The following is a 57,671-nucleotide window of genomic DNA, read 5'->3' on the forward strand; positions in this document are numbered from 1 at the left end:
CACTTGGGATATCGAAGGTATAACCAAGTCGCGTATCTTGCTTTTCTGTAAGGATATCACTTACATCTTCGTAAGCATCTGTAACCGCTTTATTGTCACTGACAAATAACTTGGCGGTACGAATCATCTCTTTCGCTTGCTCGATCTCAGACAAACTATTATCGACAGGCGGCTTAACTGGCACATCAGGCGTATTAGTACCATTACCGGAAGAGCTATTATTATTGTCATCACCACAGCCTGCTAACGCTAACGTGCTGGCTAACGCTAATGCGCTCAATTTAAAAAATTTCATAACACAGTCCTTTATAAAGTAATTTTAAAAACTAGAAGCACCAAAATCTTTATCTAATTAAGCAAATAATGCCTTAATTCACAAAAGCGCCTCTTAATTTAGAAAACTTAAGTTTGCTTTAAAATAATAATACTCTTATTTAAGTAACTTATCTATAAAGTAAACGGATATAACAGCAATGTTACACAAAAAAATAAATGCCGTTGTTGCGACTAATCTTGACTGCCTGCTAAAGATACTTTATCAATAATTTTCAATCACTTGCATCAGCTCGTACCTGAGCATATCTGCGCTTGGCATGCGCTCAGCGTGAAAGCGCACAATAGCAATACCGGCACTAGCAAGGGCTTTGTCTTTTTTGTCATCCGCCTTTTGACGCGCTTTACTCGTGTGTGTCCAATCATCAAGCTCGATAGCAACCAGCGTGGTCTGCGCATCAATATCCACAATCACATAATCGACGCTTTGACGACAGATACGATTGAACCAAAAGCTACGCTCGGACGCCTCACTGCTATTGCCTTCGATAATGCGTGACAGTTGAACTTGAACGAAAATATGATACTCCGGCAACGCACTTTTTAGCTTATTAAAGAAAATGACTTCCGTATCCGTCATAATCGGCATCGGCGCAAACGGCCAAATAGCCAACTCATCACCGCGTACTGGCTTTGGATCAGGCTCAACAACTGGAGGGCTTTTCAACAGCTTTGGTACGGTAATCAGCCCTAAAAACCCAACGGCCAATATTAAAAATATAACACCAAATGACATGGTTTTACCTTATACATGATTAAGGCAGCCAAATATGTATGACGACTTCCATAAAGTGACATACATACTCAACTGCGACAGGGCAGCCCTTATAGGCTGACCCGTTATACAGAAAAAATCAGGGGCAATCGGCGCACATCGTAGCTAAGCTTACGCCAATCAGCAAACACTAAAACAAAAAACACGACAATAAATGTCGTGTTTGAATAAAACTCAGATAAAACAATAAAATCTAACAAAGACTCTGCTGTTTATTTAGCAATAACAGTCATCCGATTATCGTGATTTTAATGCTATTTTAGCGCCAGTATAAAACCCAAGCACTGGTCGTATTGACCTTGGGATCGCTATTAATTTTATCTTTTAACGCTAACGCTGCCACTTTGCCTCGCTCAGGACCGACGATGACGCGAACCCCGCGGCTGGTAGGGCTGGTCTTAACTTGGTAGCCTGCAGATTTAAATTTCTTTGCCAGCTCATCTGCTTTGGCTTGATCGTTTGCCAATGCTACTTGCACCCCAAAGCTGCCTTTGGCGTCGGTTTCTTTGACTTCTTTACGGGCTTCACTGAGTTTCTGCTGTGCTTCACGCTTAGCATCCGCTGATTTTTTGGCTAAAGCCTCTTCTTTCTGACGCTTGTCTTCACGTGCCTGCTCAGCCGCTGCCGCTTCACGTGCTAATCGCTCCACTTGCTTACGTGATGGAATGGTGATGTTTTGACCCAGTTGCAGCGATGTCGACGGTGACAGATCGTTCGCTTGTGCCAATACTTCTACTGGCATATTGTACTGCCGTGCCAGTTTAATCAGCCCATCTCCTCTTTTGACTTGATAATCAGAAGGCGATTTTGGTGGCTCATTTTTAGCCGCTGCTGCTGCCGCTTGTTTTTTCTCAGCCGCAGCTTGCGCTTGTTTCTTAGCATCCGCTTGTCTTTTTGCTTCCGCTTCTTTTTTACTGTCTGCTAGTTTCTTTGCGGCAGCCTGCTCTTTAATCGCCGCTTGCCTTTGAGCTTCTTGTTGCGCTTGGGCAGCTTTTTGCTGGTTGCCAGTGTTTGTCTCACTTTCAGCTGACGCAGCAGCGCTAGTCTTTTTTATTGGCATTGTAGTGGCATCTTTTTCCGCATCGGATTTGGATTTATCACTCTCTTCAGCAGCTGCTGCACTACTGGCCATGTACTGCTGACTTTCTGCACGGGCTTTTGCCAATGCTTCCGCCTCAGCGGCTTCTTGTTCAGTTAAGAACTGCTGGGCACGTTTTTCTTGTTCAGCAACACGAGCAGCGCGCTCTTTTTGTTTTTCTGCCAAGATACGTTTTTCAGTCTCGATATCCGTCGTCAGCGGCTGAGGAGACTCTTGCTCAGGGCTTGGCTTATCTACTATTGCTGACGCTGGTTGTGGTTCATTACTATCACCAATCTGTTGCACCATGGCGTATAGCATTACGCTACCGCCGATAATCATCCCAATGCCCAATAAGGCTTGTCTCGAAAAGTTCATCCGTTTACGTCTCTTAGTTGGTAATAAGGTTGATTGAGCGGCGCAACTGCCGTCTCAAAACTGTGTTTAGATAGTTTTAATAGCCTTGAGAGGTGTCATTGCCACCAGTTGCGTCCATCCGTTTTTAAATGTTATGCCAAGCGTTTAATGCCATTATAGAGCAACTTGCCAAATCACTTTGATTATAAAGCATATTTTTCATACTGTCTGCCATCATGCTACTGCTAAGATTAACATTAAATAAGCACCATTTTAATGTTAATTATCAACCGCCAGTGCGGCCAGTGCCTCGCCGATCGTATGAAAGGAGCCACATACTACGATAAGGTCTTGCGGCTGACTGGCATTGATAGCTGCATCGGTCGCTTCTGATAAACGTTTAAATTCGTGTATTTGAGCATTGTCGACATAGCTTGATAGGATACCTTGCAAGTGCTCAGTGCTCGCAGCACGTGGATAATCAATCTCAGCGACAAACCAATCGCTAATCGGTAAGCCCGCTATCGTCAAATGCTGCACGACTTTATTGATATCTTTATCACCCAACATAGAAAACAGCATTTTAATGCTGGCAGGTTTTCCTGTAGTTTGATTTTTTCGGCTACTATTTGGATTACTGCTGTGATTGAGAGCCTCAGAGCTATTTTGATTGGCTAAATGCTGTTGCCAAAGCGGTAATAGTTGCGCCAATAAAAACTCAACGCCTTGCTCGTTATGCGCGACATCAAACAGCCAATGGCGATTGTGGGTCTCACGATAATCAAAGCGACCAGCGAGCCTAACCGTTTGCAGCGCCTGCTCGATAGCAGTGCTATCGACATTTAACGAACTTGCGAGCACTGCTGATAACGCAGTGGCAGTATTGGTCAATGATAGAGCTGGGCGCGGTAATTGCATGGTGACAGCAGCATTGCTATATTGCCAAGCGCTTGCATCCACTTCACGATAATCAAAGTCTTGCCCAACTTGATAACAAGTTGCTTGATGCTTATCAATCGCTTGCTGCACACTGACTGGCATCGCGGTAGCACCATAAACCACGCTAATACCATCACGTAAGATACCTGCTTTCTCACGGCCAATATCTTCGACATTGTCACCCAGCCAATCGACATGATCGATAGCGATATTGGTAATCACTGCCATATCAGGATCAATGATATTGACCACATCTAAGCGCCCACCCAGCCCTACTTCTAACACCCAAACATCGCAGTCCGCTTCGGCAAATATTAATAATGCGGCAAGTGTGGTCATCTCAAAAAATGACAAGGTCAGCTCACACGCTAATCGCGCTGCTTCTACCTTGCTAAAGGCATCAATTAATGTCTCGTCACTGACCATCTCGCCATTAATACGCACGCGCTCATTAAATACACTTAGATGCGGTGATTGATACAGAGCCGTTTTATAACCTGCTGCTTGGCACATCTGCGCGATGACAGCCGTCGTTGAGCCTTTACCATTGGTGCCTGCCACCGTGAATACATAAGCATCATCTTTGGCTGACTGTACCACGCCTAACGCCTCGGCAACTGGCAGAACTCGCGACAACCCCATATCTATTGCCGATACATGAATCTGCTGCATATAATCGAGCCATTCGGTCAAGCTAGAATGCTTGTTGGGAGTGTTAGGGTTAAAAAGTAGAGAGTCGGACATGGACACAGCCTATATTGAAATATTTGAATAAAAAATGGTCAATGAGAAAGCATTCATTAAGAAAGTAGAGACAGTATATAACTACCTGCCCAAAAAGCAAAAATAGCATTTACCGCTGTTGACGATAAATGCTATTGATTGATCTTACTTAGTCAGCAAAATTTAGCATGCTACTAAGCATAAGTCATGCGGAATATTAAACTCAGTTATCCATTAGTCAAGCCGATGAGCAAGTTAGGCATCAACATTAGGCATGCGGCTTAACTTTGCCAGCAGACGATAAATGGTATCAATCATTTGATGACGATGCACCACTTCATCGACCACACCGTGCTCTAACAAGAACTCGGCACGCTGGAACGGCTCTTCTAGCGTCTCACGAACCGTTTGCTCAATCACGCGCTTGCCTGCAAAGCCGATCATGGCTTTTGGTTCTGCTAAATGAATATCACCTAACATAGCGAGCGACGCAGTCACACCGCCATAAACAGGATTGGTCAAGATCACGATATACGGCACGCCAGCAATTCTTAAGCGCTCAATCGCTGCGGCAGTACGAGCCATTTGCATCAAAGACAGCAAGCCTTCTTGCATACGTGCACCGCCAGAGGCAGCAAAGCAAACTAAAGGCACTTTGTCTGCCAGTGCTTTCTCAGCTGCTTGGACAAAACGATCGCCAACCACTGACCCCATAGAACCGCCCATAAAGCGGAAATCAAAGGCACAAGTCACCACATCAAGATTGCGCAATTTACCGTACATCACAATCAGCGCCTCAGACTCGCCGGTTTTGTCCTGTGCTTCCGTCATGCGCTGCGGATACGGCTTACTATCCACAAAGCTCAATGGATCTTTGGCAGTGAACTGCTGTCCTAGCTCACCTTCTACTTGATCGAGCAACCAGTTTAAGCGCTCGCGGGCACTCATCGGCAAATGATGATCGCAATGCGGGCAAACATAGCAATTAAAAATCAGCGCCGTGTTGGTAATCATCGAATGACAATTATTGCACTTGGTTGACGGTTCCGTCTCTACTGCTGTCAAAGCTGCCGTCAGTTGCTGCTTAATACCCGGTATCGGGCGATTAAACCACGATTGCCCAGCAGTATTACCGTTCGGCTCAGCGTTGCTTTTTTCAGTATGGTTCAGAGTCATCATATCAGGTTTTGTTATCGTATCATTCATATTATTCGCCATTATCAAAGGCTTATCGACAAGCTGGCTCATGCGCTTGTCCCTAAGAATCGATTTATAAGGATCAGTTTAATCGTCACATATTCTCATAACTTTCGCAGTTATAAAGCGCAGTTATAAGGCACGCTTACGTGAAACTGTAACAATTTATATGTGATGTTAGTTTACACACGTAAACTAACTTTAGCAAAGTCATTTAACCCTGTCTTTATAAACATTGTTATTCATATTGCCATGACGATTTAAGTGACGATAATTTAACTTTATTTAACTCAGGCTCTCAAACTATCAAGTGCACCACGTAGCTCATCCATTTTTGCCATGATTTTTTGCTGAGCGGCGGCAACCGCAGTGCTATCATTGGCATCTATATCAGCAAAATTCTGCACCAAGGCACTACCGACAATAATACCATCCGCATGCGCTCCAATCGCTTTAGCAGACGTTGCATCACGAATACCAAAACCCACACATACTGGCAAATCAGTCGCTGCTTTAATCGCTTGCACTTGAGTCGCAACATCATCAGTATCAAGCGTTGCCGAACCCGTCACGCCTTTTAATGACACATAATAAATATAACCACCGCAATGGGTCAATACTTGCTCACGGCGCTCAGGTAAAGTGGTTGGTGACAATAAGAAAATTTCATTCATCGCATGGTCAGTCAAATGCTGGGTAAAACTGCCCGCCTCGCTTGGTGGTAAATCAACCATCAAAATACCATCGACACCTGACTGCTCACATAGCGCGACAAAGTTATCATAGCCGATGATTTCAACAGGATTGAGGTAACCCATGAGGATAATCGGCGTCTGCGTGTCTTGCTGACGGAACTCTGCCACCATTTTTAGCGCATCACGTGTACTCGTACCTGCGGCTAATGCACGCTCACCTGCTAAAGCGACGACTGGGCCATCTGCCATCGGGTCGGAGAACGGCAAGCCTACTTCAATCATATCAGCACCGTGCTTAACCAAGTCATGTAGCAAGCCAACGAAGTTACTTGGATTAGGATCACCTGCCATGACATAAGGAATCAAGGCTTTTTTGTTTTGTGCTTTTAAGGTTTCAAAGGTGCTTTCAATTCGGGTCATATTGGTCTCTTATAATTTTAAAATTAATTTATTGTCATTGAATCGTATAAGGCACATATTCCCTCTACTAATGACCTTGCCAGTCGATATCTAGCTGTTCGGTACGGTTATAGAGTATATGAGTTAATAATAAAGCTACTTGCATTCTATGAATCTGATAATGATTGTCTGAATTATCGTTTAAAACATAACTTCCAAGCGTTGACTTTAATAGTACAAATTCTGATAACCCATTTCCATCAAGTGAGTCAGGAATAATATTTTCCTCGAATCTTTCACTGCCATTAGGCTTGTAGAGTATTGAAATACCACTATCATCTTTTTCAATGTTATAAACAATTTCATCTATATTATCAAAACATATCACTCTCTCTTTACAACGACTATTTGAGAGGATTCTTAGTTCATCAGAAGTAATAGACAGGATAGGTTCTAAATGCCAATCAATATTTTTTGCCATATGTTTACTAGGTAGGTTTTGGCCTTTTTCTTTACAAAATGCTAAGTAATGAGAAAATATGTACCATAACATGAACATACTACATATAACAAAAATGGATTTAACCTTTAATAGATCATTACTACCTAAAAACCTTTCTGCTAGATATAAAAGAAAGCCGATCACTACCGAGAGCAAAGCTAGTTGCATACTATCAACAAACTTTTCACTTTGAAAAAACTTTAGTTCTTTTTTAGGCAGTAGCGAATTAATGTTCAAGGGCAGGCTAAGTGTTAGCTTATCTGGAAAACTATTTAGCTCAAATAAATTATGACTCACCGTACCCTCAATATTAGATAACTCTCAAGTTAATAATAGATCTAAAGTAGATTCGAATGATAGGAACTCTAAAATTGTAGTAATTTAAAGCTCAATCCCTTCCGCCTTCATCACTGAATGCAAATCTTTATCGCCACGACCTGACATATTTACAATGATGGTTTGATCAGGGGTCATAGTTTTAGCTAGCTTTAGGGCATAAGCAACGGCATGAGCAGATTCAAGCGCAGGGATGATACCTTCTTTACGCGTCACTTCATGGAAACCTTCTAGTGATTCTTTATCGGTACAGCCGACATACTCAACACGTTTCATGTCTTTTAAGAAGCTGTGCTCAGGACCAACGCCAGGATAATCAAGACCTGCTGAAATAGAATGCGTTTCTTGAATTTGACCTTCATCATCGGCCATCAAATAGGTACGGTTACCATGCAGTACACCGATACGACCAGCAGCTAGTGGCGCTGAATGACGACCCGTTTCAATACCATCTCCTGTCGCTTCAACGCCATACATTTTAACTTCCGTGTCGTTTAAAAAGTCAAAGAATAGACCGATGGCGTTCGAACCACCACCCACACAAGCCACGAGCGCATCTGGTAATTTACCCGTCATTTGTAAATGCTGAACACGCGCTTCTTTACCAATAATCGCTTGGAAATCGCGTACCAATAACGGATAAGGATGCGGACCGGCAACTGTACCGATAATATAATAAGTCGTGTCTACGTTAGTCACCCAGTCACGCATCGCTTCGTTCATCGCGTCTTTCAGCGTACGTGAGCCAGACGTCACTGGCACAACTGTCGTACCAAGTAAGCGCATACGATAAACGTTCATCTTTTGGCGCTCGACATCGTCAGCACCCATATAAACGATACACTCTAAGCCCAAACGCGCAGCTATCGTCGCCGTCGCAACGCCATGTTGCCCTGCTCCAGTCTCTGCGATGATGCGTTTTTTACCACTCATTTTGGCCAGTAGTGCTTGCCCAATGGTGTTATTCACTTTATGCGCGCCAGTATGGTTTAAATCTTCGCGTTTAAAGTAAATTTGCGCGCCGCCAATCTCATCACTCAAACGCTTGGCGTGATACAAAGGCGTTGGGCGACCGACATAATTGACTAAATCATTATGATACTCTTCCCAAAACGCTGGATCGGCTTTAACTTTGGTATACAGCGCTTCTAGATCCTCAAGGGCTGCCATCAAGGTTTCGGAGACAAAGCGTCCACCGTGGACACCAAAATGTCCACGGGAATCTGGATACTGGTTAAAATCTTGCACACTTTCTGGATTGGTAAAAGTATTGATAGCTTGTGCGGTGGTAGATAACTCTTTATTAGCGACATGACTCATGGTAATTCCTACTGTAATAAGTGGTATTTTTAGGATTGGTGTTTTTTTAAAGTAACTATAGGGGAAATTTTTTACGTCATTAGCTTTGGCAGTTTAAAACTGTAAATTTTGAAATTATGAAGTTTGAAACTATAAAGCTAGCCATTTACATCCGAAGGTTCGCTAAGCGTCGCGTTTTGCCATCGGTCGCGTTTGACCGCTTTCATAAAGGCACGCATTTTAGCAGGGTCTTTTTTACCTTTATCAATCTCAATACCACCGCTGACATCGACCGCATAGATAGGCAAATCTAAAGTGGCAGCGACATTATCGGCATCCAGTCCGCCCGCTAAAATAATAGGTAGCGAGCTGTCTTTCGGTAGCAGACTCCAATCAAAACGTGCCCCTGTGCCGCCATATTTATGGGGATGGTAAGCATCCAATAAGATGCTGTTCGCGCCAGCGGCGGCAAACTCATTAATCTCGGCGCTCACGCTAGCAGCGGTGTGTTGGTCAGCATTGATACGCAGCGCTTTTATCCAGCGTTTATTGACCGCACTGGCCAGCTGCGCACATTGCTCCGGTGTTTCATCACCATGGAATTGAATAATATCAAAAGAGACCTGATTCGCTAATTCTATCAGCTCTGCGCGCGGCATATTCACCACTAAAGCCACTATACTTATAAAAGCTGGCAAAGAAGCACTTAACGATTGCGCTTGTTCAATTGTTACCGCACGCGGGCTTGGTGGATAAAACACCAAGCCAACCGCATCAACACCCAACTGGGCGGCAATTTTAATATCATTAGGCTGGGTAAAACCGCAAAACTTAACGTGCATGATGCAACCTTAAATATTACCTTAACAATAGACAAGGATTGATTATAAATTATAATTAGCTGTTAATCATAGTAAATGGTGATAATTTGTTACTTAAGCGGCAAATCAATTGCAACCAAAAACTTATCCTAGCATACTTTTATTCATAGTTTTGTTTATGATTGCGATTGATTAATATAGGGATACTTGAATGTCTAAAACGGCGGCGGAAACGTCTCATAACACCGATAGCACAGATAGCACCGAAACAAGCAACGTCAACAATAGCGACGATGCCATTAGCGTAAACCCAGCGCATTATTTAATGTGGTTTCGCCGTGACCTGCGAGTACATGATAACACCGCTCTAGCTGCACTTTGTGAGCGCGCAAATGCAGAAAACGCTCAGGTCAGTGCTATCTTTTTTATGACTCCTGAGCAGTGGCACACGCATGATATGTCATTGGTTCAACTTGACCATATCGCTCGCACCTTGCCTATCTTAGCCAAATCCCTGCAAATGCAATTAAATATCCACTTAACAGTACAAGTCAGCTCAAGCTTTTCTGACTGTATTGAGGCGATGCTAGATATCTGTAGCGCGAACCAGATCAGTACTGTTATGGGCAATCACGAGTACGAAGGCAATGAGATTAAGCGTGATGAGCAATTAACCAAACAGCTTGCAAACAACGATATAGAATTTATCCGCTGGCATGACCAATGTATCTTGCCACCGCAAAGTATCACCACCAATGACGAAAGCATGTATCAAGTGTTTACCCCGTTTTATAAAAAATGGCGACAAACCTTGGATATCAGTACCATACAAATGCATGAGGCATCCGCCATAAATGGCAACACTAAAGCCAAACTAGAAGTCTCGAAAGCCAGTGCTACTATCGAAGATATAGAAAGAGTAAGTAAAGAAGTAGTCGAAAATTATCAAAAGGCACTGCAAAATGCTGGTTTATTAGAGCCCATGGATATAGACGTACAGCTTGAGCACGCTCGGGCAGCCTACCCTGCTGGCGAAGCGGCGGCTTGCCAGCGTTTAGAGGACTTCATCGCTGAGGATATTGATAACTACGATGTGAGCCGTGATGTACCCAGTTTAAATGCCACCAGTCAGCTATCTGCCTACCTGACTATTGGCGCAATCAGCCCCAGACTTTGCTACTTACAAGCTACCCTACAATTAAGCAAAGCACTGGGAGAATTACATGGGAATGACGGAGACACCTTAGATAGCGGGGATAGCTTTGACAACACTGATAATAATGACATTAACCGCTGGATAAGTGAGCTAGCTTGGCGTGACTTTTATCGCCATGTTTTAGACTATAAGCCCGAGCTGATTCGCCATCAAGCGTATAAACATGAGACTGATGTCAAAATTAACTGGTCATATAATCAAGATGATTTTGCGGCGTGGTGCAAAGGTAAAACTGGCGTACCGTTAGTCGATGCGGCAATGCGCTGCCTGAATGCAACGGGCTTTATGCACAATCGCTTGCGGATGGTCACGGCGATGTTTTTGACTAAGGATTTATTGATTGATTGGCGCTTAGGCGAGCGCTACTTTATGCAGCAGCTGATAGATGGGGATTTTGCCTCTAATAATGGCGGCTGGCAATGGAGTGCCTCAACTGGGACGGACTCAGCGCCCTACTTCCGTATTATGAACCCATTTAGCCAAGCTAAAACTCATGATACTGATGGGATATTCATTAAAACTTGGCTGCCTGAGTTGAAAGAAATCCCTGCTACTATCTTGCATAGCGAAGATAAAATGCGCAAGCTACTTAGTAGAAGTGGGCAGCTAGTCAAAATCAACTATCCAAAACCTATGGTCGACCATAAAGTAGCGCGTCTATTAGCCATTGCTGAATTTAAAAAATAGCGATGCGTCTCACTTAATGTGCTTTAGTCACATTCATCACCTTAGCCATATTAATTGCCTGCTTACTAGCTCAGCTATAGTTTACAAGATACGGGTTTGGATAATGTATAGGGCATAGGCTAGTAGAGTGAAGCTTATAATTAACAGCACCCATGTCGCAAAAGAAAGCGATTCTTTCGCTTTAGAGCGTTTATCAAGCTGACGTTCAGGCTTAGAAGACGGTTTATTATTAGAAGTTGTCATATACGCCACCTTTTATATAGGGTTATATTACCAACGAAATTCATAAGTTTATTATGAATAATAGATAAGCTCTACTATATAATATAAATGGCGTTACTTTAAGTGTTTCTAATGAATAAGCTAACGTATGATTATCTATGTATTATTTTACTGGCATCTGGCACGCGCCTGCACCTTGCGTAGTCACTGTCACTACTGCGCCAGTTAAAGAAAACAGCTGTTGCAATTGGGTTTGAGCATTTTCTAGTGCCATAGTCATGACATCACCTCGGCAAGCGCGTTCAAGGACTTCGGCTTTCGCCATACTTTGGGCTTGTTTTAAGATTTTTGGATCCACTTGCATCATGCCAAAAGCACCAGTCTGCCAATCATAAATCTCGATATCGTCTAGATAAACCGAAAATATCTCTGATGGTGGGATGGTAATATTGATTTGCGGCATCACTGAGACTGGCGTATTAGCACCCGCTTCTTGTACCTCATCGACGTTAATTTCAGGCTGCACCACTTGTACCATCTCAGGGGTAAGTGCACCTAAATCAATCCCCGCCTCCACTCGTCCGCGCGCGATAAACAAACCCTTTTGTTCGTCTTGCCACAGCTTCATCCAACTGCCAGGACGTTGACTGGTAATGACGGTATCGACACTGAACGCCACCGTTTCCAAACGATTCAATTTTTGGATTTGTGTGACCACGCCTTCACGAGTAATGGTTTCTATCGGCTCTTCCTTGGTTATATTCTGCACACTATAAATAGCAAAAACGATAGCGGCTAAACCGATGAGCAATATCATCCACGACATCATCGCAATGGGTTTTTTCGCTTGTGAGTTAGTCGCATCATTATTAACAGGAGATCGATTGTCAGGATTATTCATATAAACACCCTCAGAGTTTTATCATTTATTTTTATTAAACTTATAACAAATAACTGTCTAAATGATAAATGCTACTTTTGAGCAGCAACTTCAAGTAATAACTACCAATACGCTACATAATGACTAGCGCTACCATTTACTATAAATACCCTAAAAACTGGTAAATAATCGAGTTGTAGTACCTCATTTGCTCGTTTAAGTCACGTTTAAGTCACGTTCTGTCTGAAAAAACAAAAAGTCATTGCGTCTTAGGCTAACTTTACCTAACATAGTCAGATTGTATAAGCAAAATGTTGGCGTACATCTATTTTTCTGGTCTTTATGCGTAAAGTATGACGCTGCCAACATCAACGTTTTAATACAAAATGAAAAGTTCCAGCCTTTTTGTAAGGCGTTTTATGAACGCACTTTCTATTCATGTACTGTTTGTCGCAGTACTTTTTAGCTAGGCATGTCCTAGACTATTACCAAGTGATACAAAGGTAAGCTTGCGTCGGCTATCAAAGCACACGCTCAATATCCTACTATTTCTTATTTATTTTATCGTTGATAAGGTTACGCTTTATTTATGAAAGCCAGTCAATTTTTATTTGCCACTCTAAAAGAAACCCCAAGTGATGCCGATATCGCCTCAAGTCAATTGATGGTGCGTGCCGGTCTTATTCGAAAGATTGCTTCTGGGTTATATATTTGGTTGCCCATGGGGCTACGCATCTTGCAAAAAGTCGAACGTATTGTTCGTGAAGAGATGCAAGAAGTTGGTGCACAAGAAGTGCTCATGCCGATGACCCAGCCTGCCGAGCTTTGGCAAACGACCGGACGCTTTAACGATTATGGTCCTGAGCTGTTGCGCTTCAAAGACCGTCATGATCGCGACTTTGTGCTTGGTCCGACGCATGAAGAAGTCATCACCAATCTGGCGCAAGGCGAGCTACGTAGTTATAAACAATTACCAATCACCTTTTTCCAAATTCAGAATAAATTCCGTGATGAGATTCGTCCACGTTTTGGGGTGATGCGCGCACGCGAATTTACCATGAAAGACGCCTACTCGTTCCACGTTGACCAAGCATCGTTGGCAAAAACTTACCATGACATGTATGACGCTTATACGCGCATCTTTACCCGTTTGGGTTTAGATTTCCGTGCCGTGCAAGCAGATACTGGTTCTATTGGTGGTTTTGCTTCACACGAATTTCATGTATTGGCAGACAGCGGCGAAGATGATATTGCCTTCTCTGATTCTTCTGATTATGCGGCCAACGTTGAGCTTGCCGAATCAGTGAGCACCGCTGAGCGTCAGCCACCGAAGATGGTGCGTGAAGACATCCTGACGGAAAATATGACCAGCTGTAAAATGGTTGCTGAACATTTAGGCTTACCATTAGAAACGACGGTCAAAACGTTAATCGTCCATGGTCATACCGAAAATGATGAGCCACAGCTTATTGCTATCGTATTACGCGGTGATCATCAGCTAAATACGATCAAAGCCGAGAAAATCGAAGAGGCCAATGTGCCGCTGACAATGGCTTCTGATGAAGAACTGAAAGCTGCTGGTCTGCACAAAGGCTATATTGGCGTTAATTTGGATATGCCTGTCTTCGTTGATCGTTCGGCAGCAACTTTGTCAGACTTTGTGTGCGGTGCCAATGAAGTCAATAAACACACCACTGGTATGAACTGGGCGCGTGATGCGAGCATTACTCGTGTCGTTGATGTACGCAATGTACAAGAAGGCGACCCTTCACCTGATGGTAAAGGCAGCCTAAAAATCAAACGTGGTATCGAGGTCGGTCATATCTTCCAGTTGGGTGATAAGTACTCGCAAGCGTTAAATGCTACCGTATCTGGTGAAGATGGTAAGCCTGTGACCCTAATGATGGGCTGCTACGGTATTGGTGTGAGCCGTATCATTGCCGCTGCTATCGAACAAAACAACGATGAAAACGGTATCATGTGGCCACAAACGCCAACGGTTAATGATTCAATCGCTCCTTTTGAGGTCGCTATCATACCGATGAAGTCAAAAGAAGAGACCGTCATGCAGACAGCGACGGCACTCTATGAAGAGTTAAAAGCACAAGGCATCAATGTGCTTCTTGATGATCGTAACGAGCGTCCAGGTGTCAAGTTTGCTGATCTTGAATTGATTGGTATTCCTCATCGTATCGTGGTTTCAGACCGTAACTTGGCTGAAGGCCAGTACGAATACGTCAATCGCCGTGAAGCAGAAAAGCAAATGCTGAGCCGTGAAGACGTCATTGCAAAAGTAAGCGGCAAATAGTTTTACTCGTTAAAACTGTGCCATAAAAAGCGCCTGTCTCATTAAATGAGATAGGCGCTTTTTCGCGTGTAATATAGCTAAAAAAAACTACTTAATATTATATCTTTTAGCAATGACCTTACTGCGTTTCTGTGTCTCATTAGCGGTGCAAACATTAGCGCTAATCTGAGCGTACACCACAGAATTATTCATTGGACCTTCGTATTCAAAGTCACACTTATCATTACGATCCTTTACCCATATACGCTGTTCTTTATCCAACTGCTGTTGTTGTGTCGTATTCAAAGTACGATAAGCGCCCATATAGATTTTATTAAGGCGATTTTTTTCGACTACAATCGCATCGTTACCACAATCATAAGCCACTTCCATATAAGCGTCTTCACAGTTATATTGATTTTCCACAAATGCAGCCTGTGCTAACTGCAAGGTAGAAAGAGACAAAATAGTAGTCCCTAGAGCGGTTAAAAATCCGGTTTTTAACTTCATAGCTGCATCTCAATATTAATAAAATAAGGTTTATTGAGTATAAGAAAGAACGCTCATCTATGAAAGCTAAAAATCTTCATTATTAAACATGGTAGTGAACATTCATTTACTGCCGAATCAAACGACTTGGTTTAGGTAGCAAGGTTATATCACTCACACGGCAAGGGTTGATATCGATACCGCCTCGGCGTGTATACCAAGCGCGAACCATCAGCTCACTTGGCTCATAGTATTGACTCAAATCAGCAAATATTTGCTCCACACATTGCTCATGAAAACCATTATGCTGACGAAAACTTAAGATATAACGCAGCATTCCAGCCTCATCGACTGTTTTATTACTGGTAATCGAAACTGCTAACGTCCCCCAATCTGGTTGATTGGTCACCGGACAATTACTGCGTAGTAAATTAGAATAGAAAATATAAGGCTCAGTGCCAGTATTCTCTAAAATAGAGCTACTGTTTAAATCTTTATCACTACTTAGCAATGACGCGTCAGGATGCTCGCACAATGCGACTTTTTCGCTACTGTTAGCAAGCGCGTCATCAATGCAAACACCCTCAGGCTGAGCAATCAATAGCCCTGTTGTCTTATTATGCAGGTCGTCATTTAAGCTAAACAACTCAACTTGCACGTCTGCTTGTACACAGGCTGATAAGTCTTTAGCAATCAGCGCTTGCACATCATTCCAACTAGCGAATTCAGTAAAGTTGATACTATTTAGATAGAGCTTAAGTGACTTTGACTCAACGATAAATGGCGAGCTGGCTGGAATACCAAAACGCGCGATAGCCACTTGCGAGAGTCCTTGCGGATTCAACCAAGACATCTCAAATGCCTGCCACCAATCGATGCCAACCATCAACTTATCGTCTTGCCAGCCAATTGCATCACGCCCCATACTACGGGCAATTGGATACAAGGTTTCTGGACTATACTCGGTTGGATAGTCGGTGGTTTGCTCACCCAAGATACCGTGAATACTCATAAGTTACTTACCTGTCATGCTTAAATATAATGAAATAAAAACCAGTCATTTTACAGCAATGGGCTATTTTATGGGAATCATTTGCCAGTCTGATGCAGAATCTGTCTTTACATAGTTAAAGCGTACTCGGTAAGCAGCAGTATCGCTATCGTTCATTTTGAAATAGAAATCTACCAATAAGCTCTCATTGGTAATCCATTCAACCTCTACCTTGCGAACCTTATCTTCGCTACCATTATAAAATTTTAAATGTTGTCGGAATTTATCGTAATCCCTGTTATTTTTTTCGTCATACTGGTAAGCATCGCTCTTATCTTTTTTCCAGATCATGACATTTTCTTCTCCTGGAAACTCAACTTTAACCGTAGCTGCATAAGTCATATCTGGTGAAAACGTCAAATGAGATCCTTCAAACTCTTGCTTGAAGCCTGAATCTAAATCAATCAATACTGTATTGTTAGTCTCATATATTTGCCCAGATAAATAAAGCCAGTTGTTATCTGCATCATAATGGTCTAAAAGATAAACATATCTAAGCTCTTTTTCCCCTTCTGCAAAATCGTCCATCAATATGATAAGGTCATGATTTGGTACCTTTATGATAGTCTTGTTTAGCTTGCGAGAAATGTATTCTGATAAACCCCATTTCTTGATGAGTCTTTGATTATAAATCATCAAGCTTTTATCTAAGCAATCTTGATAAATCCGCTCATCTTCACTACTGCAATTCTCACCCCAGTTAGGATAAACGGGCTTGTCTAGTACCTCCCAAACATAGTCATCCATCGCCGCTTTGGGCAGGTCTGCTTGCGCAGGCACCGATAGCATCAGTAGCAATGCACTCGCCATACAGATGCGAATTGAGGTGGCGACTGATAGAGTTATTTGCATATGAGAGCTAGACCTTTTTATTGTTTTTTAATCGTTGATATTAGCATCAGGTAAAACTCTCTGCCATTCACCCTCTTTATTATTAGCCGCATAAATATAGCGCACGCGAAATGCTACCGTGTCAGTGGGATTGACTCTGTAATAAAAATCAACGTTAACTTTATTATCGCTTGTCCAACTGATATCTCGCGCTTCGTACACCTCATGTTTTTTGTCATTATCATAATCTTGTTCATATAATTCATTACTAGCAAATATCGTTGCATAGCGTCCGTCATTGTCAGCTTTTTGACGCTCCCATATTATTATATCTCTGGTCACACCTTGCCTACCATTAAACCCTACCACTTGATTCATGTCGCTAGAAAACTTAAGATTGGTCGCATACAGCTCTTGCCAGCGCCCTGTGTTTAAATCGACAATGACAGTCGCTTGAGTCTCATACATCGTATGTAGTAACTGTAATAAATGATGCACTTTATCGTAGTACTGCAATTCATAGTGAGCGCTATGTTCCTCTTCAAACGGTACAAGATAATCTTTAAATACTAATGGCTGCTTTTGATTCGGTATACTGATATAAATGGTGTCCTTTTCTCGAACGACTCTGTCACTCAAGCCCCACTCTCGGCTTTGTGCATTATCAGCTTGGGCTAACGATTCAAAAATACAGTTTTCATAATCTGTAAATGTTTGATATTCAGTATGATCGTATCGACAGCTGTCTTCATACCAGTCTATCGCTACAGGCGCAGCGACTTTTATCCATACCTCTTCCTTTGTCGATGGCTCTAAAGCTAAAGGCGCTGCCTGTGCATCTAAGGATGCTATTGTGGCCAATATAAATAGTCCTGCGACAGTCAACACCGTCTTTATACAATGAGAGATAGCGATCATTTACCTACTACCTTCATACAGTTGCCACTTATCCGTTGAGGCATTTTTAATAAAGGTATATCGTACTCTAAAAGCCGCTGAATCCGCTTCATTCAACTTATAAAAAGAATCTGCATAAAACTTATCATCATTTACCCAAGTAAAGATTTCGCTATCATAAACCTGCTGTGCTTTATCTGCTTGATAAAACTTTTTATGATTGTCGTAGTTTTTTGAATCGTCACTACTGCTATAGACTTTTTTATAGTAGCCTTCATAGTAACCGCTATCTTGTCGCTCCAAAATATTGACGTGTTCCGTCGCCCCCATTTCACTTTCAAAACCGACTATATATCTCATATCAGGAGAGATACTTAGCTTTCTGAGACTAAAATCTTGCCAAAACCCAGTAACCAAATTAACTACCGTCAAGCTCTCTCCTTCATAAAATCTTTGATGTATTGTCAGTAATTTCCGTGATTTATCGTAGTCTTGTAGCGAATAATAAGGATTAAAATCCTCCTCATAAGGACTGGAGTAATCAACAAATACTAGTGGGTTTTTCCGATTAGCAACTTTGATATAAATCGCATTTCTCTCTCTAACGACTTTATCGCTGATACCCCATTGCTTACTAAGCGCATTATCCGCATCTTCCCTCAAGTTATAAAGACAGTTTTGTAGCGCATCATAAGTTTCATATTTGTAGTCGTTATGGCAATCATACTTATACGTTGCAGGATCTACAGGCGTCTCCATGACAACCCAATCATAATCATCCATATTAGCAAACGATGCCGCAATAGCAGCATTGGAAAAGCCACTTAATACCGCTATTATCAAAAGCTTATGCCTTATTGAAATTTTTTGCATAAAAAAAGCCCAACAATGTTGGACTCTTATAATAAGGTGACAAGCTACATTTTACAAACTAATCTACAAGCGCACACGTGAGCCATTACTGAGTAAACGATAGGCGATGGTATAGAATACCGCACAGAAGACAAAAATAGCCGCCATCGAATACCAGACATTCACATCAGAATAACCAAGAATACCGTAACGGAATGAGTTCACCATATAAACGATAGGATTTAATAGCGAAATATTTTGCCAAAATGGTGACAAGTTTTCCATCGAGTAGAACACACCACCAAGATATGTCAATGGCGTAAGCACAAAACTTGGAATGATAGAAATATCATCAAATGAGCGAGCAAACACGGCGTTGATAAAGCCACCAAGTGAAAATAAGATAGACGTACCCAGTACCGTAAATACCGTCACAAATAAATGCTCAATGCCAAGATCGGTAAAAAATAGTGCGACTATCGAAACGATGATACCAATGGCCAGTCCACGAAAGATACCACCACTGATATAACCCATTAAAATCGCATGTTTGGAAACTGGCGAAACCAATAACTCCTCGATACTGGAGGTGAACTTAGCACTAAAGAAGCTCGATACCACATTGGAGTAACTGTTGGTAATAATCGACATCATAATGAGACCGGGCACGATAAACTGCATGTATGGCACGCCGCCCATTTCACCGACACGCGAGCCGATCATCTTACCGAAGATGACAAAATAGAGACTCATCGTAATCACTGGTGGCAGCAAGGTCTGTGGCCAAATACGCAGAATTCGGCGAACCTCTTTTAACAAAATGGTGCGAAAAGCAATCCACTTTTTATTCCATGACATGGTTTTATTAGGATCTATCATTTCTTGACTCACAATCCTGCCTCCTTCATGCTGTCTGCACTTTGGATATTTTTGTCTACTAAACGCATAAATAGCTCTTCTAGTCGATTGGCTTTATTACGCATACTGGCTACCGTGATACCTTGCTCAGATAACTGGTCAAAAACACCATTCAACGATTCGCCTTCAGTCAGTGTGACTTCAAGCGTCTGATCATCAGGCTGCGATGTATCTGTCACTCCTGCCAAAACCAATTGACGCGTAAGCGGTGTCTCCAAATCAAAAACAAAAGTCTCAACCGATAGCTGCGCTAGCAAGTCCTTCATCTCAGTATTAATACGAATCTCACCATGATCCAAAATCGCAATGCGTTTGCACAGCTGCTCCGCTTCTTCAAGATAATGAGTCGTCAGAATAATCGTGGTGTTTTCTTCGATATTAATCTGCTGCATAAACTCCCACATAGAGCGGCGTAACTCGATATCTACCCCAGCGGTTGGCTCATCCAAAATCAATAATTTTGGTTTATGAATCAGCGCCCTTGCAATCATCAACCGGCGCTTCATACCACCTGATAGCTCACGTGATTTGCTATTGCGCTTGTCCCACAGACCTAGCGCCATTAATAATCGTTTTGCCCGTGGGCGTGCTTCTTTGGCAGGAATACCAAAGTACCCAGCCTGTGTAATCAAAATATCTTCGACTTTTTCGAACATATTAAAATTAAACTCTTGTGGGACGATACCAAGATACTGTTTAGCGACTGACGGATTCTCTAGTAAATCTGTGCCAAATATCTTTACGCTGCCAGCTGTTGGTTTAAAAAGCGAGCTAATAATACCGATCATGGTTGATTTACCAGCACCATTTGGCCCCAGCAACGCAAAAAAACCTCCTTGCGGGACGGTTAAACTGACATCTTTGAGTGCCGAAAACCCATTGCTATAGGTTTTGGATAAATTCTGGATAGCAAGTGCTGGTACCTCAGACATGAAAACCTCTTTATTGGTTATAAATTTATGTAAAAATGTTTTTAGAATATAAACAGACAGAAGATACTGTGTAGTGTCATAAAGTGAGGCTAGTGTCGATGAATTTCAACTGTAATGCCTTAGAAGTACCGTATTGATAATACTCATCATTAAAAAAGCGCCTATCTCATTTAATGAAATAGGCGCTCCACTGATATATAGGGTAAAAAGCTTAGCCAGATATTCAATACAATTAGCTTGCTTCACCAACCATATAATCAACAGCGTTTTGAACTTCCTCATCAGGGATATCAGCACCACCTTTAGCAGGCATGGCGTTAAAACCATTGATAGCATGAGTGTATAATGTTTCTTTACCCTTGGAGATACGTGGTCCCCATGCACCAGCGTCACCTAAGATTGGCGAGCCAAGTAGACCTGCCGCATGACAAGTCTGACATACGGCATTATATACTGCTTTGCCATCACGAGGGCCGTCACCCGCTGCTGGGCCAGCGGCACGTGCCGTCACATCACAAACTTCATCGTCTTCAAAGCACACTTTAGCAACTGGCTGAATGCGAGCAATTAAGTTAGGATACAAAGCAATCAGCTTTTGCACTTGCGGCGTATCTTGCGGAATAGGCTCTTCATCAACCGCAGGTGCGGCAGCGGCAGTTTCTGCGGCAGGTGCATCGCCGTCAGTCGTATCTGCAGCAGCTTGGGTATCATCACCCAACTGCTCAGGCGCATTTGCTACCACTTCCTGCGCTGCTGCTACATCAGAAACAGTTACAGGAGTGTCTACAACACTTTCAGCTTGGCTCACCGCGATACTAGCGATTCCTAGAATGGCAGCTGCCGATAACATAACTACTTTTCTCATTCGTCACGTTCTCTTATTACATATACAAAGGCTTATACGGCTCAGACATTCTGCTTGTCCTCCTTTGACAACCAAATAGTTATCAATAGCAAACAGCCATCCCGCGTACCAGCACACTTGTAATCGGTGATTATAAATATGAATTCTCCCTGTCATTATAAGGGAAAAGGCAGGTAGATTGCCATGCCTGTTTAATGACTATCCTGTTTTTTCTTAAAAAACATCAATCACTGTCTTCATTCATTGGCTTTATGGATTTTATTTGTTAGACTAAGCGGTCTTTATTTTTCGACATCTTTACTGCTCATAACGCTCGTTTAGGCATGATGCTGATAATACCGTACGCCGTTGTTGTTATGCGCTCGTAGCTCAGTTGGATAGAGTATCGGTCTCCGAAGCCGAGGGTCGTGGGTTCGATTCCCGCCGAGCGCACCAATCATTGTATCTACAATATTTGTGTCATCCTTCCCTAGTATTACCCTAAATCTCAAATACCCATTAACTCCGTACTCAAAATATTTGCGGATTTCGCCGTGCGTGCTCGTCTATTGATAGATAGCTCTCATATAATAGGCATTTTGCTTATAACACTCGCTTATTCTGCTTGCTGCAAATTAGCTGCTAGCTGGGCACGGTTAGGCACACGATGATAATTAATCACGGGCACGTTACCTAACAGGCGCTGACCTGAAGCAATTTTCTTATCCATCGTAATCATTGCAATTTTTTTATCTTGTTTACTGAGCAACAAATGATTGGTCTTGCGTGTGACTCGATAATCAGGAAAATACTGCTTAATCAGTACGGATGTTTTTTGCAGGTCGTCATTAATAGGTTTTTTCACGCTTTTAGACGATTTATTATGAATTGTCTCACCCACTTTTACGCCGCGTGACTTTGCCAACAACCATAAAGCGGCAATAACGGCAAACAATATGACAAGCCACCAAATTCCATCTATCATTAGAAGAGATATCCATTATTAGCAAGGGTTGGCTCATGTTAGCAGAATTATCACCAGCGTTAATAGCAGAAGTAGAACTTGCTGCTAAATTATTGACATCCAAACAGCATATTTGCATCTTAACGGGTGCAGGGATTTCAGCCGAAAGTGGCATTCCAACTTTCCGAGATAAGCAAACAGGCTTGTGGGAAAACTATGGTGTGGAAGACTTGGCGACACCTGAGGCTTTCACTCGTGATCCAAAACTGGTGTGGTCATGGTATCAATGGCGCAGGCAATTGGTCGCAGATAAAAAACCGAATCCTGCACATTTTGCCTTAGCGCAGTGGCAATACCATACTCAGTCGTCTAATCAATCATTAACGCTTATCACTCAAAATGTTGATGATTTACATGAGCAAGCTGGCAGTACGGTAACTCATTTGCATGGCAATCTGTGGCATAACCGCTGTAGTCAATGCAAGACATTCTGCCAAAGTCAATCGAGGGGTTCGTATCATAGCGAGGATACAATCAATTTTGATGACAAACTGATGACCTGTCGCCATTGCGATGGCTATATCAGACCAGATATCGTTTGGTTTGGCGAAGCATTACCAGTACAAGCATGGCAAACGGCAGAAGATGCGGCGGCGAACTGCGAGGTATTTATCAGTATTGGCACCTCCAGTCTCGTCTATCCTGCCGCTGGACTCGCACAGTTAGCGAAGCAAAATGGTGCCAAAATTATTGAGATAAATCCCAATCCAACGCCGAATACTATTGTGGATATCACCTTAGCAGAAAAAGCTGGTGTGATTATGCCGTTATTAATCCAGAAAATCACTGCGCTCTAGCCGCTTGAACTTAAGTCGCTTAAACCTAAGTCAGTTGAACCTAAAAAGCATACCGTGTAAAAAAGAAAAGGCTTAACGATTGATATCAACCGTTAAGCCTCGGGTACTAAAACCTAATCATAATTGGTTTATTTTAGTGCCAGATCAACTTTCGCCAAATATACTGCTTTTAATTCATCACTAATAAATGAGGCATTAAAGGAATTCTTTACCAAAGTAACAACATCATCTTCTGTCAGCGGTAAATTTTCGCATATATTTATAAAGTTCTGATTCATATAACCTTTGAAATAGGCTGGGTCATCTGAGTTTATGGTGATATTTAGACCATAATCTAGCAGCTCTTTGATATTGTGTTCTTTGTAATTATCAAAGACTTTCAGCTCAATATTTGAGTTCGGGCAAACGGTCAGCGGCATTTGCTCATCTTTCAGTCTTTGCATCAACTCTGGGCTTGTTATCGATTGCACACCATGATCGATTCTATTGATATTTAATAAGTCCAGTGCTTCGTAAATGTACGAAAAATCTGCTTCTTCACCAGCATGGGCGACCAGCTTAAAACCTGCTTCTTTAGCTTTTTTGAAGACATTTTTGAATTTCGATGGTGGATTGCCCAGCTCTGACGAATCAAGACCGACACCAATGATGTCATCTTTGAATGCCAGTGCTTGCTCTAAGGTCTCAAACGCTTCTTCTTGTGATAAATGCCTTAGGAAACACATGATAATACAAGAGGTGATACCATATTTTTCTTTGGCATCTGCAAGCGCTTCTTTGATACCTGTTATCACTACTTCAAAAGGTATGCCTCGTTCAGTATGCGTCTGCGGGTCAAAAAATATCTCTGTGTGAATGACATTATCTTCAACACACTTAAGTATATATTCCCACGTTAAATCATAAAAATCGTCTTTAGTGATCAGGACATTTGCGCCTGCATAGTAGATATCTAAAAAGGTTTGCAAGTTGGTGAAGTTGTAGGCGTTGCGCACATCTTCTATGTTTTTATAGGGAATCTCTATCTGGTTCTTTTTGGCCAATCTAAACATCAGCTCAGGTTCTAGTGAACCTTCAATATGTAAATGCAGCTCAGCTTTTGGTAATTTCTTTATTAAATCAATCATAGGGTTCCAGTGACGGCTTTTTGTAGTAGAGTACTTTTGAGAAGTGCCTTTATAAATGCAAAGCCTGTATAGACGCTTGAGCAATATATCAGTCACCCTCGATTTCTAGAGGCGCTATTATATTGTAATTGATGCCAAAACCCCATAAAAGAACACGATGCTAGCAAAATAACAAGCCATCAGATTCCCTCATCAAAGTTACTTCAGAAACACCACAGTATCAGACAACTCATTACCCGCTGGATCCTGCTCCAAATGATAATACTGACGCAGCACTTGCCCAACTTCATCTAACAATTCAGCAAGGCTTTCTTCGGTTTTTTGATTGGCAATACCTGACACAGCCTTATCACACATCGCCCGCCAAACGGTGGGGCTGACATGAGCACTGATACCACGATCAGCTACGATCTCTAACTGGTGCTCGCAAATATTGACATACACCAAGACGCCCGTATTCTCTTCAGTATCCCAAACTCGATACTCACTAAACAGCTCAATCGCACGTTCGCGACAGCCAATATAGTACGCCTCTTGAATCGGCAGATGGTTTTCTACAATCAAAAACACCTCACCCCGATGCCCTCGCTCTGCACGGGTCACCTCGTCTGTTAAACGTGCTTTGGTTGCTGCTGTTAACCATTTACTATGCAATATAGGAATAAATAAGACTTGACGCCACCAGCGGGCAAAACTGGGATTTGACGCGTTGTTTTCTGACATTTTACTATTTCCTCAAATACGTCATTGCTGACGGTCGTTTAGTATCTGTTTTTACTTAAGCATCTACCAAGCGTCTACCACGAGCCACCAGCACCGCCGCCGCCAAAACCGCCGCCGCCACCACCGAAGCCGCCGCCGCCAAAACCACCACCGCCAGAGCCGCCGCCCATACCGGGTAGGAATATCATGCCGCCGCCTCTACGACCGCCGCCAGACCCACCTTTACCACCACCGCCGCCACGTGAAATCAAAAATAGCCATAAGAATATAGCCATGATAACGGTCATAAAAAAACCACCGCCTAAGGCTAACGATCCCGCAAAAAACCCACCAGCAGTAATAATAGAACCAAATACACGACCAAAAATACTGGTAATAAAGCTTCCAAATATCATCGCCATAATAAATAAAAATATGGGCGATGGTAGCTCGTCTGAACCTTGTTGTGCACTACGCTCGGCTGCTTGCGCATCGGCACGAGCCAATACCTCAGGATCAGCAGTCAGCCGCGTTTTGAGCGCGTCAACGCCAGCTATTATCCCAGCGCCATAGTTATTTTGCTTAAATAACGGCGTGATATCTTCACGAATAATACGATTGACGGCAGCATCTGGTAAAACACCCTCTAGTCCATAACCCGTCAAAATGTACGTATCACGGTCATTGACGGCGACTACCATGAGTAAGCCATCATCAATGTCTTTATTGCCCAGCTGCCATTTCTCAGCTACTTGTAGAGCATAGTCAAAGATAGGAACACCATGGGTCGTAGGCACGATAACCACCGCTGCTTGGGCAAGACCTTGCTGATAAATATTTCTAAGCTGCGCCTCTAGACGCTGTTTTTCTTGCGGATTTAGAATATTGGCCTGATCAACCACAGGATTATTTAATATGAGTTTATCGGCATCGACACTGGGTGCATTTGACTGTATAGGAGAAGGATTTGCGGCTGTTGACCCAACTGTGGCATCATTATTAGCCGCATTAGGGTTGATCGCCTCATTACCTAAAATGGCATCATTGATTGCATCATTACCCAATACAGCGTCATTGATCGCTTCACTAGACTCGCCCGCTTTGGCAATCGCTACCAAGCCACTTTGCATGTCTGAGGTGCTATCAATGGCTTCATTAGGCGCAGCATACAACACAGGCGCACTACTGATGCTGAGTGTGAACAGTAATACTGATAGGATTGCTTTTGAATTGTTCATCTAATCTATACCACCTCAAGTGACATCTGTACTGAGTGAATCTACGTGATACCATTCACAAAAACTAGCATAGCAAAGAAACCAAATTTGACATAGCTAATCGTACTTTTTGGATTTGGTATTAAGTTTAATAGGCATTCATATCCATCAATACCTTTAAAAATGTGGCTAAGCAAACTAGTGGCTAACTGAGCTAAACGATAAAAAATTAAACAAACAGAGCGGCAAATCCCGCTCTGTTTTCATCTCTATTTAATCACCCCTACTCAGCTGTCGCTGACTTGTCATCACCGAAGTCAACACTTGGTGCGGTTGAAATAGCGTCTTCATTCGCCACGCTAAAGTTTGGCTTGGCATTCATACCAAATACTTTTGCTGTAATGTTGGTTGGGAACTGGCGCACCGTCGTATTATAGCTTTGCACTTCTTGAATATAACGGTTACGAGCGACGGCAATACGGTTTTCAGTGCCTTCGAGCTGGGCTTGTAAGTCTTGGAACAAAGCATCTGACTTTAGCTCAGGATAACGTTCAGAGACAGCCATCAAACGTGATAGTGCACCTGTCATCTGTTCCTGTGCAGCTGCATAACGCTCCATCGCTTCTGGATCATTCAGTACCTCTGGCGTCACCGTAATACTACCAGCACGAGAGCGTGCCTCAGCTACTTGAGTAAACACTTCTTGTTCTTGCTCAGCATACTGCTGCACGACTTTGACTAAGTTTGGCACCAAATCAGCGCGGCGTTGATATTGGTTCACCACTTCTGACCACGACGCGGTAACTTGCTCATCTTGAGCTTGCAGGTTGTTGTAGCCACAACCGCTTAGACCGACGGTAGACGTCGCTAACACGGCTGCGAGCAATATGGGTTTTACAATTGATTGACGAGTCATCATTGTTTCTCCTAATAATGGTAAATAATAAATAACCAGTAACACTTTTTTAATAATTTTTTAAAGCTTGTATTTTGAAGCTGATACATGAGGTCATGCAAATGTATGTCTATTTATATTGAAGCCGCATATTTTTTATAATTTTTTATAATAAAGGCACATCACTTATATTAAAGCCACACTAAACATAAGAACAGCAGTTAATGAGTACGATAGCAATCGTATGCCGCTCTACTAGAGTCTCGTCTTATCAACGAAACGAAACTATAGGATAAGATATCTTACACAATGATGGCGCTATCTCGGTATTTTTACAATTAGCCGTTACCAAAACACAACCGCAAAACCACACTGCTATCCCATGACTATTGCTCGTTTTTATTACCTGTCATTGATAACATCTACCTCACAAATATCATCGAACCACTGGCATTATCTTTACTCCATACCTTGTCCAGTATAGAGGAGTGACAGATAAGCGCTGAATGACCGCTCTGTTTTTGTGTAGTCGATGTGGCTTTATCTATTGATTCGACATCTAACAACGGTCAAAACGTGCGATATTTTATCTTTATTTATAGTCATATCTTCCTGACTCAATATGAATATATATGCTTCTGTACAAAGAAAATTCTAGTAATTACTACAAAAATATGGCAAATTGCAGTTACGTAGCCGTACGGTTTGAATACATTTGGTAGTGGACTTATGGCTTGATTAGTATTAGCGAGTTGTTGATTTCTATGTGAAATATTGCTCAGTTATTAGAGATTCGCTTAATCGTCTCAATCAGCCACACCAACCCTGTAGTCAATCGATACCGCTCACAAAAAGTTGAATGCTATCGGCATGATAAGTATTTAATATTATAACCGCCTGTTTTATCCACCGGTCTACTGAACATTCATCTCAGATATTAAGTGATAAGATAAATGTCGCAGTAATTGAGACAGCTTACGCCTTGCAACTATGCTGATACGCATATCGTCGGTAATAAGCTTAAGCAAACTGTCAATATTACTGATAAACCAAGCGGATAACTACAGACAACTACAGTCCATTCTTAGTGGCTAAGCGCGTATGAGACTTAACGGATATACATGAGTCGATGTAGATAATTTAACTGCTTAACTTAAATAAGTAAGTTAACCAGTTAGCTTACTCCTAGCATACAGAGCCACTTTGAGACAGTACTAGGAATATACATATGGAAGGTTTAGTTAACTTAGTAAACGGAATTATCTGGAGCCCCGCACTGATCTATCTGTGCTTGGGCGCGGGCCTATTTTATTCCATTATGACGCGCTTCGTACAAGTGCGTCTGTTCGGTGAAATGATCAAGTTACTCTTTACTGGTAAATCTAGTGATCAAGGTATTTCATCATTTCAGGCACTTGCCGTATCACTCGCAGGACGCGTGGGTATGGGTAACATCGCTGGGGTAGCTGCGGCTATCGGCTTCGGTGGCCCAGGTGCCGTATTTTGGATGTGGGTCGTGGCCTTCTTAGGTGCATCTACTGCTTATGTTGAGTCTACGCTCGCACAGATTTACAAAGAAAAAGATGTCATCACTGGCGAATATCGCGGTGGCCCAGCTTACTATTTTGAGCGCGCACTTGGCCAAAAATGGTATGGCATCCTCTTTGCAATCTCATCTATCCTCGCTTGTGGTATATTTTTACCAGGTGTACAGGCAAACGGCGTTATCAATGCTTTCGCACAGGTAATGGGCGAAGGGTCTGTTATGAGCATTGGCGCCTTAGAAGTTGGCTCAATGCGTCTAGTAGCCTTAGCCATTATCCTTGTGGTATTAGGTATTATCATTTTTGGTGGTATCAAGCGTATCGCAACGTTTACCGAGTATGCCGTTCCTTTTATGGCATTGGGCTATATCGTTCTTGCACTGATCATCATGTTTACTAACTTTGATATGATTCCACAAGTATTCGGTCTAATCGTTAGCGATGCCTTTACTGCTCAAGCAGGTTTTGGTGCAGCGATTGGTTGGGGCGTAAAACGTGGTATTTACTCAAATGAAGCAGGTCAAGGTACAGGTCCTCATGCTGCTGCTGCTGCTGAAGTTGAGCATCCATCACAGCAGGGTTTGGTTCAGGCATTCTCAGTATATGTCGATACCCTATTAGTATGTTCTGCTACTGCCTTCATGATCCTAACCATGGGTACTTATAACATTCAAGGAACATTACCAGACGGTCAGTTCATCGTACAGAATGTCGCTGCTACCACTGAAATCAACGCCCCTGCATTCACGCAAATGGCGATGGAATCTGTTTATGGTGGTTTTGGTAATACCTTTATCGCTATTGCTGTCTTCTTCTTTGCCTTTACCACTATCTTGGCTTACTACTACATCGCTGAAGTGAACGTTGCTTATCTAACGCGCTTTGTTGGTCGCAGTGCCAACAAGACTGGTCTATTCTTAGTCAAAATCTTAATCATGGTGATGGTTGCTTACGGCGGCCTAAACTCAGCTGGCTACATTTGGGCTATTGGTGATATTGGTGTTGGGCTTATGGCTTGGTTGAACATCGTTGGTATTTTGGTCATCTTCATTGTGGCTCGTCCAACGCTTACTATGCTAAAAGACTATGAAGCACAGCGTAAAGCAGGTGTTGAGCGCTACAGTTTTGATCCTGCAAAATTCGGCATCAAAAACGCCCCTTATTGGGAAGAGCGTCATCTAAAAGAGCAACAAAGAATGGCAGCAGATCCACTACGTAAAGAGCATAAGTAATATTCTATAACGTAGCTATTATTCTTTAACATGATTATTATTCAAACCTCCAAAACAAAAGCCCGAAACAATGGTTTCGGGCTTTTTTGTTTCAAACCTTTGCATTCATAAGCCTTCAATAGATATCTTACATAAGTCATCATTACTCTTTAAACTTGCATTAGTGTGAACCAATGAGAGGCTGTTTATCTTACTCTCCACTACATTGAACCGTTTTCATGCAACTGACTTATATCAATGCTATGGTAAACATTAGGTATCCCCCAAATGCAAAAAGCCCAGCTCAATAGCTAGGCTTCTTCGACGTTATTATTTAAATAATTAATTAATCATAAATAAAGAGACTATAGAACCAACTTACTCAGGCATCAATACTGCATCGATAGTGTGAACCACACCGTTCGTTGCCATGATATCTGTACCAGTAATATTAGCCGTGTTACCAGTCGCATCAGTGATAACATTAGCATCACTAATATTGATAGTAGCACCATTTACAGTAGCAACATCAGTACCATAAGGAATGTCAGCTGCCATAACGACCATAGGTACTACGTGATACGGAAGTACTTTTTTCAGTAGATCTGTATCGGCTAATAGCTCTTCTTTAGTAACGCCTAGCTTCTCTAACACAGGAGCAAATGCATCATCAGTTGGTGCAAATACCGTATAAGTCCCAGCATCCATCATCATTGTATCTAAGCCAGCAGCTTGTAATGCAGCCGTTAGAATCGTTAGATTTTCGTTGCCAGCTGCGATTTCAGCAATGCTTTGCGTTGCAGCAGTATCGGCCATTGGATCAGCTTCAGTCATTGGCTCAACTTCGGCAACGGGCTCTACAACCACTTCTTCAGTAGTCACTTCAGGCTCAACAGGATCAGTAGCTGCTTCTTTATCATTACAAGCGGCTAACGACATGGCAGCTGTAACGACAGCAATAGAAAGTAAGTTTTTCTTCAACATAAGTATTTCCTTATAAAGGGATGGTCTGTTAAGTGACTTGTTTGACAAATAACTTAACCCAGTTAATGTATATAACAGCGAACCACTTATCTGTTGCAAATGATAGCAACTAAACAATAGTAATAATGTCGCCTCTGCTATACCAATAACTATAATTTTAACTGATTAATTTCGGATTAATGCTTACTTAGGTAGCAACACTGTATCGATCACGTGTACAACTCCATTGTTCGCTTGTATATTCGCGGTCACGATATTAGAGGTACGATTTCTCCCATCGGTAATTTGTTTTTTATCGTCAAATGTGATGCTGCTGCCTTCCAGCATCTCTTGACTGCCTGCCATAATTTCAGAGGCAAAGACGCGGTCGTCTTCAATCACATGATAGGTGAGCACTTTCGTCAACAGCGGCTTATCTTGTAATAGCTGTTCTTTACTTATATCAAGTTCAGCTAATAATTTAGCAAAAGCGGCATTGTTTGGTGCAAAGACGGTAAAGTCAGCGTCTTCATCAGCGAGGGCATCAGCCAATCCTGCTGCTACTACCGCTTCTTTGAGGATACTGAGATCCTCTGTGGCAACGGCTAGATCGACTATAGACTTATCAGTAGGTAGCAATACGTCGTCAATGAGGTGAATGACGCCATTAGTGGCCAATACATCTGTTTTGATAATTTCAGAGGTATCCCCACTTGCATCCATAATGACATTGGCATCACTAATAGAGAACGCTTGACCATTGACTGTTTCGATACTGTCGCCATAAGGAATGTCAGCAGCTTTGACTGTCATATTGGGAATAACATGATAAGTTAAGACCATGGTTAATAGCTCTTTGTCAGCCAATAACTCTTCTGATGTCACATCGAGCTCTTCCAATAATTCAGCAAATGCAGCATCAGTAGGTGCAAATACAGTAAATTCGTCCTCTGATGACATCAAAACTTTATCAAGTCCAGATGCCTTTAACGCAGCGTTAAGAATGGTTAAATCTTTATTTTCAGCAGCAATTTCTGCAATATTTTGTGTTGGCGCTTCTACAACAACTGAAAAATCATTGTCGTCGTCATTACAAGCGGCTAGCGGCAAAATGGTCATGGCAAGCGCCAGAGATAATAGGGTTCTTTTTAGCATGAGTATATCCTTATGTATGAGTCCAGATGAACCATCTACTTTGTCAGTAGCATCCGTCGAATGATTGAAGTCGAATGATTGAAATTGTTAAAGGATCAAAGCTTTCAACAAGAAACAAAGATGACTGTCGTTTATTGTCGTAGTGTTAAACAATAATGATGACACGCTTAAAAAATATCTCAAACATTCTAAATACCAGCAATTTCATTTAGAAAAGCTTCATCTAAAATAGTTGGCAATTAAAATAGCGTGTATTTAACAATCATGTCATCAAAGACGGTAGCTGGTACTCATACCAGCTTCATCATACAAAGTAATAGGGATATAATTCTTTAACTGAAATTTTGAGATCAATCTTATTTGGGCAGTAATACTCTATCAATAACATGTACTACGCCATTATTAGCAGCAATATCGGTTTTTATGATATTGGTAGTACGACCATTTTCATCCATCAATTTGCCCTGATTGGTGACCATCAGAGTATCTTTACTGAACATAGTAATATTGCCCGGTTTAACGTCTTTCGCATATACTGGCGCAGCACCGTTAATCACGTGATAGCCTAAAATCTTAGTCAATAGTGGCTTGTTGGTAAATAGTTGTGCTTTGCTCATGCCTGTTTCTTGCAGGACTTGTACAAATGCGGCATTGGTCGGCGCAAATATTGTATAGTTTGCATTCGGGTTAGACAAAGCACCCGCCAAATCTGCCGCTACGACGGCTTCGACCAGTAGCGAGAAGTCAGGATTACTTTGGGCAACTTGTACCACATTCATTTTTGCCATAGATTGACTGTGCATAGGTGCTTTCATCGCTGCGCTTTTGCTTGGCATCATATTATTACAAGCGCTTAAACTAGCGATTGAGAGTGCTAATGTACCGATGGTAGCAATTTTAGTAAGCTTCATAACATTATCCTTAATGATTGAGTATTTATTGACTGTTCTATAACTGTCTTGCAGATTAGATCGTCTTCCCTTATAGCAAATACTAGCGCTAATAATAGTGGTAAATGTTAGATGTCACTAATACAACTATTAACATTTACTAGTAAGTTTTGCTTATGAAACATCAATCCTTCTGAAATTAAATTAACATATAACCAAGCTTTATCAATTCCTCTTTACGCAACTTTTTGTAGTACAGGTGTAAACTCTGTCTGACTTTTAAGCACAATCGTTGTGCTTTCATTTATAGAAACAAAGCTTTATGTAATCTTTAAGCGAAATGATATTCATTTGTTCCTAATCGCTTAATGCCATAAACTTTGAACATCATGCTCCCTCAATCAACAGGCAGATTTTTTGTCTAGCATATTGCCAAAGAGGAATAAGTACTGTCCCACGTGAGCTATGATTTTCATGCTAGAATAATGCGGATTTGCCCACGCCTTTTATGAATGTTGCACGCTATTTCTTATTCTTATTCTTATTCTTATTACTTCCCCTTTTATAACATTGACGATATAAGCAGCGCTCCTATGACTCAAACGATGACTTCTCAATCTGATCCTACTTCTAGTCCATCATCCGCTGATGACTTTATTTTAACGCCACCTGCCGTGTTTCCTTATAAAGAGCAGCAACTGACGGCACGTACACGTATCACCGAGCAAATGACATCACGCATCTTGATGTTAGATGGGGCGATGGGTACACAGATTCAGACCTATAAATTAGAAGAAGCAGATTATCGTGGTGAGCGTTTTGCCGATATCAATCAAGACGTACGCGGTAACAATGATTTATTGGTACTGACACAGCCGCACATGATTAAAGACATTCATCACGATCATCTGCTAGCTGGTGCCGATATCATCGAGACCAATACCTTTAACGGTACGCGTCTGTCGATGGCTGACTACGATATGCAGTATCTAGTGCCTGAGCTGAATAAGACAGCAGCCAAGATTGCCCGTCAAGCGGCGGATGAATTTACGGCAAAAACACCTGAGAAACCGCGTTTTGTCGCTGGTGTTGTGGGGCCAACTTCACGCACGTGCTCGCTATCACCGGACGTCAATGACCCAGCTTTTCGTAACATTACCTTTGACGAATTGGTACTAAATTACCGTGAAGCGACCTTATGCCTGATAGAAGGTGGTGTTGATCTCATCCTCATCGAAACAATATTTGATACGCTCAATGCCAAAGCCGCAATCTTTGCCATTACTGGCGTGTTTGATGATATTGGTTTTGAATTACCAATTATGATTTCGGGCACCATTACCGATGCCTCAGGTCGAACGCTATCAGGTCAAACCGCCGAAGCATTTTATAACTCAATCCGCCATGCCAAGCCATTATCGGTTGGCTTTAACTGCGCATTAGGCGCTGATGCACTGCGTCCGCATATCCAAACGCTGTCGAACATTGCTAATACCTATGTGTCAGCGCATCCGAACGCAGGTCTGCCCAACGAGTTTGGTGAATATGATGAAACAGCCGAACAAACTGCTGCCCTACTCGAAGGTTTTGCCAAAGCGGGTATATTAAACATCGTTGGTGGCTGTTGTGGTACGACGCCTGAGCATATCCGCCAAATCGCTAAAATGGTGGCAAATTATCCACCGCGCGTCATTCCAGATATCCCACCTGCCTGCCGTTTGTCAGGTCTTGAGCCATTTACTATTAATTCTGATAGCTTGTTTGTCAACGTGGGTGAACGTACCAACGTGACAGGCTCTAAAAAGTTTTTACGCTTGATCAAAACCGAAGCCTATACCGAAGCACTCGATGTGGCGCGAGATCAGGTCGAAGGCGGCGCGCAAATCGTCGATATCAATATGGATGAGGGCATGCTCGACTCCAAGCAAGCGATGATTCATTTCGTCAACTTGGTGTCTGGTGAACCTGATATCAGCCGCGTACCGCTGATGATTGACTCGTCTAAATGGGACATCATCGAAGAAGGTCTTAAGCGTATCCAAGGCAAGTCCGTTGTCAACTCTATCTCATTAAAAGAAGGTCATACTGAATTCGTTGAGCGTGCCAAGCTCTGTATGCGCTACGGTGCCGCCGTTATCGTCATGGCATTTGATGAAGACGGTCAAGCCGATACTTACGAGCGTAAGATTCAGATTTGTCAGCGCAGCTATGATGTGTTGGTCAATGAAGTTGGTTTCCCATCAGAAGACATTATTTTTGACCCGAACATTTTTGCCGTTGCCACTGGTATCACTGAGCACAATAATTATGGTGCGGACTTTATCAACGCCACCAAATGGATTACCGATAACTTGCCCAATGCGATGGTATCGGGTGGTGTCTCTAACGTGTCGTTTAGTTTCCGTGGTAACCCTATCCGTGAAGCCATCAACTCCGTATTCCTCTATCATGCGATTCAGAATGGTCTGACGATGGGTATCGTCAACCCTGCCATGCTTGAGCTGTATGATGATATTCCAAAGGAAGCACGCGACGCTATCGAAGATGTGATGCTCAACCGCAACCAAGGTGAGAGCGGTCAAGACGCCACCGAACGTCTGATGACTGTGGCTGAAAACTACCAAAACGGTGGCAAGAAAAAAGACAGCACCGTTGATATGAGCTGGCGCGAAGGCACGGTAGAAGAACGCATCGCCCATGCACTGGTCAAAGGCATCACTACCTTTATAGAGGCCGATACCAAAGAAGCATGGGAGAAATACCCCAAGCCGCTAGAAGTCATCGAAGGGCCATTGATGGACGGGATGAACATCGTCGGCGACTTATTTGGTGCCGGTAAAATGTTTTTACCACAAGTGGTGAAATCTGCGCGAGTGATGAAACAATCCGTTGCATGGCTAAATCCGTATATCGAAGCAGAAAAAGTCGAGGGTGAAAAGAAAGGCAAAATCCTCATGGCGACCGTCAAAGGCGATGTCCATGATATCGGTAAAAACATCGTCGGCGTGGTGCTGGGCTGTAACGGCTATGACATCGTCGATCTAGGCGTCATGGTGCCGTGTGAAAAAATCCTCGATACCGCTATCGCAGAAGAAGTCGATATCATTGGCCTATCAGGTCTGATTACCCCAAGTCTCGATGAGATGGTCTATGTCGCCAAACAAATGCAAGAGCGCGGCATGACGCTACCTTTGATAATTGGCGGTGCAACGACCTCCAAAGCGCATACCGCGGTCAAAGTCGAGCCACAATACCAAAATGATGCCGTCATCTATGTATCTGATGCCTCACGCTCAGTCGGTGTAGTCACTAAACTGCTCTCCAAAGAATACCGTCAAGCGCTTATCGATGAAACTCGCGAAGAGTATGTCAAAGTACGTGAACGCCTTGCTAAGCGTCAACCAAAAGCGGCGAAGGTCACGTATGCGGAATCGGTCAAAATTGGTTTTCAGTATGATTGGGAAAACTATGTGCCACCTGTGCCTAATAAGTTAGGCCAAGTGATATTGGATGACTACCCTATCACTAACCTACTGCCATATATCGACTGGACACCATTCTTTATCTCTTGGGGACTGGTCGGTAAGTATCCGAAGATATTGCAAGACGATGTGGTGGGCGAAGCGGCACGCGATTTGTTCGATAATGCCAATGAGCTGATGCAAAAGATGATTGATGAAAAATTAATCGTCGCCAAAGGGGTGTTTAAACTCATGCCAGCGCGCCGTACGGGTGCCGATACCGTCACTGTCTATGACAATGCGAGTGAAGGTGGTGCAGCAGAATATCAATTCGAGCACTTACGTCAACAAAGCGATAAAGCCAGTGGCAAGCCAAACTTTAGCTTGGCGGATTTCATCTCGCCATCGGACACTTACACCGATCACTTGGGCGGCTTTACCGTCTCCATCGTCGGTACAGAAGCACTGGCTGAAAAGTACAAAGCAGCAGGTGATGACTATAATGCCATCATGGTACAGGCATTGTCTGATCGCTTAGCAGAAGCGTTTGCCGAGCATTTACATGAGCTAATCCGTAAAGAATACTGGGGCTATCAACCAACTGAATCACTCACCAATGACGAGATGATCAAAGAAAAATACGTCGGCATCCGCCCTGCGCCTGGCTACCCTGCTTGCCCTGAGCATACCGAAAAAGGCAAATTGTTTGATTGGCTGGGTACGGTAGATGCTATTGGTACGACCTTGACCGAGAGCTATGCAATGTGGCCTGCGTCATCAGTCAGCGGATTCTATTACTCGCATCCTGACAGTGAGTATTTCAACGTCGGCAAAATAAGCTGTGATCAGTTAGAGAGTTATGCTGAGCGTAAAGGCTGGGATATGAAGACTGCTGAGAAGTGGTTAAATCCGAATTTGTAGGAGTGTTTTATTAAACAACAGAAAAGCGGGCTTCTATTTGAAAGCCCGCTTTTTTAAATGATAGACTAGCAAAATAACAAATATGTATATCTAATTCTAGCTCTCGCTAAACATATTAATAATTTCCCAGTCGTTTCCAAGACTTTCTCTCAAATCATTTAATCTATCTTCATGAACAGCGAAACATAGCAAATCCATTGGGCGTGAAAAACCTACATACATCATTTTAGATGCCTCAACCTGCCTACTCTTACTTAAATCTATTTCTCCCCCAAGGAAAAAATTTTTAAGCTTTTTAGCTTCATAGCCGTGATAGTAAGACTCTAGATATAAAGTGGCACAATGGGTTTGTCCCTTTGCAGAATGCACACTTGTAATATCGATTTCAAATCCATCTTCATAATAACTATTCGATTGCGCTATAATTTCAATACCTTCAACCTCTCTAATATCTTCATCTGTAATGAATCGCTGACACTTATTAACCGAACATTCAAAAAACTCTAATAGCTCTGGGACAAAAGACTGTATGTTTACCAATACATCATCAATATCACCTTTGACCACGCCAACAGACCACTGGTAAAGCTTAAGCTTAAATTTAGCATAAAGCTCTTCGTTTTCATCTTTTATCTTGTTAAGTAATTTACGTTTTGTATAAAACATTGAGTTATTTGGACTATTATCTTTTATATTTTCTATTCTTAGTATTTTGATAAAAGCGTTCAATATATTTTTTCTGATAGGTGCTAGAGTATTCGTATCTTTTAGATGATGGGTCAGATACTCTTTTAGGCACTTATAGTCAATTTTTGGACTATTCGTATTAACATCAAATGAAGTAAAATAATCTTCTAATCTTAACCTAGAAATATCATTCCGACTTGCTTCATCTTCTTTCCAATTGACACTCCATGCAATTGCCTTAATAGGCTTTCTACCAAAGTTGGGCAACTTTTCCTCGTTATAATATTGATGCACCAAACGTGAGAAAAAAGGAATAACCTTCTTTATAGTCTCATTATTAAAACATAGAATATGAGGCCTTAGGAGTGCACTGTGATTATTACCCTGAACCGCATAATCAACAGCGTTTACAGCTAAACGATTAACTATATTTGAAATATTTGGACTAAGTCTATGGCTGTTTGCTAAAGGTAACGTTGGTTCTCTTTGTTGCCATATAGAGTTAGCATCTGATTTTCCCAAATTGTATATAGCTTGATTTATGTCTCCAACTCTCTGTAAGATACAGTCACAATTATTTCGATGAAATAATTTCTCTATTAGCTCGTATTGGTGTTGTCCCATATCCTGCATTTCATCAACAAAGACGAAAGGAAAGCGCTTTTGGAGTATTTCTAATATTCCAGTCGACATAATTGCGTCTTCTGCAATTATGTAGGCATCATCAAAATGCAAACAGCCTGACCTAAGAATATCTATTTTAATATCTCTAAGGCACAGATAAGATTGGGAACTTTTTCATTCTTATTTTGTAGACATACATTTCCATGCAAACCTTCAACTAAATTTAAATCTTTATCAAACCTAAGATTTAAAAAATATTTCTCCGGATCATTCTTTCTCTTTAACCAATTAAAAGTACTATAATTTATATTTTTTAGTTTGGAATATCTTCTTAAAGCAAACTCTTCATATATCTCATTGTCTAATCTACTTATTTTTCTTTTAAATATATTACTATAATAAGGAATTGCTAAAAACGTATCCACAAAACTTTGGATCGTACCTATGAAATTAGGGTAAGCGAATAATTTTGGACAATAGCTTTGAATTCGATGTTTAATTTCATCAATAGCAGCATTTGTATGGGACAACACCAATATACCAACACCACCTTCAAGCGGTAACTTAGTTTCTAGTATTACTAACTTAGCTAGTAATGCAGTTGTTTTCCCACTTCCAGGGACTGCTTGCAAGTCTATCGTTTGCATATTTTTGATAAAGTCTCTACGTTCTTCATCGAAAGACTGACCATCTACTAGTAATAGCTTTTCTGCGTAATTTATATCTTCATCCGTTATCAGCATTATCGCTTACTCCTGCTACATAGCGGATGGCATCAAGTAAATATCCTATGTAATCATCGTTTTGATCTAGTTCAATTTCACGTTCACTTTCGATTTTATCCAAATCTTCATCTATTACACTAGCTAATCTACAAGCAACATCTGTTTTATGCAGTCCACCATTAATAAGCTTTCTTGCAAGCTCTAATTCATAGTCATTATCCCAATTAGTTTTTGTGTGGGAATCTTTCAGCGTTTGTTTAAACTCTTTCTTTAAGGTTGTCGATTTCAATAACGAATATTCTAGAGTCCATGATGGTGCAATGAAATATTTAATATTATTTCTATTCTTATCTTCCATTTCGGTCTTTTTAGTTATAATCTGAGACTCGATCAATTTTTCATCTAATTTATTAAAATTATTTTCAGTTCTTTCATAGACCTGTATATCAAGATCAGTAACCACGGCAACAGGTATTTTCATATGTGGTTCATTTTCGCGTAAATATATACGAATATAGTGTTCAAAACCGATATTCCCAATATTAACAATTGAAATACCCTGCGCTGTTAGGTCTATACCTATAAGCTTAGCAAGGCTAGGTAGTAATATTTCCTCAGACCAACCTTCAACAAAAATAACTCCTTTTGCAAAAAATAAATTAGCTTTTGTTGTATCTAGAAACTTCTCTAAAAATTTATAATTATCTTTTTCGAGCTTAGTGTGATTACTTCCCATAGGAAAAGCGTTTCCGCCATAACAAACAATAAGATTTTGCAATTTGAGTTTAGATACTAAATTAGGACTATGAGAAGTAAGAATCAGTTGAATATCATCTTGTTTCTGTAAGTATTCTACTACTTGCATTTGAGCCTGAGGATGAAGATGAGCTTCTAATTCCTCAATCAAACCAAGACGTAAACCTGTCCAGTTTTGCTTATTCAAATGTAATAATTCAGTCGCCATAAATAGACGATTTAGCGTTCCTAAACCAAGATTAATTTCATTTTTAAGCCCAAGGGTCAATTTTTCGAGAATGCTTTTTAAAGTATTCTCACTTGCGAAAAACTCGGTTTCAGCATGTGCACCGTAAAAGTTCTGTACATACTTATCGATATTGTCTTTTATTTTTTTACCATCTTGCGGAACTGTTGAACTACTAGTGGGCACAGGACTATTGACTTGCAAATTACCTTCAAAATATTCAGTCATACTACTGTTAAGTTGTTTGAACAAACTGAGTAATTCATGGTTGTCTTCTTTTCCTTTAAATGCCACATCTCCTAAAAGGACTTGAGCTAATCGGGAGTTTCTCTTTGCTACTAACTCGTTTTTAGCGTCTCTCAATGGTTTTAAATAAGTAGCTTTCAAGTAATCTCTTGCTTCGGCTGTTAATGGATAACCCTCATCATCTGCGCCTGCTCTAACATCAGAAGGTAGCACTCTCTCTTTTATTCGGCGAACGTCATATATAAGTTTTAGATACGGAGTTACTTTTCCACCATTGTCTGTATCCCAACCCAACCACTCTGTGAAATGTGCAGCTTCTTCGTCTAATAAATTTGAAAACTTAAGCTCAATCCTGAATCTTAAAGAGTCTTGGAAAAAATCTTCATCTTCCACTCGAATGTAATCATAACTGTGCGTTTTTAAGACCAGTTTAATAGCATCGACAATTGCAGTCTTACCTGAATCATTTTCACCAATAATAACATTAAGCCCTTTGGTAAATTCAAGATTGAGACTTGGCTTAGAAAGTTCAAAAGTTTTTGAACCAAATTTACGATAATTCCATAACTTTATATTTGATAGATGCATACTCGTCCCTGATGTATATTAAAATTGTTCAATGTTCTGTTTATTCTACTTTACCCTTACCCCGCCGACACCGCTCCGAACAATAAATCACCTGCTCCCAATCCTTCTCCCATTTTTTACGCCACGTAAACGGGCGCTGACAGACGGGGCAGGTTTTTTGCGGTAGGTTTACCTTTTTATGTGCCATCGTCTGCTCCCTTGTTCCGTATGTCTCATATCTATGGTTAATGTTTACTGCCTACCTAGCTTCTTTTTGATGACCCAGCCCTTCATACTTTTTCACCCGTCGGCATTGGTCGGAGCAATAGACCATGCTCTCCCAGTTTTTATCCAGCTTCTTAGTCCAACTAAACTCGCGCTCGCAGACAGGGCAGAGTTTTTTGCGGACGTTCTTCTTTTTGTGCGCCATAACTTTCTCATTGGTTTGTTTAATCTATAGTCGATTCACTATCATCGGATACGGTGTTAGGCTTGCTCAACCTACTGTTTGTAGCAACTTTACTCGCCGTCATTGTATCCAAAGTAGCTGTTGCCGACTATATTACCACTGTCTCTTAATCATAAGCCCTATTTATAGTGCTATTCATAAGTGATGTTCATAAGTGCAAGTCATCAGCATGGCTCATGAGCGTTAATAATTAAGCATTAACGCTTAATCGTTAGCCATCAATCATAGCTGTTAACCAGTAGTGACTAATCGTCAGCTATTAATCAGTAGTAATTAGTCATAATCATCAAAGATTTTATTAAGTCTGTTGAGACTATTAACGATGAGCTTGCCTGATTGATCGGTACTGCTATCAATAAGTAATTTCTCATCCATACGCATCGTCAGCGGTGCAAGCGCTTCTTTTAATGCGTTTGCTATAAGCGCGGTCTGCTGAGTGATATCAGGCGCATCGCTATCTACGGTTTGATGCTCTTCATTTTTAATCAGGCTTTCAGTTAGACTATTAGACAGGCTATTGGCCATTTTCTGTGCCAGCTCTTCAACGGCATCGACCAGCTGCACCATCAGCGCTTTTTGCACCTCTTGGTTTTGCTTAAGATACTCGCCTTCTACCTTTTCAGCATTGTGATCATGCTTATATATTTGCATCAATTGATTCAGACTTTTCTCAAAGCCATTATCGATACTATCGCTGACAACTTTGGCATTATTGATCACGCTATCGGCAAGGATTTTCTGTGCTTCTAATTGACCGTTTAACTGGGCATCGAGTTGCGCTTGCTGTCCTGCTTCTCGTAAGCGAGCAATTTGCTCAGGATCATTTTTCGTTAAGTATGTCTCAAACTGGCTACTGATGGCATTGAAGCCACTGGCCAAGTCGACCAACTGGGCAACGATACGCGCGCCCGTATCGCCATCTTCACCGCCCATGGCTTTATTACGTAAAAAGTCTGCTTTGATTTGCGTCCAACGCTGCATTTCTGCTTCGGTCAACACACCGCGCATCTCGCCAAGCTTGAGCAGATTGCTCTCTGCGCCTTGGGTCAGTAGCTGTGACTCTCCCAAATAGTGATCGTCTATCAGCTGGTTCAGCTCACTCTTATTCATGACCGCCGACAGCTTTTCGGTCATCTTATTCATATTACGATAACTGCCTTGCAGCTTAAATATCGGCTCAACGCGGTACTTATCGTCTTGAGAGGCGGAAGCAATATACGCTTGGTTAACATCCAGAATGACTTCTTGCACCATAAACATATGACGCAAGATCGCGACAATCTCATTAATCTCTGAAGTGCTATACGGATACGTCAAATCACCGCTTTGAGCTTGGGCAAGGTTGGCATTGTCCGCTTTCGCCATTTTGATGAGACGATGAACATCCGCTAGGTCGCGGTTGGCCAGTGGCGCGAGAACGGTGTTAGAAGTGAGCGAGTTTTCGATATAACTGAGCGCAAACACTTCTTCCATGCCGCTCATGATATCGCCTAAGTTGTAGATATCGGCACGGTTGGCGAGCATGTCTGGCACTTTGAAGGCTTCGCCGCTCTCAGTATACGGGTTACCCGCCATGACCACGCAGAACTTTTTGCCACGCATGTCATAGGTTTTGGTTTTACCTTGCCAGACGCCATCGATACGGCGTGTACCATCACCCAATGAGATAAACTTCTGCAAAAATTCCGCATGTGTATGCTGAATGTCATCGAGATAAAGCATGACATTATTGCCCATCTCAAAGGCCAAATTGATTTTATTCAGCTCTTCTCGTGCGGTGGCATTGGGCGCTTTTTCTGGATCTAATGAGGTGACGTCATGACCAAGTGACGGACAGTTAATCTTCATAAAAATTAAGCCGAGACGGTTTGCCACATACTCCATCAAGGTGGTTTTACCATACCCTGGTGGCGATATCATCATGAGAATACCCATCAAATCGGTACGCTTATCTTCACCGACCGTACCCATCTGTTTGGCAAGGTTATCACCGATGAGTGGTAGATAGCTCTCATTAATCAGACGGTTACGTACAAATGAAGACAATGGACGCGGCATAAACTCGTCCAGTCGCAACGTCTCTTTTGAATCATGCAAAATCTCTGAGCGCATGGCTAGATAACGTCTATAGGCAGGAATGACTTGGGTATCATGATGATGCAGACGATTTAAGAAGTCATCAACGGCAAAGGTTAAGGTCTGCTGATGGATACGCGTATGCTCACCTAGCAAATTATTGACTTGTATCTCAAGCGACACCTTACCCGTGCTACGCTCAAAGCTTTGCACTTGGTTGAGCGGGTTGTTAATACTGGTCAATGAAGGCGTTGACGAGGTAATTGATGAAAATGACAAAGCCGATGGTGTGGCATTTGCGCCGGTACTGCTTAGTCCCTGATTGCCTAGCCCTTTAACACCCAATCCTTTATCAAAAGTAGCACCTGAATCAATCAATCGCTGCACCAAAGCTTCACGTTGGGCATCGTTCAATTGAGTAAGTAAAACGGCTATCGCCTCCGGCACATAATGACGGCCACTTTCTAAATGCTGCTTGCGTAGCGCGTTTTGTGCTTCAATCTCGGCCAGCTGAGCTTCGCTGAGTGCTTCGCCTGCTTCATTGGTGCCATCAGTCGCTACGTTAGCCGATTCGGTACCACCGTAAGTTTTCTCAAGCAATGCATGAAACCAAGTTGACAACAGCTCATAGGCTGATTTGGGTTGGAATCCAAGCTTGCTAATAGAAGACTGTAGTTGATCAAAACTGGCCGTCGCTTGCATACTACCTGAAGCACTATTTAGCGTTTGGCTTAGCTGCTCACACAACTGCTGCGCTTGTTGGCTGGTTTGCCAGTTTACTGTGCTGTTTGCGCCTGCACTGGTTTCAACCGACTGCCCCATCACGCTAACGAGATACTCACAGGCAAGTTGGACATAGCTTGGTTTGAAGATGTTAGCGCCGTTATCAACGCTATCCTCTTTATCAACGCTAGCACTGTCATCATTATGAGCCATAACAAAATGACGCATCACTTGGCTCATGTCCTCGACTAGTAAAGACTTAGCCGTATCACTACCCAATGCACGGCGTAGTTGCTCTGCGGTCGCGGCTCTATCCGTCCAGTTGCTCGCGCGCGTCAGCACGGATTCATTTAACCAAGCGTCATAACCGAATTGGCGTAAGCTGTCTAAGCCCAATGCTTGAACGATATTGAGCTGCCAATAAAATAGCTGCGCCAATGCCCGTACTTGAGGGGTATAAATCAGCAGTCCTGCCTCACGTAGAGTCGGTAATATTTGCATCAGTAATAGCGTGGCATCATGGTCATGAATGCCTTTGTCATAGCCGAGCTGATAGCGAGGGGTGGCGTAAGCTTTGACCAGTTTGGACAAGGGGCTGTCATTATCAATATCGCCATTAATATCGAGAGTAATAACCGTCGCATCGTATGCTTGATATAGACGCGCTTCGGTCAAACCTTCTTGGCTGTTCTTGGCACTTTCGATAATGCTATAGGCTAAGTACTCCGCGCGGTAAACGGTATCAGACTCGGAGGCAATATTCATATCCCAATACGGGCGCAAGGCGTTTAGCTCAGCATTATTAAGCACTTCATAATAGTCGGTACCCGTTAGATGCAAATTCAGCACACGCTTGCCATCTGACTGCTGACGACTCAATAAAGTCAAATCAAGTGGCTGAGTATTAACTGAAAAGCGGTGCTTACCCAGTTTGATGATCTGACCACCATCTTCAAACAAATCCGACTTATCTTTTAAGCTCTTATAACTCTCGATTTGAATGGCTTTTAAGCGCGCATCGATGTCATCGGCTTTTACGCTAAAGCCCATCGCTTGCAGCTCTTTTGCGATGTTGCGGACTTTTTGTACCAAACCATCAGCCGCAAAATACGTATTTAACGCCTCTTCCTCTGTAAAGCCTGTGACACCAGTACTTTGCGTGCGTTTTTTAATACTTTCAAGCATTCGCAGCGCACCATCACCTAAGTTTTGCGCTTTACGGTTGCGAGCATCGAGCAATTGCTGCTTATGATTTTCAAAGGTCTCGTAAATCTCTTCACGCTTGCTGATGATGTCGGCTAAAAACTGATCGCCGCTGTTGGTCTCTGGATCAGCGAATTGGCTCTCTAACTCTTCTAGCTGTACCAACAATTTTGCCATTTGCTCGTCTGATTTTTCAGGGGTGTTGGCAATGGATAAGGCGTTGGCAATCGATTGACCAAATAGCTTAAATTGCGCGCCAAATTGCGCCACGGCCTCCGCTGAGCCTAAATTTTTGCGTTTGTGATTGAGCTTGGCTTTACTCTGGTTCAAGCTCGCATAAATAGTCGATATATCATCGATAATTTGCGTACGTACCGTGGCATCAGCTACATCTAATGTGCCTAGTAACTCGGTTAATAAATCTAACCCTTGCGCCGTCTCGTCAATTTTTTCTAATACAGGTTTTAGCTCGGCATTGGTTTCAGCGGTGTTTAAACGCTCACTGACATCGACCAATATGCCTTCGTAACTCGAAAGTGCTTCTTCGCCACTTAAGAACAGCACGGTCTTTTCAGCGAGCTCGCTTTCTGCTTCTTCTAACTGTGTCTGTAATGCTTGTAGCTTATCAGCATCTAAATAACGCAAATCTTCCAAGCTGACCAAACGGCCTTTTTGGTGTCTTAACGCTGACAGCTGATCGACATAATCACTGGCAGACTCAAAACTAGTGACGCGTATCTGCCGCAAAATCTCACTTTGCTGCGTATCAGCATCGGCTAGTGCGGTTTGGGTTTGCTTCTGGATACTTTGTACTTTGGCGAACTCATCAATAACCAGCTCAGCCGTGGCCGTCACTTCTTTAATACTACTAGCGACTTCGCTCAGCTCAGGCTCAGACAACCAATAATAGCTGTCAAAGAGTCTGCTGGTATTATTGGTAAGCTCTTCATAGAGCTTCTGTGATACGCTTTGATTATCAATCAGGCGAGTAATGCTATAAAGGTCTGAGATACCGCGCACCAGTTCTTTATTGCCAATCTTGCCATAAAAACTCGTGCTCTCTGGCAGCTCACTCACATACTCGTGTGAGGCATAAGGCGTGTGCCAGATTTGCATTGGGTGAATACGAGACGGCTCACTTTGGTCACTAAACAGCACCAAGCGGCCATTCTCTGCCAAAGCCATACCGTTGCAATAAATAGGATTTGCCAATTGCTTTTTAATCAGGTTATAAGGGAACAGCCCCGTGACACCCAAGTCTCTGTCGTAAAATAAGAATAAAACATCTTCCCCATTTGGCGAGATAATTTTACGCTTAAACCGTAAGTCAGTAGCACCAACGTTATTGGCCTCAAACAGCTTATACTCACCCGTCTGTAGATAATAACCACCCGGAAACATGATGCCGTGGTCTTCTGGTAGCTGGACACATGATTGACCAATCGCATCCAATCGCAGCACCGCTTCGGTCAAAGTGTTATAAACGAAATAACGGTAGTCCTCTTCACGATAAGGCAATATCTTAAGCAGTATTAGACTGCCCACTTTGGCATACGCAATCTCAGCATCGGTCAGCGACTGGGTACGGTCATTGACAGGTTCGCTATAAATACCTTGCCCTGACTGCGTATTGTCCTCAATCTTGATGGTCAGATCGCCACCGACCGTTTCCACAAATATCGTGTCTAAGATATTCATATGCGGATATTTACCATTCACCATTTGATCGCGTGTGGTCTCAATCCAGTCAAAATCATAAGCAGGCGGCAGCTCAATATCACGCTCGCCTCGATTGTCCACATAGGCGACTTGCGCCGACTCTGGCGTACCTTGGCTAAAATCTAGCGCAAAACGGAACACTCGAATATCGGTGATACGCTCGCCAATCTGAAACGCCAACAGTAATTTGCTGTCTTTAACTGTTATTTGAATCAGGCGCGTTTGCTTGTAGTATCGATACAGCTCATTGAAGTCTTGGACAAAGGCATCTTGAGCCAAAAAAGTGCCTTTTAAGTCAACCTCTTCAAGCTGATACTCTTCTTCATTACCAACTGGCTCGTTCAGACGATATAACGACAATACGTCCTTAATATTACTCGCGCGTTTGAGCCCCATAAAAACGTTGTAGCCAAACAGTAAATAATCACCGACCTGCACCATGTCTTGCGCCACACAGTTGTACTCGGTACGAATACGAGTACGGGCAATGACTTGCATTTGGGTGCTACCAAACTCTTCAAGACGTGCATTATTGAGCGTAGCAGTCTGTTGCTCTAAACGGCTGCCTTGCTCCGTTAGACGTTTTTTGATGAGCTCATAAGCATTGCCTGAAGCAACTGCCTGATCGGTTCGGTTAGCTTGATTAGCGCTATTATTATCGTTGCTATCTGAGTTCTTTGAAGTTTGCGTATCCGCCATCGTTGCTCGTCCGTTTTTGTTTTTACATAATATAGTCAATCCTTTATAAAAGAGCTACAGCATTAACCTCGCTTGAAGTATCACATATACATCTGCACTCGGTTGCCTTGACCCTCTTTTAAACTGAATCCACTATAAGAGAATTTTGGGCAATAAAGAATCATTAAAAGTAAAGAAGCACTTGGCTAATCTAAAAAAACGAGTGGTCACTGCTGTTTTTTTAGATTAACCAACTCATCATGATTCGTCGTTCCGAATCACCCTGAGTTAGCAAAAAAATCTGCCGCCTAAACGACAGATTCTTTATTTTAGAAAATATTACTCATTCACACTGTTAGATAAAAACTTGCTCACTAATACTTACCTCATTAAGGCTAGTCCTTTAGACCTTATTAATAAGTCGTTTTATCATCATTTGTCTGGTTTGATTTCATAGCTTGACTGGCCATCACACCATTGATGATACCGCTCAAGGTGTCTGACTTACCTGCTAGGCCATCGATGGCTTTACCGATAGACAGTGACTTGGCAAAGTTGTCAAAGAAATGCGCTTCGCCGCCAACAATATCGATTTTGGCTTTCTGTAACGCCACAGCCAATACTTCAGCATTTTCTTTCGCAATCTCTTTACCAGCATCAATTGAGGCAAGCGCTTCTTGCAAGGCCGTCTCAAGGCTCATGCGGAACTCTTCGTGCTCACGTGCTTCTTTACTCATGCTACCCATGGCATTGAATTTCTCGACCAGACCATCTGCTTCGGCTTGGAAATGCGCACGAGTAACTTCGGCTTTTGCCAATCCAACTTCACGTTCTGCTTTGGCATTTGACTCACCGCGAGCCGCGATAACTTGAGCATCTGCCATGCCTTTTTCACGCTCAGCTCTGGCGGTAGATTCACCGCGAGCGGCGATGATTTCTGCATCGACCATACCGATATCACGTTCAGCTTTTGCCTTAGATTCGCCACGAGCCGCGATAACCTCAGCATCTGCCATGCCTTTTTCACGATCTGATTGCGCTTCAGCTTGTCCAGTCGCTTTGATAACATTGGCTTTCGCAATACCTTCTTTTTCCAAAGAAGCCGCTTTGACTTCTTGGATAGCTGCTTCAGCAAAGCCATGTGCTGACTCTTCTGCTTTGGTACCTTCGGCCATCTTAATTTTGGCTTCTGAATCTTTGGCGGATGCTTCAAGATTCGCAGCGGCAAGTGTGGTGATTTCGACGGCTTTGTGCTTGGCAGATAGCTCTTCTGCTTCGGCTTTTTTCACCTGACGTACTTTGATTTCTTCCGCATCGGCTTCTGCTGCTAGGACACGTGTTTGCTTAGAACGCTCCGCTTCGCTAATTTCGCGAACTTCTTTGATACGCTCTTCTTCTTGCGCAACGGTTTTGTCCACTGCGATACGTTCACGAATGACGTTGGCGATTTCTTTTTTCTCAAGCTCAATCGCGCGTTCAGCCTCGATACGTTGCAAGTCAACTTCACGCTCACGAGAGACAATTTCTAAATCACGGGCACGCGTGACTTTTTCTTCTTCGATGACGACCGCACGCAGACGATTTTGTCCTGCTACTTCGATTTCACGCTGCTGATTCTCACGCTGAATGGCCAAATCCTGCTCAACCGAGATAACAGCCGTTTCAGACTTTTTACGCTCTTCTTCTTCAATCTTGCGGGTTTCAGCTGTTTCTCGTGCAATCACTGACGAGATTTCACGTTGCTGTTTAGCTTCGGCATCGGCTTGCTGACGCTCTAGCTCTAGCATTGCCTCTCTGGTTTCGACATTCTTTTTCTTAACCGCCAACTCTTCATCACGCTCAAGCTCATTTGTGATGACGTTTTGGAAAGCCGTTAATTGAGTAATCTTTTTGATACCTTCAGCATCTAAGATATTGCTTGAATCTAATGACGCTTTTGGCGTTTGCTCTAAATAATCAATCGCCACATCTTCTAAGACATAGCCATTCAGATCGTTACCAATTTCTTGAACGATGCTGTCACGAAACTCGCTGCGGTTTTCAAACAGTTTGACGAAATCAATCTGCTTACCAACTGTTTTTAAGGCTTCAGAGAACTTAGCATTAAACAGCTCATTAACAGCGACTTTATCTGATGCGCGTTCAACCCCAACCGATTTAGCAACTTTTAGCACATCTTCTTCGGTTTCATTGACACGTAAATAAAATGCTACGGTGATATCAGCACGCATGTTGTCTGCGCAAATCAAACCTTCTTTACCGCGTCTGTCCACTTCTAACGTGATGAGCGATATGCGCATCAATTCTTTTTTGTTGATGACTGGCCAAACAAAACCACCATCAAAACGTACGGCAATTTTACTCACACCGTTAATAATGAGTGCTTTGCCCTGCTCGACCTTAAAGTAAAAGGCCTTGAGCATCAATAGTGCGACCATCATAAAAACAAACGCCAGCACTACAACCACGCCGACGATAATGAGTGTGTCCATATCCATTCCTTTAATTAAAACATTCCATAATCCATTCAATATAAATCAAATACTCTATCAAGCCTGCTAACTCTACTATTTATAGCACTGTTTATAGCATATGCGCTTTATAGCCCTGTCACGCACCATTCTGATATCTGAACTACATTGAACCGACTATAACCAAATTTAAAACGATTCGTGCTATTTCTAAAAACTTGCTATTTCTGACAATCAATTACTTCTAAAAACAATTAGCTTTATTCATACTTCTACAATATTTTTTTATCTTCCACGACAACAACTCGATAAGTATTGGCATCTTTTAGATACTCCACCAACATCACTCGATCGCCTTGTTTTAGCAAACCATCATTGGTGTCTGAACGAATCTTTAATATCAATCCTGCACCGCCATCATTTAGCTCTGCTTCGCCATGTTTATCTGTGACACTAAGCGTACGCACAACAGCGATCTTACCCACATTATTAGACGAATTACGTTTGGGAATTTTGGCGATATTTTTGCGAATCGGCGAAATAATAATACCTGTCAACCACATAGAGACGACCAATACGAAAATGAGCGCCCCTGTACCGAATAAATAATACAGAACGCCAGAATCGAAATATTGGTGTAAAAAGCTAGTATATAAATAGCTAAGCAACCAACCGATCAAGCTAATTAAGCTTAGTATGATGATTAAAGGGACACCGTAAAGACCAAATTTGAGCATGAGACCGGTGAAAAAACCAGTCGATGATAAGGTAGAGACCTCAGCATCACCGCCTGACTCACCAAGGTCTACGCTATCCATATCTGCCATTCCGAGTAAAGACACAACCCAATATAAAGTGACGAACATCACAAGCCCCGTAAAAATAATCGTGGGATATAAACTGATTTTAGTGATAAAGACTAAAAAAGCTTCTTGCATTACGCGTACTCTCCTTTTGCTCACCCAATCTATTAGCTCTATGACTTGGTTATACAAATTGGTATTATGTGGATGATGCTCACTCGAATTAATGCTGACAAGTTTACATTTTTTAAATCAACTTATGTTGCTTTATCGAGAATTATATATACATTCCATTACATAATACATAGGTTTTGCCTTTAGCGCCCCCATATCGGCGAGCGCACGATTCCGCCCACCTTACTCACAATCGCATAGCTTGTATTACCAGATAATGAGTGAATGACCAAACTTCCACCATTTTGACCGTCCACTTGTGAAAGCTTTGTCGGATAGACAGCATACTGTGCAGATGGTGACAGACGCGCTGGTTCATCAAGTCCCGTCTCTGCTAGATTGATAACTTGCCCTGTAGCCAGCGTCATAACGGCGGCCTTACGACCATTGAGATAGGCCATACGCTGACCGTCCAAGCTCAGTTGCGGACTGGCGACATAGCCACTTGTTAGCACAGGCGTGGCACTAGCAGTCTCGAAGTTATAGCGATAGATACGTGGGCGTCCAGCGCGGACTTTATCACTGGTATAGACAAAACTTTGCCCATCACTGGCGTAACTTGGCTGTACTTCTGTGCTCGGTAACGTAGTGAGCTGTGTGGTCTTACCGTCGCTCAGACGCATCTCATAGATATCAGCATTGCCGCCGACCGTTGAGCTATAGAGGAGTTTTTGCCCATTAGGTGAGAACGACGCTGACATATTGCTGCCTTCAGCATTTACCGCAAGGTTACGGATGTTGCTTTTGCGATCATAGATATAAATCTTAGGATGCTGGCGCGGCGCTTGTTTACTATATGCCAGCAGTTGCCCATCAGCTGACCACGCTGGCGCATAAATATAACCATCAAGCTGATCGATTAACTGACGATCACTACCATCAGGACGAATGCTATAAAGCGTTGATATCTTTGCAGCTCCGACTCCTTGCTCCTCGACATAGGCAATACGCCCTTGCCGATCTATCGCTGACATTTGCGCCGTTAGTGGATTGCTCACACTCATATTATTAGCAGGTGCTTGCATCGTTTTAGACATCGTACTAGGCAAGGTCTGACACCCCGTCAACAGAATAAAAGTCGTTAGTGCGGTGATATTACTTATCGTTCGTATATTGACGGATGATTTTGATACAAGCATTTTTGACATAAAATAACGTCCAATAAAGTGTTGATTATTGCGTACTGAGAATCTTGACAATTAAGGCTAAAAGATTGAGCGCATTAAAGCATCCTAGCCTACATACTTTACTTAACAGCAAATGACAGTGTAGCGTAAACCATGCCAAATTTTGGACAAAAAAATACCCCACTAGATAGTGAGGCATTTTTAAAACTACATCTGACTTTTATAGAACATTGCTTTTATTCAACATTGCTTTTCGCAAATACTATTCAAAAACCATTTGTAATGATTGAATTATTTAGAAACGGCTTTGAAATGGGCAACTTGATTGCTATTGGTAATAGTCAAGATAGGCGTGTTATTGGCATTTTTACTGATGCTATATTTACCTTGTACGGTCGCTAAAGTCGCAGTATCAAAACTTGCTTGTGGCTCAGGGCATGCCATCATAGTAGATAAAACGTTGCCTAATACGACATTGCCATTCACCACCTTGTAGTCAGCGCCCATGTTATTACAGGTGTTCATAAAGGTCACACGGTCACTGCCGCTGTCTTTGAAGAACTTTAGCGTCAACGGCTTCGCTGGATCAAAGAACAATTGGCTAACCTTATCGCCATTGCTGCGTTTTGCGTCAACGAGCTGCCAATCATATGCTTGTAGCGTATTAGAAGTAATTGGTTGAGTCACTGGCGCTGTTACGCTAGGGGTGGTTTGGCAACCAGCAGCCAACGTACCTACCGCAAGTGTCGCTGCCATCATCATTTTAGTCATGTTTTTCATATAAGCTCCTATAGTGGTTTTTTTAGAATAAAAAATAACTCTTATCCTAAACATTCGTTTTTATTATGATTAATTTACTGTTTTATTCATTACTCTCAATAATGCGGTCATTATGCACAACTGGAGCTTAACTGTCATTATAGATTGAGTGTATGATTACCCTGTTATTTGTTGCGCTCTATAGTCTTTTTGCTAACCTCTATTGTTAGACAGTACATTAACTGCTAACACTTTTTATATAACTTCTCGAATATACCCTAAAAACCGATAATTTCTCGTTAAAATTACCGTTTTACTCATTTATGCTAGGCATTACTCTAGATTGGCGAGGTTCTGTTGTTGCAAAGCAGCATAGCCTACCAAACGTTTGCGCTCAGCCTCACTAAATAGCTGCTGTTCGATTTGATTGATTTGGGTTTGTGCTTGCGTTTTATCTGCACTTTGATTTAATAAGCGCTGTTTTTGGGCTTGATATTGGTCGAAACGTTGAGCAAAGTTGGCATCTTCTGCATCGACTTGCGCGAGGCGTGCGGCGGCTGGAGCACCTACCAGATCACGACGCATGTTATACAATTCCTGAGCCGTTGCTTCTTTTGCTTGCATCTGTTTTGTGCGATTCATCAGCTCGTTCAGATTGGCTTGCTGGGTGATACCGGCTTTGAGCGCATTATCCGGCATACGGCTTATATAGTTCTGCCGTGTTGCCTCTTTTTGCACATCGTTTAGCTGCTGGTTTTGGTTAATTCTGACCATCTCCATACTATAATCATCATACTCTTCTTCTGCACCAAAGAAGGCGGTAATGGTTTCTTTAGTAAAATACTGCTGACGCAACTTGGCTACATCTTGCTTTTGCTGAGCGACGACATTTAGATCCAGTTCACCGCTTTTTGCCGCTTGTAATTGCAGATTGCCATAACGTTCTTCTATTTCAGTAATGGCTTTAAGATAGGTAATATATTGGTCAAATATAGCGACCGTTTGACTAGCGGCAGGCTCTGGCGTGTGGTGACGAATATAGCTTTCAACACGGGCATAAATAACCGCTTCATCTTCTTCACCCAGCGCCGACAAAAAATAATCGAATAAACGCCGTAGACCTTCAGTGACGACCAACTGCTTATTTTCGTCAATGATGATTTCGCCGTCAATTTGCGTGCCTTGTAATGAGCGCGGCAAATGCTCCAATCCAGTGACAAATAGAGACTGGTTTTGGGCGGCAGTTGTTTGCACTACTTGGCCATTATCCAGCGCAGTTGATAGAGTAGCATCAGCCTCATTAGTGAGGGCACTGGATACTGGTTGCGCTGTAGCCATACGTGTATTATCAGGTTTGAACCACATAATCACCGCCGCCGTTATGGCTATGCTAACCACGGCGATTATAACTATTGGTAGATAGGCTGGGCGGCGATTATTCGACATAGATGAGGGTTCTTTTTATAAGTCAGCTTAAAGGCTTATGTTTTTAAAAGCGTATGTTATTAAAAGCTTACATTATTAAAGGTTAGCGTTTTTAAGACGATTGACCTGAGTACGATAGATAGATTTTGGCTCAGAATCGCCCCATGCCGTCAGACCTAATACTTGATCGGCTGAATCCAAATGGTTCATTCTATAATTATCCCGAATCACATAACCAAGACGACTTGAGCAAGCAGACACCAACCCATCATTAGACTCGCCTGCAAATGGCACGCTCGTTGCTGCCAATAGATAATCACTAGGATCCAGTGCGCTCGTTATTTGCCCCACCCCGCTGAACGAATAATATTTAATGCCATTGACAGCAGTACTGGTCGGCTGACCACAATAATTTTTTGGCATTGCCGCAGGAAATTTGGCATTGAACTTAGCCGCACCATCGGTTGATAGAGCCACGAGCGCTTGCCAGCCATCTTGCTCTTGTATCTCTTTAAAACTGATACCTGAACCAACGTCTGTAAAGCCACCAATCAAATTGAACACGCCTGAGACTAGCTGTGTTGTGACATTGGATGGATTACCTGTGGTGTTGTTTGGCTCGAGGGTGTTTTTGACAAAATCTGCCGTTTTTGACCCTTGTTCTGGGCTTGAGACTGCCGTGACTGATGCGACATATTTTGGCGCGACGCCAGCGACATAGCGGATATCTATACCGCCTTGACTGTGTCCAAATAAATTGACTTTAGGCTCACCTGAAATGGCAGTGATGGTTTTGACTTGTTGTAGCAGCTGCTCTCCGCGAATCTCACTGTTATTGACGGCTGACGTTTTGGTGGTATATACCTCTGAGCCGCCTTTCATCAACTCTTGAGGAATGCCATTGAAGTAGTCGATAATCCCAAACAAGTTAGTGAAGCCGCCAAGACCATGTGCCATAACAATTGGGTATTTTGTATCAGTATGATTTGACGTCCAGTATTTGTTGCTGACCAGCTTACATCCGGTTGAATTGGCGCAATTATAGTATTGACCAGCAGCTTGAGCCGAGGTGGTTTGTAGAGCCATTAAGAGTACACCGGCACCGATAACACCAAGTGAGGGGAGAAATGCGCTGGGCGTGAAAGCCGAAGCTAGAGAAGTTTTTAGCGTCATAATAACGTCCTTGTTATCATTAATGTGGGTTATCTTTACCTCTCAAATACGACAGCAGAAGCGGCAAAGATTGCTGCTAATTCCTTTAGCATGCAAAATTACATTACTTATATCTTCTGTAACATTCAACTAAATTGTCAAAATATGAATATATTATCGTGACTAGAGGGTCACAACTGCCCCTACTTCGCTGTAAAGCAATTATTATCAATAATAATGATAGATTCACTATCACTTAACGTAAAACAGCGGCGTCTTCATTTATGTTATAATTCAAGCCATTAATTCCATAACTATAAGTAATATAATGATGACTAAAAAATCCCTTATCCAGTCCCCAGAAGCCATAGAAAAAATGCGCGTGGCCGGTAAACTTGCCAGTGATGTCCTTGTCATGCTCGATGAGCACGTTCGAGTTGGCATCAGTACCGAGGCACTTAACCAAATCGCCCATGACTATATTGTTAATGTGCAACAGGCTATTCCTGCACCGCTTAACTACAATGGCTTCCCAAAATCAATTTGTACCTCGATTAACCATGTGGTTTGTCATGGTATCCCAGCCGAAAACAAGCTACTCAAAGATGGTGACATCATCAATATCGATGTGACCGTGATAAAAGATGGCTACTATGGCGATACCTCAAAAATGTGGATCGTTGGTAACGGCTCTATCATGGCACAGCGTATCTGCAAAGTGGCACAAGACGCCCTATATGCTGGTATGAGTGTCGTCAAAAACGGTGCGCGTCTAGGTGATGTCGGTGCTGCTATCCAAGCAGTGGTCGAGCCTGAACGTTTCAGTATCGTTCGCGAGTTCTGTGGTCACGGCATTAGTAATGAGTTTCACCATGAGCCGCAAGTCATGCACTATGGCAAAAAAGGCACAGGCTTTGAGCTAAAAACAGGCATGACCTTTACCATCGAACCGATGATTAACCAAGGTACATGGCAAACCAAGATTTTGCCTGACGAATGGACGGCGATTACTAAAGACCGTAAGCTGTCAGCACAGTGGGAGCATACGATGGTCGTGACCGATAATGGCTGTGAGGTGTTTACCACTCGCCCTGAAGAAGATTTGAGTTTTTTGACCCAGTAATATCAAAAAAGATCGCCTAGGCGGTCTTTTTTTTGGCCAATAATTAGGTCATATTGAGTATTGTGCTCACCCGCTTTTTATCTTTATACTCTGATGACTTAATAACTTATATTGGTAACTTCTATTTGTGGCTTTTGTCAGCTACCAGCACACTGGTGATTCTACGCTTTTCAGCTGAAACGTTTTATTTTTAAACTCTTAACGGGATAACACTCATGTTTACTTGTGATGTCGCTTCTATCGATCTGACACCTTTACCTCTATTATCAAAGGATATAGCGACAAACGCGTCACTGCTAGCGGACACCCCTGTCACTGAAAAGTCGCTACTGGGTATTCCTCACTGGTTGACTCAAATTAATCAGGATATTAACCGTGCACTTGAACGCGGTGTCAATATTCGTCAATTGGTCGCGGCACGCTCTGGTGCGATTGACGAATTGCTGATTGCCTTGTTCAACTGGTTTGAGC

The 57,671-nt window shown here is 42.4% G+C and carries 46 protein-coding genes and 1 tRNA gene (2 of these 47 cut by a window edge); 8 read left to right on the forward strand and 39 right to left on the reverse strand.

Annotation, left to right across the window (positions count from 1 at the left end; translation table 11 throughout):
• From JMX95_RS07775 to JMX95_RS07815, 9 genes are all read right to left on the reverse strand, one after another.
• A protein-coding gene (locus tag JMX95_RS07775; RefSeq protein ID WP_201560451.1) for a hypothetical protein crosses the window boundary here: on the reverse strand, nucleotides 1–295 show its start. 1,163 nt of this gene lie to the left of the window's left edge; 295 of the gene's 1,458 nt are visible here — the first part of the coding sequence; the start codon lies at nucleotides 293–295; its stop codon lies off the left edge, out of view.
• Nucleotides 296–538: 243 nt separating this feature from the next.
• Nucleotides 539–1,069 carry a DUF2726 domain-containing protein gene (locus JMX95_RS07780; RefSeq protein WP_201553272.1) on the reverse strand — a complete coding sequence of 177 codons (531 nt, stop codon included), beginning with the start codon at nucleotides 1,067–1,069 and terminating at the stop codon, nucleotides 539–541.
• Between the two features lie 298 nt (nucleotides 1,070–1,367).
• The gene (locus tag JMX95_RS07785) at nucleotides 1,368–2,564 is read right to left on the reverse strand and encodes an SPOR and LysM peptidoglycan-binding domain-containing protein (RefSeq protein WP_201553269.1); all 1,197 of its coding nucleotides are present in this window, start codon (nucleotides 2,562–2,564) and stop codon (nucleotides 1,368–1,370) included.
• 258 nt (nucleotides 2,565–2,822) lie between these two features.
• Complete coding sequence (gene folC, locus JMX95_RS07790) at nucleotides 2,823–4,226, reverse strand: bifunctional tetrahydrofolate synthase/dihydrofolate synthase (protein ID WP_201553267.1); 1,404 nt, start codon at nucleotides 4,224–4,226, stop codon at nucleotides 2,823–2,825.
• A 234-nt stretch (nucleotides 4,227–4,460) separates the two neighbouring features.
• Nucleotides 4,461–5,423 carry an acetyl-CoA carboxylase, carboxyltransferase subunit beta gene (gene accD / locus JMX95_RS07795; protein WP_201555016.1) on the reverse strand — a complete coding sequence of 321 codons (963 nt, stop codon included), beginning with the start codon at nucleotides 5,421–5,423 and terminating at the stop codon, nucleotides 4,461–4,463.
• A gap of 269 nt (nucleotides 5,424–5,692) precedes the next feature.
• Nucleotides 5,693–6,517, reverse strand: coding sequence for a tryptophan synthase subunit alpha (gene trpA / locus JMX95_RS07800; RefSeq protein WP_055125257.1), 825 nt, complete (start codon nucleotides 6,515–6,517; stop codon nucleotides 5,693–5,695).
• A gap of 67 nt (nucleotides 6,518–6,584) precedes the next feature.
• A complete protein-coding gene (locus tag JMX95_RS07805; RefSeq protein ID WP_201553260.1) occupies nucleotides 6,585–7,295 on the reverse strand; it encodes a hypothetical protein in 711 nt (236 codons plus the stop codon).
• 84 nt (nucleotides 7,296–7,379) lie between these two features.
• Nucleotides 7,380–8,654, reverse strand: a complete 1,275-nt coding sequence (gene trpB / locus JMX95_RS07810; protein WP_227676003.1) for a tryptophan synthase subunit beta — start codon at nucleotides 8,652–8,654, stop codon at nucleotides 7,380–7,382.
• Nucleotides 8,655–8,791: 137 nt separating this feature from the next.
• Complete coding sequence (locus JMX95_RS07815) at nucleotides 8,792–9,475, reverse strand: phosphoribosylanthranilate isomerase (RefSeq protein ID WP_201553257.1); 684 nt, start codon at nucleotides 9,473–9,475, stop codon at nucleotides 8,792–8,794.
• A 190-nt stretch (nucleotides 9,476–9,665) separates the two neighbouring features.
• Between JMX95_RS07815 and JMX95_RS07820 the strand changes: the two genes are divergently transcribed.
• A complete protein-coding gene (locus JMX95_RS07820; protein WP_201560452.1) occupies nucleotides 9,666–11,357 on the forward strand; it encodes a cryptochrome/photolyase family protein in 1,692 nt (563 codons plus the stop codon).
• Between the two features lie 81 nt (nucleotides 11,358–11,438).
• On the opposite strand, the gene JMX95_RS07825 is transcribed toward JMX95_RS07820, so the two are convergent.
• Together JMX95_RS07825 and JMX95_RS07830 are read right to left on the reverse strand one after the other, a co-directional pair.
• Nucleotides 11,439–11,600: a hypothetical protein gene (locus tag JMX95_RS07825; protein WP_201560453.1), complete on the reverse strand. Its 162-nt coding sequence runs from the start codon at nucleotides 11,598–11,600 to the stop codon at nucleotides 11,439–11,441.
• Nucleotides 11,601–11,742: 142 nt separating this feature from the next.
• Nucleotides 11,743–12,480 carry a DUF4230 domain-containing protein gene (locus tag JMX95_RS07830; protein ID WP_201560454.1) on the reverse strand — a complete coding sequence of 246 codons (738 nt, stop codon included), beginning with the start codon at nucleotides 12,478–12,480 and terminating at the stop codon, nucleotides 11,743–11,745.
• A gap of 568 nt (nucleotides 12,481–13,048) precedes the next feature.
• On the opposite strand from JMX95_RS07830, the gene JMX95_RS07835 reads away from it, so the two are divergent.
• Nucleotides 13,049–14,767, forward strand: coding sequence for a proline--tRNA ligase (locus tag JMX95_RS07835; RefSeq protein ID WP_201560455.1), 1,719 nt, complete (start codon nucleotides 13,049–13,051; stop codon nucleotides 14,765–14,767).
• An 87-nt stretch (nucleotides 14,768–14,854) separates the two neighbouring features.
• Here the strand turns inward: JMX95_RS07835 and JMX95_RS07840 are convergent, their stop codons facing one another.
• From JMX95_RS07840 to JMX95_RS07875, 8 genes are all read right to left on the reverse strand, one after another.
• A complete protein-coding gene (locus JMX95_RS07840; RefSeq protein ID WP_201560456.1) occupies nucleotides 14,855–15,256 on the reverse strand; it encodes a lysozyme inhibitor LprI family protein in 402 nt (133 codons plus the stop codon).
• Between the two features lie 106 nt (nucleotides 15,257–15,362).
• A complete protein-coding gene (gene queF / locus JMX95_RS07845; protein ID WP_201560457.1) occupies nucleotides 15,363–16,247 on the reverse strand; it encodes an NADPH-dependent 7-cyano-7-deazaguanine reductase QueF in 885 nt (294 codons plus the stop codon).
• A 63-nt stretch (nucleotides 16,248–16,310) separates the two neighbouring features.
• A complete protein-coding gene (locus JMX95_RS07850) occupies nucleotides 16,311–17,138 on the reverse strand; it encodes a hypothetical protein (protein WP_201560458.1) in 828 nt (275 codons plus the stop codon).
• A 27-nt stretch (nucleotides 17,139–17,165) separates the two neighbouring features.
• On the reverse strand, nucleotides 17,166–18,035 hold the full coding sequence (locus JMX95_RS07855; protein ID WP_201560459.1) for a hypothetical protein: 870 nt from the start codon (nucleotides 18,033–18,035) through the stop codon (nucleotides 17,166–17,168).
• Nucleotides 18,036–18,887 (reverse strand): hypothetical protein, encoded by an 852-nt coding sequence (locus JMX95_RS07860; protein WP_201560460.1) that lies wholly within the window; start codon nucleotides 18,885–18,887, stop codon nucleotides 18,036–18,038.
• A 63-nt stretch (nucleotides 18,888–18,950) separates the two neighbouring features.
• The gene (locus tag JMX95_RS07865) at nucleotides 18,951–19,724 is read right to left on the reverse strand and encodes an ABC transporter permease (RefSeq protein ID WP_045446727.1); all 774 of its coding nucleotides are present in this window, start codon (nucleotides 19,722–19,724) and stop codon (nucleotides 18,951–18,953) included.
• A gap of 29 nt (nucleotides 19,725–19,753) precedes the next feature.
• Entirely contained in the window at nucleotides 19,754–20,716 is a 963-nt protein-coding gene (locus tag JMX95_RS07870) for an ABC transporter ATP-binding protein (RefSeq protein WP_045454531.1), read from the reverse strand.
• A gap of 232 nt (nucleotides 20,717–20,948) precedes the next feature.
• Nucleotides 20,949–21,581, reverse strand: a complete 633-nt coding sequence (locus JMX95_RS07875; RefSeq protein WP_201560461.1) for a c-type cytochrome — start codon at nucleotides 21,579–21,581, stop codon at nucleotides 20,949–20,951.
• Nucleotides 21,582–21,939: 358 nt separating this feature from the next.
• Here JMX95_RS07875 and JMX95_RS07880 point away from each other — a divergent pair.
• Nucleotides 21,940–22,016: transfer RNA gene (locus JMX95_RS07880), tRNA-Arg, on the forward strand.
• A gap of 160 nt (nucleotides 22,017–22,176) precedes the next feature.
• Here the strand turns inward: JMX95_RS07880 and JMX95_RS07885 are convergent.
• On the reverse strand, nucleotides 22,177–22,545 hold the full coding sequence (locus JMX95_RS07885; RefSeq protein WP_045454568.1) for a hypothetical protein: 369 nt from the start codon (nucleotides 22,543–22,545) through the stop codon (nucleotides 22,177–22,179).
• A 35-nt stretch (nucleotides 22,546–22,580) separates the two neighbouring features.
• On the opposite strand from JMX95_RS07885, the gene JMX95_RS07890 reads away from it, so the two are divergent.
• On the forward strand, nucleotides 22,581–23,381 hold the full coding sequence (locus JMX95_RS07890) for an NAD-dependent deacylase (protein WP_201560462.1): 801 nt from the start codon (nucleotides 22,581–22,583) through the stop codon (nucleotides 23,379–23,381).
• A gap of 128 nt (nucleotides 23,382–23,509) precedes the next feature.
• On the opposite strand, the gene JMX95_RS07895 is transcribed toward JMX95_RS07890, so the two are convergent.
• The 4 genes from JMX95_RS07895 to JMX95_RS07910 all read right to left on the reverse strand — a co-directional run bounded on the left by JMX95_RS07895 (nucleotide 23,510) and on the right by JMX95_RS07910 (nucleotide 27,343).
• Nucleotides 23,510–24,508 (reverse strand): adenosine deaminase, encoded by a 999-nt coding sequence (locus tag JMX95_RS07895; protein WP_201560463.1) that lies wholly within the window; start codon nucleotides 24,506–24,508, stop codon nucleotides 23,510–23,512.
• 198 nt (nucleotides 24,509–24,706) lie between these two features.
• Nucleotides 24,707–25,231, reverse strand: a complete 525-nt coding sequence (locus JMX95_RS07900; protein ID WP_201560464.1) for a TPM domain-containing protein — start codon at nucleotides 25,229–25,231, stop codon at nucleotides 24,707–24,709.
• A 74-nt stretch (nucleotides 25,232–25,305) separates the two neighbouring features.
• Nucleotides 25,306–26,448 carry a TPM domain-containing protein gene (locus JMX95_RS07905; RefSeq protein WP_201560465.1) on the reverse strand — a complete coding sequence of 381 codons (1,143 nt, stop codon included), beginning with the start codon at nucleotides 26,446–26,448 and terminating at the stop codon, nucleotides 25,306–25,308.
• Between the two features lie 262 nt (nucleotides 26,449–26,710).
• On the reverse strand, nucleotides 26,711–27,343 hold the full coding sequence (locus JMX95_RS07910; protein WP_045456163.1) for a LemA family protein: 633 nt from the start codon (nucleotides 27,341–27,343) through the stop codon (nucleotides 26,711–26,713).
• Between the two features lie 1,207 nt (nucleotides 27,344–28,550).
• Here JMX95_RS07910 and JMX95_RS07915 point away from each other — a divergent pair.
• On the forward strand, nucleotides 28,551–30,098 hold the full coding sequence (locus JMX95_RS07915; RefSeq protein WP_055125213.1) for an alanine/glycine:cation symporter family protein: 1,548 nt from the start codon (nucleotides 28,551–28,553) through the stop codon (nucleotides 30,096–30,098).
• Between the two features lie 357 nt (nucleotides 30,099–30,455).
• Here the strand turns inward: JMX95_RS07915 and JMX95_RS07920 are convergent, their stop codons facing one another.
• From JMX95_RS07920 to JMX95_RS07930, 3 genes are all read right to left on the reverse strand, one after another.
• Complete coding sequence (locus JMX95_RS07920; protein WP_055125212.1) at nucleotides 30,456–31,061, reverse strand: fasciclin domain-containing protein; 606 nt, start codon at nucleotides 31,059–31,061, stop codon at nucleotides 30,456–30,458.
• 183 nt (nucleotides 31,062–31,244) lie between these two features.
• Nucleotides 31,245–32,195, reverse strand: coding sequence for a fasciclin domain-containing protein (locus JMX95_RS07925; RefSeq protein WP_201553174.1), 951 nt, complete (start codon nucleotides 32,193–32,195; stop codon nucleotides 31,245–31,247).
• 356 nt (nucleotides 32,196–32,551) lie between these two features.
• Entirely contained in the window at nucleotides 32,552–33,106 is a 555-nt protein-coding gene (locus JMX95_RS07930; RefSeq protein ID WP_201560467.1) for a fasciclin domain-containing protein, read from the reverse strand.
• A 572-nt stretch (nucleotides 33,107–33,678) separates the two neighbouring features.
• Here JMX95_RS07930 and metH point away from each other — a divergent pair.
• Nucleotides 33,679–37,467: a methionine synthase gene (metH, locus tag JMX95_RS07935; protein WP_201560468.1), complete on the forward strand. Its 3,789-nt coding sequence runs from the start codon at nucleotides 33,679–33,681 to the stop codon at nucleotides 37,465–37,467.
• Nucleotides 37,468–37,563: 96 nt separating this feature from the next.
• Here the strand turns inward: metH and JMX95_RS07940 are convergent, their stop codons facing one another.
• From JMX95_RS07940 to JMX95_RS07995, 12 genes are all read right to left on the reverse strand, one after another.
• On the reverse strand, nucleotides 37,564–38,889 hold the full coding sequence (locus JMX95_RS07940; RefSeq protein ID WP_201560470.1) for a UvrD-helicase domain-containing protein: 1,326 nt from the start codon (nucleotides 38,887–38,889) through the stop codon (nucleotides 37,564–37,566).
• Between the two features lie 20 nt (nucleotides 38,890–38,909).
• The gene (locus JMX95_RS07945; protein ID WP_201553129.1) at nucleotides 38,910–39,521 is read right to left on the reverse strand and encodes a UvrD-helicase domain-containing protein; all 612 of its coding nucleotides are present in this window, start codon (nucleotides 39,519–39,521) and stop codon (nucleotides 38,910–38,912) included.
• Complete coding sequence (locus tag JMX95_RS07950) at nucleotides 39,505–41,319, reverse strand: ATP-dependent nuclease (protein WP_201553126.1); 1,815 nt, start codon at nucleotides 41,317–41,319, stop codon at nucleotides 39,505–39,507. The genes JMX95_RS07945 and JMX95_RS07950 overlap by 17 nt, the downstream gene beginning before the upstream one ends.
• A 40-nt stretch (nucleotides 41,320–41,359) precedes the next feature.
• The gene (locus JMX95_RS07955) at nucleotides 41,360–41,506 is read right to left on the reverse strand and encodes a DUF2256 domain-containing protein (RefSeq protein WP_201553123.1); all 147 of its coding nucleotides are present in this window, start codon (nucleotides 41,504–41,506) and stop codon (nucleotides 41,360–41,362) included.
• A 51-nt stretch (nucleotides 41,507–41,557) separates the two neighbouring features.
• On the reverse strand, nucleotides 41,558–41,728 hold the full coding sequence (locus JMX95_RS07960; protein WP_201553120.1) for a DUF2256 domain-containing protein: 171 nt from the start codon (nucleotides 41,726–41,728) through the stop codon (nucleotides 41,558–41,560).
• Between the two features lie 312 nt (nucleotides 41,729–42,040).
• On the reverse strand, nucleotides 42,041–48,187 hold the full coding sequence (locus tag JMX95_RS07965) for a DNA repair ATPase (RefSeq protein WP_201560472.1): 6,147 nt from the start codon (nucleotides 48,185–48,187) through the stop codon (nucleotides 42,041–42,043).
• 392 nt (nucleotides 48,188–48,579) lie between these two features.
• Nucleotides 48,580–50,658 (reverse strand): flotillin family protein, encoded by a 2,079-nt coding sequence (locus JMX95_RS07970; RefSeq protein WP_201553113.1) that lies wholly within the window; start codon nucleotides 50,656–50,658, stop codon nucleotides 48,580–48,582.
• 251 nt (nucleotides 50,659–50,909) lie between these two features.
• Entirely contained in the window at nucleotides 50,910–51,575 is a 666-nt protein-coding gene (locus JMX95_RS07975; protein WP_201553110.1) for an OB-fold-containig protein, read from the reverse strand.
• 182 nt (nucleotides 51,576–51,757) lie between these two features.
• A complete protein-coding gene (locus JMX95_RS07980) occupies nucleotides 51,758–52,762 on the reverse strand; it encodes a PD40 domain-containing protein (protein WP_201553107.1) in 1,005 nt (334 codons plus the stop codon).
• Between the two features lie 270 nt (nucleotides 52,763–53,032).
• Nucleotides 53,033–53,521 carry an META domain-containing protein gene (locus JMX95_RS07985; RefSeq protein WP_055125201.1) on the reverse strand — a complete coding sequence of 163 codons (489 nt, stop codon included), beginning with the start codon at nucleotides 53,519–53,521 and terminating at the stop codon, nucleotides 53,033–53,035.
• A gap of 312 nt (nucleotides 53,522–53,833) precedes the next feature.
• Nucleotides 53,834–54,946 carry a lipase secretion chaperone gene (locus JMX95_RS07990; protein WP_201560474.1) on the reverse strand — a complete coding sequence of 371 codons (1,113 nt, stop codon included), beginning with the start codon at nucleotides 54,944–54,946 and terminating at the stop codon, nucleotides 53,834–53,836.
• A gap of 75 nt (nucleotides 54,947–55,021) precedes the next feature.
• A complete protein-coding gene (locus JMX95_RS07995; RefSeq protein WP_201553099.1) occupies nucleotides 55,022–56,098 on the reverse strand; it encodes an esterase/lipase family protein in 1,077 nt (358 codons plus the stop codon).
• Nucleotides 56,099–56,408: 310 nt separating this feature from the next.
• Here JMX95_RS07995 and map point away from each other — a divergent pair, with 310 nt between their 5' ends.
• The gene (map, locus tag JMX95_RS08000; protein ID WP_372815769.1) at nucleotides 56,409–57,200 is read left to right on the forward strand and encodes a type I methionyl aminopeptidase; all 792 of its coding nucleotides are present in this window, start codon (nucleotides 56,409–56,411) and stop codon (nucleotides 57,198–57,200) included.
• Between the two features lie 215 nt (nucleotides 57,201–57,415).
• Nucleotides 57,416–57,671 carry the 5' end (the start) of a [protein-PII] uridylyltransferase gene (glnD, locus tag JMX95_RS08005; RefSeq protein WP_201553096.1) on the forward strand. It continues 2,507 nt past the right edge of the window, so the window shows 256 of its 2,763 coding nt (coding positions 1–256); it begins with the start codon at nucleotides 57,416–57,418; its stop codon lies beyond the right edge, outside the window.

It is taken from the genome of Psychrobacter sp. NC44 (assembly GCF_904846655.1).
In the GTDB taxonomy this organism is placed as follows: Bacteria; Pseudomonadota; Gammaproteobacteria; order Pseudomonadales; family Moraxellaceae; genus Psychrobacter.

Bases quoted from the DNA above. Each gene is read 5' to 3' on its own strand.
- JMX95_RS07915 (WP_055125213.1), top strand. From the start codon at position 28,551: ATGGAAGGTTTAGTTAACTTAGTAAACGGAATTATCTGGAGCCCCGCA.
- JMX95_RS07900 (WP_201560464.1), bottom strand. From the start codon at position 25,231: ATGTCAGAAAACAACGCGTCAAATCCCAGTTTTGCCCGCTGGTGGCGT.
- JMX95_RS07980 (WP_201553107.1), bottom strand. From the start codon at position 52,762: ATGTCAAAAATGCTTGTATCAAAATCATCCGTCAATATACGAACGATA.
- JMX95_RS07925 (WP_201553174.1), bottom strand. From the start codon at position 32,195: ATGCTAAAAAGAACCCTATTATCTCTGGCGCTTGCCATGACCATTTTG.
- JMX95_RS07975 (WP_201553110.1), bottom strand. From the start codon at position 51,575: ATGCAAGAAGCTTTTTTAGTCTTTATCACTAAAATCAGTTTATATCCC.
- JMX95_RS07960 (WP_201553120.1), bottom strand. From the start codon at position 41,728: ATGGCGCACAAAAAGAAGAACGTCCGCAAAAAACTCTGCCCTGTCTGC.
- JMX95_RS07840 (WP_201560456.1), bottom strand. From the start codon at position 15,256: ATGAAGTTAAAAACCGGATTTTTAACCGCTCTAGGGACTACTATTTTG.
- JMX95_RS07890 (WP_201560462.1), top strand. From the start codon at position 22,581: ATGTTAGCAGAATTATCACCAGCGTTAATAGCAGAAGTAGAACTTGCT.
- JMX95_RS07990 (WP_201560474.1), bottom strand. From the start codon at position 54,946: ATGTCGAATAATCGCCGCCCAGCCTATCTACCAATAGTTATAATCGCC.
- JMX95_RS07920 (WP_055125212.1), bottom strand. From the start codon at position 31,061: ATGTTGAAGAAAAACTTACTTTCTATTGCTGTCGTTACAGCTGCCATG.
- trpB (WP_227676003.1), bottom strand. From the start codon at position 8,654: ATGAGTCATGTCGCTAATAAAGAGTTATCTACCACCGCACAAGCTATC.
- JMX95_RS07850 (WP_201560458.1), bottom strand. From the start codon at position 17,138: ATGCAAATAACTCTATCAGTCGCCACCTCAATTCGCATCTGTATGGCG.
- JMX95_RS07875 (WP_201560461.1), bottom strand. From the start codon at position 21,581: ATGAGAAAAGTAGTTATGTTATCGGCAGCTGCCATTCTAGGAATCGCT.
- JMX95_RS07950 (WP_201553126.1), bottom strand. From the start codon at position 41,319: ATGCATCTATCAAATATAAAGTTATGGAATTATCGTAAATTTGGTTCA.
- accD (WP_201555016.1), bottom strand. From the start codon at position 5,423: ATGGCGAATAATATGAATGATACGATAACAAAACCTGATATGATGACT.
- JMX95_RS07985 (WP_055125201.1), bottom strand. From the start codon at position 53,521: ATGAAAAACATGACTAAAATGATGATGGCAGCGACACTTGCGGTAGGT.
- trpA (WP_055125257.1), bottom strand. From the start codon at position 6,517: ATGACCCGAATTGAAAGCACCTTTGAAACCTTAAAAGCACAAAACAAA.
- JMX95_RS07860 (WP_201560460.1), bottom strand. From the start codon at position 18,887: ATGCAAAAAATTTCAATAAGGCATAAGCTTTTGATAATAGCGGTATTA.
- map (WP_372815769.1), top strand. From the start codon at position 56,409: ATGACTAAAAAATCCCTTATCCAGTCCCCAGAAGCCATAGAAAAAATG.
- folC (WP_201553267.1), bottom strand. From the start codon at position 4,226: ATGTCCGACTCTCTACTTTTTAACCCTAACACTCCCAACAAGCATTCT.
- JMX95_RS07910 (WP_045456163.1), bottom strand. From the start codon at position 27,343: ATGACTCGTCAATCAATTGTAAAACCCATATTGCTCGCAGCCGTGTTA.
- JMX95_RS07970 (WP_201553113.1), bottom strand. From the start codon at position 50,658: ATGGACACACTCATTATCGTCGGCGTGGTTGTAGTGCTGGCGTTTGTT.
- JMX95_RS07965 (WP_201560472.1), bottom strand. From the start codon at position 48,187: ATGGCGGATACGCAAACTTCAAAGAACTCAGATAGCAACGATAATAAT.
- JMX95_RS07895 (WP_201560463.1), bottom strand. From the start codon at position 24,508: ATGATTGATTTAATAAAGAAATTACCAAAAGCTGAGCTGCATTTACAT.
- JMX95_RS07865 (WP_045446727.1), bottom strand. From the start codon at position 19,724: ATGTCATGGAATAAAAAGTGGATTGCTTTTCGCACCATTTTGTTAAAA.
- JMX95_RS07995 (WP_201553099.1), bottom strand. From the start codon at position 56,098: ATGACGCTAAAAACTTCTCTAGCTTCGGCTTTCACGCCCAGCGCATTT.
- JMX95_RS07905 (WP_201560465.1), bottom strand. From the start codon at position 26,448: ATGAACAATTCAAAAGCAATCCTATCAGTATTACTGTTCACACTCAGC.
- JMX95_RS07835 (WP_201560455.1), top strand. From the start codon at position 13,049: ATGAAAGCCAGTCAATTTTTATTTGCCACTCTAAAAGAAACCCCAAGT.
- metH (WP_201560468.1), top strand. From the start codon at position 33,679: ATGACTCAAACGATGACTTCTCAATCTGATCCTACTTCTAGTCCATCA.
- JMX95_RS07825 (WP_201560453.1), bottom strand. From the start codon at position 11,600: ATGACAACTTCTAATAATAAACCGTCTTCTAAGCCTGAACGTCAGCTT.
- JMX95_RS07930 (WP_201560467.1), bottom strand. From the start codon at position 33,106: ATGAAGCTTACTAAAATTGCTACCATCGGTACATTAGCACTCTCAATC.
- JMX95_RS07855 (WP_201560459.1), bottom strand. From the start codon at position 18,035: ATGATCGCTATCTCTCATTGTATAAAGACGGTGTTGACTGTCGCAGGA.
- JMX95_RS07870 (WP_045454531.1), bottom strand. From the start codon at position 20,716: ATGTCTGAGGTACCAGCACTTGCTATCCAGAATTTATCCAAAACCTAT.
- JMX95_RS07780 (WP_201553272.1), bottom strand. From the start codon at position 1,069: ATGTCATTTGGTGTTATATTTTTAATATTGGCCGTTGGGTTTTTAGGG.
- JMX95_RS07815 (WP_201553257.1), bottom strand. From the start codon at position 9,475: ATGCACGTTAAGTTTTGCGGTTTTACCCAGCCTAATGATATTAAAATT.
- queF (WP_201560457.1), bottom strand. From the start codon at position 16,247: ATGAGTATTCACGGTATCTTGGGTGAGCAAACCACCGACTATCCAACC.
- JMX95_RS07955 (WP_201553123.1), bottom strand. From the start codon at position 41,506: ATGGCACATAAAAAGGTAAACCTACCGCAAAAAACCTGCCCCGTCTGT.
- JMX95_RS07820 (WP_201560452.1), top strand. From the start codon at position 9,666: ATGTCTAAAACGGCGGCGGAAACGTCTCATAACACCGATAGCACAGAT.
- JMX95_RS07830 (WP_201560454.1), bottom strand. From the start codon at position 12,480: ATGAATAATCCTGACAATCGATCTCCTGTTAATAATGATGCGACTAAC.
- JMX95_RS07785 (WP_201553269.1), bottom strand. From the start codon at position 2,564: ATGAACTTTTCGAGACAAGCCTTATTGGGCATTGGGATGATTATCGGC.
- JMX95_RS07945 (WP_201553129.1), bottom strand. From the start codon at position 39,521: ATGCTGATAACGGATGAAGATATAAATTACGCAGAAAAGCTATTACTA.
- JMX95_RS07885 (WP_045454568.1), bottom strand. From the start codon at position 22,545: ATGATAGATGGAATTTGGTGGCTTGTCATATTGTTTGCCGTTATTGCC.